Here is a 56,214-nt window from a genome sequence, read left to right on the forward strand (position 1 = left end):
TCCATCCCTGAGTACGTGTGCACCACGTACCAGTCGCCGATCTGGGACCGGAGCCGGCTGCGCAGCTCCTCCACCGGGTCGCCCGGCTCCTCCGGCTCGACCTCGACGGCGTCGTCCTCGGCGGCCGCGGCAGCGCCGTCGGCCGAGGAGAAGATCAGCTCGTCGGCGGCCGTCTCCGGCTCGTCGGTGCTGGGAGGCGTGGTCTCGGCGGTCTCGGCGGCGAGCTCGTCGGCGGCGTCGTCGACGTCCTCCGCGGTCACCACCTCGTCGTCCTCGGCCGGGTCGGCCGCGGCGACCACCACGACCGGCTCGTCGTCGGAGTCGTCCTCGTCGGCGACGCCGTCCTCGGCCTCGTCGTCCGCCGAGTACTCCTCGTCGGCCGGGTCCGCGTCGTCGCCCTCGACCAGGGTGTCCTCGTCGTCGATCTCCGCGAACGGGTCGTCGTCATCATCGTCTGCGGCGACGGCATCGTCGTCGGAGTCGTCGAGGCCCGCGAACGGGTCGTCGTCATCGTCGTCGTCCGAGTCGTCGAGGTCGAGATCGAGGGTGAGATCGAGGTCGTCGGCGTCAGCGGACACGTCGAAGTCGTCCTCGTGGTCGAGGACATCGTCGTCGCGCTGGTCGGACACGTTGTACTCCGTCATCTGTGCATCGGGCCGTCGGCTGGTGGGTTCGGCGGGCCCAGCTGGAACTGGTGGTACCTCGGCGGGCTGTTCACCCGGCTCGGTCGCGGGCGGGCCGCGAACTCAGCCGAAGATCTTGAACATCGCCCACCCGAAGGCGAGGTCGAGGACCGACACGATCGCGATGACGAACACCACGAAGGTCAGCACGACCACGAAGTAGGTGGAAAGCTGCTTGCGGGTCGGCCAGACGACCTTCCGGAGCTCGGCGACCACCTGGCGGTAGAAGCGCAGCAGGCCACGGCCCGACTTGCCTTCCGCAGGTTTGCCGGCGCCGGAGGGTGCCGGGGTGCGCGTCTCCGTCACGACCTACCTCTTTCGCTAGCGGCGGCCTGACCAGCCCTGCGCCGGTCAGGATTTGCAGGGCACGAGGGACTTGAACCCCCAACCTTCGGTTTTGGAGACCGATGCTCTGCCAGTTGAGCTAGTGCCCTCTGCAAACATCCCCGGACGCCGCTGAACCTGATCTCGGGCATGCCGGATCAGGGCCATCTACGCCCGGACTAGAAGAGTGTACGGGGTCGAAGCCACCTGGTCGAACTGAGGCTCCAGCCCCGGCCACGCTCCCATCGAGCGCCGTACCGCGACCGGAACCATACCGTCTCCACCTCTGGCCAACGCCCACCACCCCCGCGTTCGTTCCCGGCCGGCCGGGGCCGGGTGGACACCTGCCGGTCATTGGCCGATACCCGGATGTCAGCGGGCGGGCCGGGGTGCCAGGATGGGCCCATGGCTTCCCGCATCTCCGCACGTATCGGTGCAATCAGTGAATCGGCCACGCTCGCGGTCGACGCCAAGGCGAAGGCGCTCAAGGCGGCCGGTCGCCCGGTGATCGGCTTCGGCGCCGGCGAACCGGACTTCCCGACCCCGGACTACATCGTCGAGGCCGCCGTCGAGGCCGCCCGCGATCCGAAGAACCACCGCTACAGCCCGGCCGGCGGCCTGCCGGAGCTGAAGCAGGCGATCGTGGCGAAGACCAAGCGGGATTCCGGCTACGAGATCGAGGCGAGCCAGGTGCTCGTCACCAACGGCGGCAAGCACGCCGTCTACAACGCGTTCGCGACGCTGCTCGACCCGGGCGACGAGGTGCTGCTGCCGGCGCCGTACTGGACCACCTACCCGGAGGCGATCAAGCTGGCCGGCGGGGTCCCGGTCGAGGTGCTCGCCGACGAGACGCAGAACTACCTGGTCACCGTCGAGCAGCTTGAGGCGGCCCGGACGGACAAGACCAAGGCGCTGCTGTTCTGCTCCCCGTCGAACCCGACCGGCGCGGTGGACAGCCCCGAGGCGGTCGCCGCGATCGGCCGCTGGGCGCTGGAGCACGACATCTGGGTGCTCACCGACGAGATCTACGAGCACCTGACGTACGGCGACACCAAGTCGACCTCGATCCCGGTCGCCGTCCCCGAGCTCGCTGACCGGACCGTGGTCCTCAACGGCGTCGCCAAGACGTACGCGATGACCGGCTGGCGGGTCGGCTGGATGATCGGCCCGAAGGACGTCATCAAGGCCGCCACCAACCTGCAGTCGCACCAGACCTCGAACGTCAGCAACGTCGCCCAGCGGGCCGCGATCGCCGCGCTGACCGGCGACCTGAGCGCCGTCGACGAGATGAAGAAGGCGTTCGACCGGCGCCGGCAGACGATGGTGAAGCTGCTGAACGAGATCCCCGGCGTCGAGTGCCCCGAGCCGACCGGCGCGTTCTACGCATACCCGTCGGTCAAGGGGGTGCTCGGCAAGGAGATCAACGGCCGGACGCCGACCACGTCGGCCGAGCTGGCCGAGATCATCCTCGACGACGCCGAGGTCGCGGTCGTCCCGGGCGAGGCCTTCGGCGCCCCGGGCTACCTGCGCCTGTCCTACGCACTGGGCGACGACGACCTCACCGAAGGCGTCAACCGCATCGCCAAGCTCCTGAGCTGATTCCTTCCCCACCCCACCGCCCCGGTCGCTGACCCTGTCTGCCGAATTCGGGCCGTCCACCGCTGAGGTGGGCGGCCCGATTTCTTTCTCAGCCGACTGGATCGGTAACCTTCTGTGATGGCGCCTCGGGATTTGCGGCTGTTGCCCAAGACCCATCTACATCTGCATTTCTCCGGCTCGATGCGGCACCTCACCCTCGTCGAGCTGGCCGACAAGCACGGTGTCCGGTTGCCCGACGCGCTGCGGACCGACTGGCCGCCGGAGTTGTCCGCGGCCGACGAGCGCGGCTGGTTCCGGTTCCAGCGGCTGTACGACATCGCCCGTTCCGTGCTCCGTACCGAGGACGACGTACGCCGCCTGGTCCGCGAGGCAGCCGAGGACGACAAGGCCGACGGATCCCGCTGGCTGGAGATCCAGGTCGACCCCTCGGGGTACGCGAACCGCTTCCACGGCATCACCCCGTTCACCGATCTCGTCCTGGACGCCGCCCGCGACGCGGCACAGTCCACCGGCATCGCAGTACAAGTGGTGATCGCCGCCAACCGCACCCGCCATCCCCTCGACGCACGGACCCTCGCCCGGCTGGCGGCGCAGTACGTCGGCCGTGGCGTCGTCGGATTCGGTCTGTCCAACGACGAACGGCGCGGGACCACGTCGGAGTTCGCCCCGGCGTTCCGGATCGCCCGCAACGCCGGGCTGCTCGCGGTCCCGCACGGCGGCGAGCTCTGCGGGCCCGCGACCGTCCGCACCTGTCTGGACGAGCTCGGCGCGGGCCGGATCGGTCACGGCGTCCGCTCGGTCGAGAACCCCGAGCTGCTGAAGCGCATCGTCGACGCCCAGGTCGCCCTCGAGGTCTGCCCCGCGTCCAACGTGTCGCTCGGCGTCTACCACCGCCCCGAAGAAGTGCCGCTCCGCCAGTTGTACGAGGCGGGTGCCCGGATCGCACTCGGTGCCGATGACCCCTTGCTCTTCGGTTCCCGCTTGGCCGAGCAGTACGAAACGGCCCGCTCCGTCCACGCCTTCACCGACGAGGAACTGGCCGACCTGGCCCGCAGTTCCGTCCTCGCCTCCACCGCCCCCGACGAGGTCCGCAAGACCCTCCTCACCGAGATCGACACCTGGCTCGGCGTCCCCCAAACCGCCCCCACTCCGGCACCGACGTACTGAGCCTTTCCTCCCGCGTCAGGGACCATTGCGTGCGCTGGGTGCCGGGCTTACGTTGCGTTCATGACGCCGACGAAGATCCTGCTGCCTGAGGACGAGTTGCCGACCCGGTGGTACAACGTGCTCCACGATCTGCCGACGCCGCCACCACCGGTGTTGCACCCAGGGACCGGGCAGCCGGTCGGGCCGGACGACCTGGCGCCGCTGTTCCCGATGGACCTGATCCTGCAAGAGGTGTCGCAGGACCAGTACATCGACATCCCCGGCGAGGTGCTCGACGTCTACCGACTCTGGCGGCCGAGTCCGCTGTACCGCGCGCATCGGCTGGAGAAGGCGCTCGACACCCCGGCCCGGATCTACTACAAGTACGAAGGTGTCTCCCCCGCCGGGTCGCACAAGCCGAACACCGCCGTACCGCAGGCCTACTACAACGCGAAGGCCGGCGTCCGGAAGCTGACCACGGAGACCGGCGCAGGCCAATGGGGTACTGCGTTCGCGTTCGCGTGCGCGCAGTTCGGCCTGGAGTGCGAGGTCTGGCAGGTGCGGGCGTCGTACGACCAGAAGCCGTACCGCCGGACGATGATGGAGGTCTTCGGCGCGACCGTGCACCCGAGCCCGTCGGAGCTGACCGAGGCCGGCCGCAAGATCCTGGCCGGCGACCCGGACTCCACCGGCTCGCTCGGGATCGCGATCAGCGAGGCGGTCGAGGTCGCCCTCCAGGACGAGGCGACCCACTACGCGCTCGGCAGCGTGCTGAACCACGTCCTGCTGCACCAGACGATCATCGGCGAGGAAGCGCTGATCCAACTCGCGATGGTCGGCGAGACGCCGGACCTGCTCGTCGGTTGCACCGGGGGCGGCTCGAACTTCGGCGGCCTCGCCTTCCCCTTCATGCGGGAGAAGTGGGCTGGGCGGATGGCCCCGGTGATCCGGGCGGTCGAGCCGGCCGCGTGCCCCTCGCTGACCCAGGGGACCTACGCGTACGACTTCGGCGACACGATCGGGATGACGCCGTTGATGAAGATGCACACCCTCGGCCACGACTTCGTCCCGGACCCGATCCACGCCGGCGGGCTGCGGTACCACGGGATGAGCCCGCTGATCAGCCACCTGTACGAGACCGGCGAGCTCGAGGCCGTCGCCAAGGCGCAGTCCGAGTGCTTCGCGGCCGGCGTACTGTTCGCGCGCGCCGAGGGGATCCTGCCCGCGCCCGAGCCGACGCACGCGCTGGCCGCCGCGATCGAGGAAGCCCAGCGCTGCAAGGAGTCCGGCGAGGAGAAGGTCATCCTCACCGCACTCTGCGGCCACGGCCACCTCGACCTCGCGGCCTACGACGCCTACCTCACCGGCACCATGACCGACCGCGCGTGGGACGACGCCGATATCCAGGCCTCAGTCGCCGCAGCGCTCGAACGCCTTCCGGCCGTCAATTAGAGCCGGCCACGCTTCCACCACGGTTTGGGCTTCTTCGGCACGGCCGCCAGCCAGTCGCCGGGGATCGCCCAGCCGTTGGCGGCCAGCCGGTCGAAGTACTGCTCCTTCAGGCTGTCCGGCAACCAGTACGTCGCCCGGCTCCGATCGACCACCTCGAAGTACGTCGTACGCCGGCCGCGGCTCCACACGGTCGCGGAGCGCGAGCAGTACGCCAGCCGCGTGTAGTCCCAGCGCGCCTGCTCATCCGTCAGGTCGAACCAACGCTCGTACGCCGTGAACGGCCCCGTCTTCGGCAACGGCTCGCGGCCCAGCTCGTCGATCAACTGCCGCACCACGGCCCGGTCGTCCGTCATCTCGTCCGGCAGCAACAGCTGGCGTGGGTCGAGCACGACCTCCTCGACCCACGGCCCGGCCACGTCCAGGAACGTCTCCAGCAACGCGAACGCGACTTCCGCGCGAGCGAAGTTCCCCAGCTCCGCCCGCAGCGTCGTCACCGCTTCCTCGGCCACCCCTGAACCTTAATGGCAGGCGGCGACCTGCAACTCCGGTCGGGCGGACAGGCCGAAGTAGATCCGGGGTGCCCCGTCCAACTGGACGGTGGTCCGGCCGACAGTGTTCACGATCGTTCGCCGCTGACCGATGCAGTCCACCTCAGTCAGCCGGCCGGCGCGTAGTACGAGTGTGGTCTTGGTCGGCCAGTCGTCCTGCCAGGCCTCGGGGTGCGGGTAGTACGGCTGGCCGGGCTCGTGGTCGGCGTTCAGCAGATACCCGTCCTTCCTGGTCCACAGGATCGACATCGGACCAGCCGGGGTGTCGAAGAGCAGGCCCTTCACCTTGTCGTCGACGGCGCCGAAGTCCAGCCAGCGAACGAAGGTCGCCTCCTCCAGCAGTCGCGTCCCGTTGGCGAAGGCGAGCAGCGACGGCTTGGCGCTGGTGTCGCGGTTCATCAGCCCGAAGTGGTACTCCGGATTGGTAGGCGAGGCCTCCTGCGGGTGATGGATCGTGGTGTCGTGCAACTGGTACCAGTTGACGCCGTCGACCCCCTCGGCCTTGCACAACGCCATCGTCAGCAGCACGTTCTCGGCCGCCTGCCGCATCGTGTCGTTCCACCAATGGTTCGGACGGGTGCACGCATAGGCCTCGGTGAGCCACAGTTCCTTGCCGCCGCCGTACTCCTCGATCCGCCGCCGGGCCTCGCGCACGCCGCCGAGGAAGTTCCAGTACGACCCGTCGTTGCCGACGATCCACTCGTCCGGTGTCGGCGCGAAGTCGGGGGTGAAGTTGCCGCGGCCCGGGTGGAAGGCGAACACGTCGATCAGGTCCCAGCCGCCGGCCGCGTGGAAGCTGTCGGTCCAGTTGACGTCCATGCCACCGAGACCACAGTTCATCACCTTCACCGTCGAACCGACCTCGGCCAGCCGCTCGACCACCGGGCGCAGGCCGTCCCGGATGTACTCGTCGGCGTGCAGCCCGGACATCCACGGCTGGTTCCGCTCGTTGTCCACCTCGAAGTAGTGCGCACCACTCTGGACCACGGTGTTCACCAGGTCGGCCGCCCAGGTCTTGACCGTCGCTGGGTCCGCACCGAACACCACGTCGCCGTGCTGGATGTTCGGCATGATCCCGAGCGACTCCAGCTCGGCCGGCGGGATGCCCGGCGCACCGTCGTACGCGATCCGCACGGAGGTCACCCCGATCCGCTGCAGCAGGCCGGCCACGTCCTCCTTGCTGGGCTCGAGCAACCACGGGTAGTTGGAGATGCCGAACATCCCGCCGCCCTGATACTCGTACGCCGGGAGGCAGGCCAGCGTCGTCCGGGCGAACGCCTCGTCGGCGCGCACCTCGACGAACACGATCCCGGCCTGCGCCAGCCCGCCGATCGTGATCGTGTGATCGGCACTCTGTCCGGGCGCGAGTGTCTTGCGAACTGTGTCCTCGGCAACCAGCCGGCCACCGAAGTCGCGAGCCGTCCAGCTCAGGTCGACGGTCCGGACAGCAGCCCCGCCGTTCACCACCTGCGCGTGCACGGTCATCGCCTGGCCGGTCTCGGGCCAGACGTTGAAGGGCTGATCGGTCCAGAGATCCACACCGACCGGCCGGGCGACGGCGAGCGCGTTGGCGGCCGCCGGTCGCATCGTGCCAAGGACCAGGTCGGCTTCGTGCACCAGGACTCCGAGGGCGTCGTAGGTGCCGACGATGTGCATCCACGAGGCGGTGGTCCAGGCCGGGCGGCTCGAGGCGAGCCGGAAGAACGCCTGGGTGTCCGCCCACGCCTCGGCGTAGAGGATGCCGTCGTTCGTCTCGTACGGCACCCCGCCGCCGGCATCGCGGTTCCAACGGGTCATCGAAGTCGCCGCTTCGGGCGCCGATGGACTCACCACGGTCCGGTTGAACTGCGAGTTGAGGAACATCTCCGCGGTGCTGGTCGCATCCCAGCGCAGATGGACCCGGTGCGCGGTCACGTCGAAGCGCCCGCGCACGGTGATCCCCGAGACACCAAGGCGGTAGTCGACCTGGATGGCCGGCCGCCCGTCGTCGAGGGTGATCGCCGACGGAGTCCCGCCGTACGTGCGCTGCTGGCCTTGGACGGTGTCCTTCACCATGAACTGCGCCAGCCGGATCCGCTCGATGCCGGCGCCGTCCCGGACCACGATCGTGCCGTCGGAGAGGGCTTCCACCGTGACGCCCTCAGCGCTGATCACCAGGGCAGTCGCTGCGGCGTGGGCGGTTCCGGTCGGTAGCAGGCCGCTGGCGACGGCACCGACCGCGAGGGAGCCTTGGACGAAGGTGCGCCTCGACAAGGCGGAGTGCGACCGGGGCGGCGGGGTGGGGAAGGAATCAAACTCGGACATGCTTCCTCTTTCAGCTGAAGGTGGCGGTCTGGTCGACCGTGTCGGTGAGGCCGTAGAAGATCCGCGGAGCGCCGTCGAGCGTGACGGTGACCTTGCCACCGGCAACTGTTCGGACGACCTCCTGGCCGATGCAGTCGAGCTCGCGGACGGTTGCGCCGGTGGCAGCCAGTACGGCGGTGGTCTTGGTGGGCCAGTCGTCCACCCAGGGATCCGGCATCGCGAAGTACGTGTCGCCCGGGGTGCCGTCTTGGTTCAGCAGGTACCCGTCCTTGCGGGTCCACAGGATCGCGAGCCGCCCACTGGGTGAGTTGAACAGCAGACCCTTGACCTCCGGATCGGAGAAGGTCAGCTCGCGGTCCCAGGTGGCCCGGTCGAGCGCGCGGACGATGGTCGCGAACGCGAGCATCGACGGCTTCGCGCTGAGATCGCGGTTCAGCAGGCCGAAGTGGTACTCGCGATCGGTCGGGTTCGCTTCCTGCGGGTGGTGGATGGTGCTGTCGTTCAGCGTGTACCAAGTGAGCCCGTCAACGCCGTACGCCTTCGCCAGCGCGAGTTGCAGCAGCACGTTCTCGGCGGCATGCCGGTAGGTGTCGGTCCACAACGTGTTCGGCCGGGTCTGGGCGTACACCTCGGTCAGCCAGAGCTCCTTGTTGCCGCCGTACCTCGACATCAGGTTCCGGGCTTCTTGCAGCGAGCCGAGGAAGTTCCAGTACAGGCTGCTGTCCGGCCAGGTCGAGGCCGGCGGGGCGTAGTCGGCAGTGAAGTAGGCGCGTCCCGGGTGATAGGCGAGAACGTCGATGCGGTCCCAACCACCGGCGGCCTCGAGCTGCTCCAGCCACACGTAGTCCAGCCCGGCGGTAGCGGCGTTCATGACCTTGAAGGTGGCCCCCGCCGATTGCATCGCACCACGCAGCGGGATCAGCCCGTCGTTGACGTACGCGGCAGCGTTCTGGACTGGTGCCAACGGATCGTTGAGCTCGTTGCCCGCTTCGTAGTACTGCGCCCCACCGGCCATGCTGAGGCTGACCACGTCGCCGGCCCACTTCTCCTTCGCCGCTGTGGTGCCGCCGATCGGTACGCCGCCGCGCTGAACGTTGTGCTTGATGCCGAGGGCATCCAGTTCGTTCGGCGGGATCCCCGGTGCCGCCGGGATCGTGCCCAGTGCGTAGTGCGCGATCCGGATCCAGCGCATCCCCAGCAACAGCAGCAGGTCTTTGACCGCTTGCTTGGTGGGTTTAAGGAGCCACGGGTAGTTCGCCAGCCCGAACATCGGCTCGGTGTCCTGATAGGTGAACGACGGCAGTACTGAGAGGTTGGTCCGGGCGAAAGCGGTAGCGCCTGCGGTAGTCGCCGCCACCTCCGTGAAGAAGATGCCCTGCTTCGGCGCGGTCAGCTGGTAGTCGCCGTTCCACACCGTCCGAGCCGCGATGGTCGCCGTCCTGGTCTCAGTGACTGGTACGCCGTCGTAGTCCCACGCCGACCAGGTCACTGTCACGAACTTGGACGTCGTACTACCGTTGACGACTTGCGCGTGCAACGTCATCGTCTGACCGGCCGTCTTCCAGAGGTTGAACGGCTGATCGGTCCACACGTCGACGCCCAGAGTCGTCCCGGTCGCCACCACTCCGGCCGAGTGTGGCTGCATCAACCCCAGCACGACGTCGAACTCGGTGACGGCACTGCCGTCCGGCTGCGTGGTTCCCGGCGCGGACAACCAGGTCGTGTCGGTGTCCGCAGGGGCGCTCGCCGCCAGCCGGAAGAAGGCGCGGTAGTCCGGATAGGTCTCGGTGTAGATGACTCCGTCGTTGGTCTCGAACGGGATCCCGCCGCCGCTGTCGCGATTCCACTTCACCAGCGGCTCGAAGGCCTCGGTGCCGGACAGGACGGTTCGGCCGACCTTGAAACTGGACGGTTTCAAGCTGTTCGAGCCACGGACCTCCCAGCGCAGGTGTGCCTTGCGCAACTCCACGGTGAAGATGCCGCGCACCGTCACCGAACCGGAACTGCTATCCATCAAGTAGTCCAGCTGGATCGCCTGCTGACCGCCCGTGAGAGTCACCAGCACCGGCGTCCCGCCGTACGTGCGATGCTCGCCGAGGACCTGGTCGTCGAAGAGGAAGTGGGTGATCTCGATCCGGTCGATGCCGTCACGGTCACGGATCGACAGGGTGCCGTCGGTCTGCCCGATCAAGGTCACGCCATCGGCCGACAGCGTGACTTCAGCCGCGTACGCCGGGGTGCCGGGCAAGGCGGCTGCCCCGGTGACGGCCAGTGTTCCGGCCAGCAGGCCACGGCGTTTGATCAGGTGACGCTGACCACCAGGTTCAGCGTCGGGTTCTTCGGTTCGATGCGGGTCGGACATCGTCACCATCCTTTGAGAGGTTTAGCCTTTGACCCCCGAGAAGCCCAGCCCGGCCACGACGTACCGCTGCAGGACCAGGAAGACCAGTACGGGTGGCGCCAGGGCCATCGCCATCGCGGCGATCAGTTCGTCCAGCGGCGCCTGGTCGGCGAGGTTGACCAGCGCGACGCTGATCGGTTGCCGGGCAGGATCGGTGATCACGACCAGCGGCCAGATGAATTCCTTCCAGCTGTGCATCACCGCGAGCAGGCTGATCACCGCGATCACCGGCCGGCTCATCGGCAGCACGATCCGGGTGAGCAGCTGCCAGGTGCTCGCGCCGTCCACCTTGGCCGCGTCGAACAGCTCCCGCGGCAACGCGTCGAAGAACCGGGTGGCGAGCAGCACATTGAAGGCGTTGGCACCGGCCGGGAGCCAGATCGCCCAATAGGTGTCGAGCAGGTTCACGCCGAGGAACGGGACGTGCAGCACCGTCAGGAACAGGCTGACCAGCGACACGGTGTACGGAACGAACATGGTGGCCAGGATCGCGCCGTACACGTAGCGGCCGATTCGCGGTTTCAGGACCGAGAAGGCGAAGCCCGCGGTCAACGCCACGAACAACTGGACGGCCCACGAGCCGAACACGATCTGCATGGTGTTGGACAGGTACCGGCCCACGCCCAGCTCCGTGAAGGCACTGGCGAAGTTGCCCGGTTCGGGCTCGGCCGGCCACAACCGGAGTGGATTGGAAAGCAGCTCCGGCGGCGGCGACACAGCTCCCTTGATCGTCCAGTAGAGCGGCCCCAGTCCGGCGATCACGAGCAGGAGCAAAGTCAGCACCTGCACCGATCGCAGTGCGGCGAACACCGCCGGCCGCTGCCGGTCGTTGCTGGAGGCAAAGGTCGCCATCGGCTCGTTCATGAGGTGCTCCAGCTGCGGGTCAGCCGCAGGTAGATCGCGGACAGTACGGCGAGGACGATGGCGAGCAGCACCGAGAGCGCGGCCGCCTGGCCGTATTCGCCGTCCTGGAAGGCGTACCGGAAGATCAGCAGCAAGACGGTCACGGTGGAGTTGTCGGGGCCGCCCTGGGTGAAGATGTACGGCTCGGTGAACACCTGGACGGTACTGAGCAACTGCAGGAGCAGGAGCAGGCCGATCACCGGACGCAGTTGCGGAAGCATGATGTGCCAGATCCGCTTCCACATGCTCGCGCCGTCGGTCTCGGCCGCTTCGTACAGCTCGGCCGGGATACCGGTCATCGCCGCCAGGTAGATGAGGACAGCACCGCCCATCCCGGCCCAGGTGGATTCGAGGACCAGGCTGAGCATCGCGGTATCCGATGACTGCAACCACGGATAGGGACCGAGACCGATCTGTCCCAGCAGGGTGTTGAACAGACCTGAGCCGGGGTCGTAGAACCACTTCCACAACAGGATCGCCACCACCGGCGGGATGACCACCGGCAGGTAGACCAGCACCCGGTAGACCCCGGCGCCCCGGCGGATCGTCGACATCACAGCCGCCAGGATCAGCGGGGCCGGGAACCCGATCAGCAGGCCGAGCCCGACGAACAACAGGGTGTTCTGGACGGCCGTGCCGACCAGTGGGTCTTCGGTCAGGGCACGGAAGTTCTCCAGCCCGACCCAGGTCGCGGGATCCACCAGGTTGGTCTGCTGGAAGGAGATCAGCAGCCCGCGGAGGATCGGCCACCACGAGAACAGCCCGAAGATCACCAGCGCCGGAAGGAGAAAGAGCACGCCCACCAACTCCCGGCGGACTCCGGCGGCCCGGCGCCGGCGTACCGGCGGTTCGGGTACGGCCGCCGGGGTCTCGGGCCGGGTCGCCAGGGCTGTGGTCACTTCTGCTCCGCGGCGAGCACCTTGTTGACGTCCGCCTCGGCCTTGGCCAGCAGCGCGGCGATGTCCGCGTCACGCTTGGTCAGAACGGACTGCACGACGGTGTCGAGGATCGTGTAGACCTTCTGCGCCGCGACCGGCGGTTCCGGCTGGAGCTGCAACTTGGCCGTACCGTCCAGCCAGGGCTTGAAGTTCTCCAGCTCGACGTTCACGTACGGCTTGGTGGCGGCGTTGATCTTCTCCTGCTGCGCTGCGCTGAACAGCGGCAGCGTCGGTACGCCGACCGCGGCCTCGGGGTTGGCGGCCAGTTCCTTGGCGCGCTCCGCGGCGACCTGCGGGTCGAACTGCGGCTCGATGTAGGCGAACAGCAACCACTTCACCGCCGCCTCGGCCTTCTCCTTCGACACCGACGCCGGAACCATGAACACGTCCGCGCCGGCCAGCGTGGCGCTCCCGCCCGACTGTGGCAGCGAGGTGATGCCGTAGTCCGCGGTGTTCTTCAGGCCGAACTTCATCTTCGCCAGCCGGTAGGTGCCCGGCGTCCCCATGAACATTCCGATCTGGCCGGCGGCGAACTGCTTGACCACGTCGTCCTGATCGACCAGGTGGTTCTGGCCCATCGCGTTGTCCGACCAGCGCAGCGTCTGCAACCAGGTCAGCGCGCTCTTGGTCGGCTCACTGTTGAACGAGGCAACGTACTTGCCGCCCTGCTCGCTCTCCATCGACCCACCACGCGAGTAGGTGCCCATGGTCAGCTGCCAGCCGCCGGTGTTGCCCTTCGACTCGTGCACGAACCCGGCCTTGCCGGTCTTCTCGGCGATCTGCTTCGCGGCCGCGCGTACTTCGTCCCATGTGGTCGGCGGCTTGTCGGGGTTGAGGCCGGCCTGGGTAAAGAGCTTGCGGTTGTACACCAGCCCTTGAGCGAACGGCGCCAGCGGTACGCCGTACACGTCGCCGGCGCTGTCGCTGAGCACCTTCAGCACCTGGGGATTGAACTCCTGGTAGTGGTTCCAGGACTTGAGCGGACCGGTGATCGGCTGCACCTGCTTGCGCGCGATCAGGCCCGGCGGCTCGGTCAGCGGCGCCTGGATGACGTCCTCGATGCTCTTCCCGGCCAGTTTGGTGGCGAAGGTCAGCGGATCCCACTTGTTCTCGGTGCCCTCGATCTTGATGCCCGGGTTCTGCTTCTCGAACTCGGCGACCAGCCGGTCGAACTGGTCCAGGGCGGCCTTGTCGGTGGGCGACGGCTTGCCCTGGACCCGGAGGACGAGTTGATCGCCGGAATCGCCGTTCGTACTGGGGGTCAGACCGCTGCAGGCGGTCAGCGCGAGACCGGCGAGCAGGCCGGCCGCGACCGCGATTGGGCGCGTCGATAGAGCCATGTGAACTCCAACAGCTTGAAGGGGAACGAGAAGCTTGAAGGACTGAGCAGCTTGAAGAGAGGCCAGGGGTTACGCCGTCGGGGCAGGGCCGGTGGATGCGCGCGGGATCAGGCGAGTCCCGACCTCGACGACCCGAGGGCCGGCCGGTGCGGTGCCTGCCTGCGAGGTGATGGCCTCGACCAGCAGGTCGGTGGCATGGGTGGCCACCTGCTCGGGCGAGATGCGGATGGTGGTCAGCGGTGGGGTGCAGGTGGTGGCGAGCAAGGTGTCGTCGATGCCGATCACGCTCACTTGACCCGGTACGTCGACGCCGAGGTTGTGCAGCTGGTGCAGCACCCCAAGGGCGACCAGATCGTTGTGCGCTACAACTGCGGTGGCCTGGTGGGACATCACCAGCGTGGCGGCGTGCACCCCCGTCTCGAAGCGTGGCTCGTACGGACCGAGCTCCAGCACCGACAGGTCGTGGGCGTCGAACGTCTCGCGGATCGCCTTGCCCCGGCTGTGTTCGGGCCGGGAGCAATTGACGAACACGCAGTTGGTATGGCCGAGCGCGCGCAGGTGCTCGGCGGCCTGGGTGATCCCGGCGGTGAGGGAGATGTCCAGCTCGGAGATGCCCGGCACCCGCCGGTTCACCAGCACGACCGGCAGTTCCCCGGCGAGCTCGAGCAACCGCGGCTCGGGCAGGGTCGAGGCCCACAGGATCAGACCGTCGACCTTCGCGCTGAGCGCCTCGATCGTCTCGAGCTCGTCCGCCTCCCGCTCGTCGCAGTCGGCCACCAGCAGCGTGTACCCCTGCCGGCGGGCCCGGGTCTGCATGGCCTTGAAGATCGGCGGGAAGAACGGGTTGGTGATGTCCGGCAGGATCAGCCCGAGCGTCTCGGTCCGGTCGCCACGCGGCGGCCGGGCGGCCGGGTCCGGCGTGTAGCCGAGCTGGTCCGCGACCTCGAGCACCCGGGCCCGGGTCCGCTCCTTGACCTGCTCCGGCGCGGTGAAGACGCGCGACACCGTCGACGGCGACACTCCTGCCGCGGCCGCGAGCTCCCTGACCGTCACACCCATCGCCGACTCCTTTGCTTTGCTTGCCGAAACAGCGTTGCAACAGTTTCTGACTGTGTCAAGATGTCGTTTCGCCTGTATTTCTGGAGAATCACGGCTTCCGGTAGCTGAACCATGAACTCTGTGTCTAAGCTGTTTCAGAAACAGTCAAAACAGAGTGGGGCGATATGAAGATCACCGGCTGGGAAGTGCTCACCCTGCCCGACCGCGGCGACAGCATGATGCTGGTCGCGATCGACACCGACGAGGGCATCCACGGCCTGGGCGAGGTCGGGATCAGATCGAGGCAGCGCGCGGTCGCCGGCGGTCTCGAGCACCTCGGCGCCCTGATCGTCGGCGAGGACCCGAACCGGGTCGAGCACCTGTGGCAGGTGATGTCCCGCAGCGGCTTCTACCCGGCCGACAGAATCCTGTCCGCGGCGATCTCGGCGATCGACGTGGCGCTCTGGGACATCCGCGGCAAGGCCCTCGGCGTCCCCGTCCACCAGTTGCTGGGCGGTCCGGTTCGCGAGTTCGTGCCCTGTTACGTCCACCTCGGCGACGACATGGCGGACCGGCCGCGGTTCCTCGACCGGTGCCGTGCACTCGTCTCAGCCGGCTGGCGGCATTTGCGGTTCTCGGTCCCGCACGACGACGCCGCCGTCCTGGACGACCGGCGCAGCATGCGGGCCGCGATCGAGTTGTTCTTCCAGGTCCGGGAGGTGGTCGGGGACGAGATCGAGCTCATCCTGGACGTCCACACCCGGCTCGACCCGGCCGAGGCGGTGACGCTGTGCCGGGAGATCGAGCCGGCCCGGCCGTACTTCGTCGAGGATCCGATCCGCGCCGAGCACCCGGACGCCTACCGGATGCTGCGCGCGCGGACCGGCGTACCGCTGGCCGCGGGTGAGCAGTTCGGGTCCAAGTGGGAGTTCGCCCGGCTGGTCGAAGGCGATCTGATCGACTACGCGCGGATCGATCTGGCGATCGCCGGTGGCATCACGGAGGCGAAGAAGATCGCGGCCGCTTGCGAGACCCATTACGTCAAGCTGGCCACGCACAATCCGCTCGGCCCGGTCACGGCTGCATCGTCGTTGCACCTCAACCTCGCCTGCCCGAACGTCGGCGTGCAGGAGCACCAGGCCGAGCCGGATCAGCTGCTCGCGGACCTGTTCACGGTCCGGCCGACCGTCGTACCGGGGCGGGTCGAGCGCTCGGATCTGCCGGGACTGGGGGTGGACATCGATCGGGAGGCGGCCCGGCAGTACCAGGCGAAGGCTCGCGAACTCCCTCACCTGCACCGGCCGGACGGCTCCTTCACCAACTGGTAGTGGGGCAGATTGACGGGGCATCCCGGGGCATCCTGGGGCAACCCGGGGCAGATCGTCCACAACGGCAGTTTTCGTGGCTGCACAGGGTGTTCGCACACTTACAGTTACCGACATGTCAGAGGCCAACGGGTTGTTGCGAGCGGCACGTGAACGCACGCCGTCGCGTCGCGCACCGGGTGAGCACATGTCCCGCGCCGAGCTCGCCGATGCGGTCTGCGCGTGGTTGTGGGAGACGACGGACGTCCGGTACGAACTGGACGGGCACTACATCGCCAAGCTGGAACGCGGTGCGGTGCGCTGGCCAGGCGCGGCGTACCGGTCCGGCCTGCGGTATGTGCTGGACGTTGCCTCCGACAACGAGCTGGGCTTCTACCCGCCCGGCCGGGTGGCGGCGTTCGAGCTGGACCTGACCACGTCGTCCGCGGCCGGGATCGACGACGAGCTGATCGACGCCGGGGACGAGTCGGTCGCGCTGCTCGCGCTGGCCGAGGAGTCGAACGTCGGCGACCTGACCGTCGAGCAGCTGCACGCGGACATCCAGCGGATCGCGCTGAACTACCTCAAGGTGCCGACCAAACCGCTGTTCCTGCGCAGCCGCGCGATCCGGGACCGGGCCTTCCGGTTGCTGGCCGGCCGGCAGGCGCCGAACCAGACGAGAGATCTGTACGCCGCGGCCGGCTGGGCGCTGACGTTGCTCGGCTGGATGTCGGTGGACCTCGGCCGGCCGGACATCGCCGAGAGCCACAACCGGACGGCGTGGGCGTGTGCGGAGGCGGCCGACCACGACGAGCTCCGGGCATGGGTCCGCGCGACCCAGCACACGGCCGCGCTCTGGCAGGACGACTTCGGCCGCGCCGCCGACTACGCCCAGGCCGGGCTGCTGCACGCGACGGGCAGCTCCCGGTTGTTCCTGATCAGCGCGCTGGCCGTCGACCAGGCCCGGGCCGGCCACCTCCGCGTCGCCCGCGAGACGTTGCACCAGGCCAAGAACACCTCGTCTGCGCAGGCCGACTTCGAGCTCGGCGGCCTGTTCCTCTGTACGCCGGAACGCGCCGAGGGCATCTGGTCCGACGTCCATCTGGCCCTCGGCGAAGCCCAGCACACCCTGGATCACGCCGACCACAGCATCAAGCTCTTCGAAGCCGAACCCCACGCCCGCCGCAACGTCGGCTCCGAACGCATGGCCCGACTCCAACAGGTCAAAGCCCACCTGGAACTAGGCCACCCCGACGCCGCCGCCGAAGCCCTCTCCCCCGTCCTCACCACGCCCGCCGAGTACCGCGTCCGCCCCCTGATCCACCGCATCAGCGAAGTAGCCGCGCTGGCCCGCAGCGACCGCTACGCCGACACCCCCGAAACCCGCCTCCTGCACGAATCCATCCGCGAGTTCACCAAACGCCCCCGCCGCCGCCGACGCACCAAGGTCTCGCACTGAGGACCTTGAACACCATCCCGGGACCGCGCACAGTTCGTTTCGCTGTCCGCAGTCCCCGCTTCCTGTTCATGGTCCTGCTGTCTAGCTGCAGTAAGCGCGGATCGAGACAACATGCGCGCGCTGGGTGCCGTTGGTTGCCTTCACCACTAGGCGCAGCGCAGTCAGTGGCAGTGGGCGGTCGAGTGGGTGGCGGATGCGGCGGCGGTGGTTGGATTTGGCTGAGGCGATCGTTGTCCAGGGACCGTTGTTGTTGCGGGCCTGTAGGTCGTAGTCGCGGACGAGGGTTGGGAGGATCTCGTCTGGGGATCGGTGGTGGTGCAGGTTGATCAGGTCCTCCTCGACGTCGTCGTCCAGGATGACCACGATCTCGCCGACCTCCACCGGCTCCGGCCAGGTCAGCTCGATCCACGGCTCGGGGTCCCACGCGAGATCCTCCGACGCCCAGAGCTGCGGACCGCCGCACGGGCGCGAATAGCCGCCGATCACCTTCGAGGCCGAGTACGCCGACGACTCGCCCGCCAGCCGTACGCACAACCCTTCCCGCTTCAGGATGTGCTTCCAGGAACGAAACTGTTCGGTGTACTGCTCGTCCGGCGCGGGATCGCGATGCGCGAAGTAGATCATCCCCGGCAGCGCCGACTCCGCCGTATGGACGGAAACCGACGGGTTTGCCTTCAGTACGACGACCACGTTGCCGACCTGGTCCCAGGAGAGCGGCACCTCGATCCAACGCTTCTCGCCGGCGGGCACATCGACTGTGCAGGAGTCCAGCAGCTTCAACGGCAAGTAGTTCTGCGGCTTCACCGGATCGTGCAACTCGACTGTCAACGACGTCGCCTCAGCCGCGTCCACCAGCAACTCGAAACCCTCCAACGAAGGCTCGACCGGCACCACCATCGCGACATCGCTCTCCAGCGGCAGCGTCCCCGACGACACCTCCACCGCCAACCGCCGCAACGACGAGGACGCGGTCGCCGACGCCCCGAGCGCCAGGTTCGCCGGATCGGTGTCGGCAACCCCGAGCACCGACGCGTCCGCCCGGTGCAACGCGTGCCGCACCAGCTCGAAGCGTTCCGTCGCAGCTGAACGAGGCGTCAACCCGTTGCGCAAGGCAACAGCTGACGCGACCCCGACCGCCTCCCCCAGCACCGCACATGTCGCCATCACCCGGGTCGTCCCGAACGCGACGTGACTCGCGCTGATGTTCCGCCCGGCCATCCACAGGTTCCGCACGTTCCGCGAGTACAGCGACCGCAACGGGATGTGGTAGTTCCCATCCGGATGCCAGTGCTTCGACCCGCGCTCCGTCGCATACACCCCACCCGGCGGGTGCAGGTCGATCGACCATCCCCCGAACGCGACCCGATCCTCGAACTCAACCTGCCCCAGTACGTCGTGCTGCGTGAGCACGTGATCCCCCAGGAACCGGCGGTACTCGCGCTTTCCCGGCACCGACCCGATCCACTCCAGCGTCAAGTTGTCCGCGTCGAAGCGGCCCGAGTTCTTCAGGTAGTCCCAGATCCCGTAGACCACGCCCTGCAACTCGTCCCGGATCCGCTCGTTGTCGTCGACCACGTCCAGCTCGCCACCCCACTCGATCCACCAGTACGCGCACCCGTTGAGGTCCGACCGGATGATCCGCCGATCCGGGATCGACGTGCTGTTGATATCGCGTGCGAACGAGGGCGGGACGAACTTCACCGGCCGGCCCGCGTCCTTGGTGTAGAAGAGGATCGTGCTGCCGAGCGTGTTGCTGTCCGGGATCTCCGGCGCCCACGATTCGCCGTACTGCGACCTCGGCTCGCGTCCGGTGCGAAAGTCGGCGCCGGCGAGGAAACCGATCAGTCCGTCGCCCGAGCAGTCGGCGTACATGGGGCTGTGGAAGGTGATGTCCTTCTCCGAGCCCATCTGCCAGCCGGTGACCGAGGTGATCACGCCGTCGGCCGCTTCGACGGTCCGGACGTCGGTGTTGAGGAACAGCTGGATGTTCGGCTCCGCGCGGACCGCTTCGAGCAGGACGAGGTCCCAGTAGTACGGGTTGCCGTCGGGGTTGCGGTACTGGTTCTCGACGAACAGCTCGCCCATGATGCCGGTCTCCCGGGCGAAGTGCTGGACGCCGTGCGCGGTGGCGCCGCAGACCCAGACGCGAACCTCGCTGGACGAGTTGCCGCCGAGCACCGGCCGGTTCTGCACCAGGGCGACGGTGCTGCCCTGCCGGGCGGCGCCGATCGCGGCACAGATCCCGGCGAGACCGCCGCCGACGACGGTGAGATCGGTCCGGACATCGAGCTGCTGCATGCATTCACCTCTCGAGGTGTTCGGGCGGTACGCCGGCGAGGGTGATCGCCGGCCCGCCTCAGGTGTCTGGGTGGACGACCGGTTGGCCCGGTCCGTTCGGGTGGTTCGCGGTGAGGTGGTCCGGGACACGCTGGGCGACCAGGACGAACAACAGGCCGGCCGTCAACGTGTCACTCGCGCGGCCGGCGAAGAACTCGGTCCAGCTGCCGCCGACCGCCGTACCGGTGTCGAGGGAGATGTCGGCCAGCCGCCCGATCGGCGAGTCGACGACGCCCGTGATGGCGATCGTCAGCGCGCCCTCGTCCTTGGATCGGCGGACGTACTCGAGCGTGGTCGGATCGGTCCCCGACCGGGTCACGACGAGCGCGACGTCACCCTCGCCGAGCAGGCCGGCGGCGATCTGCGACGACTGCGGTCCGTCGAAGAACCACACCGGGATCCCGATCCGGAGCAACCGGATGTACAGCTCCCGGGCCGGGATCGCGTCACCCCACTCGCCATAGATATGGGTACGCCGGGCGCCGGCGATCGCGTCGGCAACCCGGGTCGCGGCGTTCAGGTCGATCGAGGCGAGCGCGTTCCGCAGGGCGTTGGCCTGGGTGCTGGCGAGCACGTTCAGCACCTGCTCGGGCGGATCCGCCGGGCCGATCGCGAGGCCGATATCGCTGGCCCAGCCCGCCTCCAGACCACGGCCGACCTCCATCGCGAGGGCGGCCCGGAGAGCGGGGTACCCGGCGAAACCGAGGTGGGTCGACAACCGGGTCACGGTCGCCGCCGAGGTCTGCGCGGCCTCGGCCAGTTTGGTGATCGAGCCGCGCGCGACCTCGTCCGGGTTCGCCAGGATGTGCTCGGCGACCCGCTGCATCGCGCCGTTGAGGTCGGGCAGGGCCCGCTTCACCAGTTGCAACGGGCTCGGTGTTGCTGCCTTGTCGATCATGCGGTGATCATCACGTATAGACGAACTGGGCACTCGCAACACCATCGGTGTCGCTGACCAGCCGTACCCAGTGGGCGCTGAAGCCCGGCTCGAAAACATGGGTGTGGATCTTGCCCGGCTCGACTGTGAATACCTCGGACGCTCCGAACCGACCATGGCCATGGAAGTCGATCTCCAGGGTGATGTTCATCGGGGTGTCGCTGAAGTTCTCCAGGTGCAGGCACATGTTGTCGAAACCGGTCATCAGATATGGGTCGGAGGGTTCGCCGGCGGTCACCGGGGTCTCCCACCAGGGACCACCCCAACCGGCCGGTTTGCCGAAGTTCCACAGGTCGTCGGTCTTGCCGAACCACAGTCCGGACTGCGGTTCCGCCGTCGTCGGGTTCAGCCCGTGGCTGGGCGACGCGTTGTCGGCGCCCGCGACGAACATCCCGCGCCAGGAGCAGAAGTCGCCGAGCACCCACAGATGCGTGGAGATCGGCCGGACGCCCCAGATCCTGCCGCCGTACGCCCACGGGGACAGCTCGTAGAACATCCCGTGGTGGTCGAGCAGCAGGCGTTCGTGTTCGACCTCGCGGATCCGCGGCCACTCGGTCTGCCACTTGTGGTCGAAGCAGTGCGACGCCTTCGGCAGCCGGTACCGGGTCCAGCGCTGGTCGGATTCGGTGAACACCTCGAGGATCGCCGAGGCCTGGTCCCACCCGGACGCGAAGATCGTGCCGCCGAACTCGTGCCGCCCGCCGATCGCGGTGAACGGCTTCTCCGCGAGCACCCGCCACTGCCGTCCGGCGTACTCCGCGAGCCGGCCGCGCGACCTCTGGCCGGCCCACTCGGGTTCGGCGTACTCGTTGGAGCAGACCACGAGCCGGCCGAAGCTGGTGTAGCAGTCCTTGTAGTGCACCTTCATCTCGCCCTCGGTGCCGAGCTCGTCGTTGAGGTCGAACAGCTGGACGCATTCGAAGGTGGTCAGGTCGAGCTCGAACAACTCCCCTTCCATGCAGAGGACGTAGACGTGGGTGTCGGGTTTGGTCAGGTGTCGCGAGGTGCCGCAGACCCGGAGCGGCTGGAGCTCGGGGATCGTGGTGATCTTGTGGAACTCGTCGATCACGTGCGGTCCGAGCACCAGCTTCGAGGTCGGGAAGTGAACGAACCGGTTGGTGTACGTGCCGTCGACGCCGAGCGTCTCGGGCACGATCTCCATCGTGAAGTCCGGGTCGATCCGGCGCAGGCTGACCCCGCCGCCGCTGGGTGCCTTGTGCGAGTTGTAGTTCTGCACGTAGAGCTTCCCGTTCCACGGCATCAGCGACCCGATGCCGAGCTCGCTGCGCGGCGGGCCGAAGTCGCCGACCTGCGCGAGATCCGGGAAGACACCTGAGACGTTGTTGGGCAAGGGATGCTCCTACTTGATGCCGGTGTGGGTCATGGCGGCGATGAAGCGGCGCTGCAGAATCACGAAGACGAGCAGCACCGGCACGATCGAGACGACCGACGCGGCCATCGTCAGGCCCGGCGCGATCTGGCCCTGCTCGTCGACGAAGTTCGTCAGGCTGAGCGGCAACGTGTAGTTCTCCGGGCTGCTGATCAGCACCAGCGGCGTCTCATAGTCGTTCCAGGACCAGACGAAGGCCAGGATCCCGAGCGCGCTCATCACCGGGGAGGCCAGTGGCAGGTAGATCCGGCTGAAGATCTGCCACTCGTTCGCGCCGTCCATCCGGGCCGCCTCGGCGAACTCGGCCGGCTGGCTGACGAAGAACTGCCGCATCAGGAAGGTGCCGAGTACGGTGAACATGCCGGGCAGGATCAGGGCCCAGAGCGTGTCGTACAGGCCGAGCTTCTGGAAGTAGATGAACCGCGGAACGAGCAACAGCTGGGCCGGGATGATCGCGGTCGCCAGGTAGAGCAGGAACAACTTGTCCCGTCCCTTGAACGAGATCCGGGCGAACGCGTAGCCGGCCATCGTCGCGGTGAACAGTTCGCCCGCGACCCGCAGTACCGCGACGAAGACCGACCGGCCGAACGCGGGCAGCACCGAGGTCTCGCCGGTGAGCACGGTCTTGAGGTTGTCCCACTGGACCGGATCGGGGATCCACTGCATCGGGATCCGGTAGGCGTCGACGTCCTGCTTGAGCGCGGTCGACAGCATCCACGCGAACGGCGCGAGGAAGGCGATCGCGAGGATCCAGAGCGGGATCCCCCAGTACCACTTGGCTGCCTTGTTAGTCATTGAGGGCCCTTCCTCGCTGGGCGCGCCAGGTCAGCAGGGTCAGCGCGAGTACGCCGGCGAACGTCACCAAGCCGATCGCCGAGGCATAGCCGAACCGGTAGAACTGGAAGCCCGTCTGGTACATGTAGTACGAGATCGTGGTGGTCGAGTCGCCCGGGCCGCCCGACGTGATCAGCGCGATCAGGCCGAATCCCTGGGACGCCCCGATGATCAGCGTGACCAGCAGGAAGACCGTTGTCGGCAGCAACGAAGGCCAGGTGATCGTGCGGAACTTCGCCCACGCCCCGGCACCGTCGATGTCGGCCGCCTCGTAGAGCTGCTTTGGCGCGTCCTGCAAGGCCGAAAGGTAGATCAGCGAGCAGTAGCCGACGCCACCCCAGACCGCCATCACGATCAGCGCCGGCAACGCCCAGTTCGACGAGGCGAACCAGCCGGGCTGGATGCCGAAGACCTCGAGCACCTGGTTGACCAGGCCGGCCTTCGGGTTCATCAGCATCAGCCAGGTCATCCCGATCGCCACCACGTTGACGATGTACGGGAGGAAGAAGATCGCCCGCAGGATCGACCGTCCGGGCAGCGGCCGGTTGAGCGCGATCCCGAGCGCGAGCCCGAGGACGACCGTCAGCGGGACGCTCACCCCGACGTACAAGAGCGTCAGGCCGACCGCGTTCCAGAAGCCGGGGTCCCTGGCGATCGCGACGAAGTTGTCCAGGCCGGTGAAGGTGATGCCACCGACGCCGGAGACGAGGTTCCAGTCGGTGAAGGCGAGTGCGATCACGCTGACCAGTGGGATCAGGGTGAATGCGAGGACGCCGAGCAGGTTCGGCGCGATGAAGAGGAATCCGATCCAGCCCCGCGGTTTGATCCCGGGTGCCCGCTCGGCCCGTACGGCGGGGGCCGCGGCGACGGTGGCCGTGGTCATTCCGAACTCCTCTCGTTGCGGGCGATCGCGGCGTCGGCGAGCCGGCGTACCTCGTCGATCGCCGGAGCGGGGTCCTTCTCGCCGAGCCAGCAGAGGTCGCGCTGCTGGTTGTAGGCGAGGCTGATCTCGGGGAACCCGGTCAGCCGGGTGTCGGTGGCGAGCTTCTGTTCCTTGGTGAGGACCACCTTGTTGAAGGAGTCGACGTCGAAGAACTTGTCCGGCTCCTTGCCGAGCATTCCGGTGATCACCTGGTCGTCGGTGACGTTGCCGAGGGTGGGCAGCTTGCCGCCCTTGAGCATCGGCGCGGACCCTTCGGTCAGCCAGAACTTCACGAACTCCCAGGCCGCGTCGGCCTTCGGCGACTTCGGGTTGACCATCACGAAGTTGCTGTAGGCGCCGCCGTTCCAGTCGTTGCCGTCTACGGTCGGCGGTGGTGCGAACGACACCTTGAAGTCGTGTGGGTACTTCTTCGCGTCGTACAGGTAGCGAAGGTTGAACGGCGCCGTCGACCAGAGGTGGAACTCAGCCTTGAGGAAGGAGTTCTGCTGGTACGCGTTCAGGTGCCGCGACAACACCTCGCTCCACGGGAACACAGAACCCTCGGCGATCATCTCGCGGCCGAGCCGGAACCCCTGTTCGAAGTGGGGATTCCCGAAGTTCGACTTGTCGCCGTCGTACCAGTAGTTCGGCCCGAGGGCGATCCGGGCGAGGTCGGGGATCGTGTACGCGCCGATCGTGCTGTGTGTGGTCAGCCGTTTGGCCGTCGCACGATAGTCCTCGATCGTCCAGCTTTGCGGGAGTTCCACGCCAGCCTGTTGGCGGAGCTTCTCGTTGAAGAGGACGAAGAACGGCTCCCGGGCGGTGGCGAGTGCCTTGACCCGCCCGTTGTCGAGGTACGCGCGCGGCTGGTCGGTGTCGAGGAAGACCTGCAGGTCGGGATCCGCCCGCACCCGCTCGGTCAGGTCCGCCGCCAGTCCGGACCCGGCCCGCAACGCCAGATTGGCCTGCGCGTAGGTGAAGTACACGTCGATGTCGAGCCCACCCTGCAGCGCGGTATCCAGCTTCAGGTTGCCCCGCTCGTCGTTCACGAACCGCGTGTAGTTCACCTTGTACTGCGGGAACTTCTTCTCAAACGCCTCCACCACAGCCTGTGGCCCCGAAGCCGCCGGCACCCCACCCCAAACCTGCAACACACTCGACTTGCCCCCACCCCCACCCGAACACCCCGGCACCACAGCCGCGGCCCCCACCGCACCCAGCCCGGCGAGCACCTCCCGCCGTGAAAATCCTTTACGCCTCACACTCCACCTCCCGCCGAATTTCGCAAAAGATTAGCGAGGTTGGAGTGCTTTGCCTAGTCCTGGTGCAAATTCTTTTCAGGACACGTCGGCAACCCCAGGTCGGCCCGCTTCGACCGTGACGCCCGCGCGGGTGATCACCGGGCCGCCTGGCACGGTCACCTGCGGTACGACGCGATAGTCGGTCCGCCATCCGTTTTGCGTCACCACGCAGCGTTGGTAACCGCGCTGGCTGTTGTGGAAGCGCATGTGCGGGTTCTCCGCAAGCCAGGTGATCCCGAGGCTGTCCATGTCGACCCCGTTGCCGCCCGAGCTGATCGACGTACCGAGGAACTCCGTGCCGACGGTTCGCGACGACGGATCGGCGAAGTTCAGCTTGAGGTCCGCGGCCACGCTTCGGTGAGCGTCGCCGGTGATCATCACGAAGTTGTCCACCTTGCGCTCGACCACACCGTCGAACAGGCGCTGCCGGGCGGCGGCGTACCCGTCCCAGGGGTCCATCCCGTAGCGCTCCGACGGACCCGCGTCGTGGTCGGCCTCGAACGCGAAGACCTGGTTGCCGAGCACGTTCCAGCGGGCGGACGAACGGCCCAGTCCGTCGAGCAGCCACTTCTCCTGCTCGGCGCCGAGCATCGTCCTGGCCGGGTCCCAGCGGCCGTCGCAGTCCTGGGCGCACTGCTCCAGTTGGTCCGAGCGGAACCGGCGGGTGTCGAGCACGTTCAGCTGGAGTAGGTTGCCGAAGGTCAGGCGGCGGTACACCTGCATCTCGGGTCCGCGCGGCATCGACGTACGGCGTAGCGGCAGGTTCTCGTAGTACGCCCGGTACGCCGCGGCCCGGCGCTGCCGGAACACGGCCGGGTCCTGATCCGGCTCGGTGTCGAGCTGCGAGATGTCGCCGGCCCAGTTGTTCTCGACGTCGTGGTCGTCGGGCGCGACCACCCAGGGCGCGGCGGCATGTGCGGCCCGCAGGTCGGGATCGGACTTGTACTGGCCGTACCGGACTCGGTAGTCGGCCAGGCTGAACACCTCGGTGGTGGGGATGTGCGCCCGGCCGATCGTGCCCTGACCGCCGCCTTCGTAGATGTAGTCGCCGAGGTGCACGACCAGGTCGAGGTCTTCGTCGGCCATGTGCCGATAGGCGGTGAAGAAGCCCTCGGGGTACGCCTGGCAGCTCGCGAAGGCGAAGGTCAGCTCCTTCAACCAGCTGTACGGCGCCGGCGCGGTACGAGTGCGGCCGACCGGACTGACCTGGTCGCCGACGATGAAGCGGTACCAGTACTCACGGTCCGGCCGAAGCCCATGCACCTCTACGTGGACCGAATGCGCCCACTCCGGGACTGCATGCTCCACGCCACGACGGACGATCCTGCTGAAGCGCGGGTCTTCGGCGACCTCCCACTTCACCAGGAAGAGTCTGGCAGGCATGCCGCCGTACCCGTCCGGCGCGACCGGCTCCGGAGCCAGCCGGGTCCACAACACGACACCGTCCGGCTGCGGGTCACCGGATGCGACCCCCAACGTGAACAGCTCGCCGAGGCGTGAGGTCGCCTTGGCCTCCGGGACAAGGGTGCCGGCAACGGCCGCGGCGCCGGCCAAAGTCAAGAAGTGACGACGGCCAAGGTGGGCGGGCAACTCTGGCATGAATCCTCCAGCAACAGGTCGGAAGCCGTAAGTCACTCACAACTAACGGACCTGGAGCCGAAGAACAAGAGAACGCGAGGTTGCGGTCAGAGACTGCAGTTCACCAGGACGGGTTCGTTGACCAGGGTGATGCCGAAGCCCTGGTGAACCTGGGCGCGGATGTGGGCGGCCAGGCCGAGGATCTCCTTCGCGGTGGCGGTGCCTCGATTGGTGAGGGCCAGGGTGTGCTTGGTGGAGACCGAGGCGGCCCCGATCGCGAAGCCCTTCGGGACGCCGGCGTGCTCGATCAGCCAGGCGGCGCTGGTCTTCACCCGACCGTCGGGTTGCGGCCATTGCGGCGCACCAGCCGGTACTTCGGCCGGGGTGTCCAGGATCGGGTTGGTGAAGAAGGACCCCGCCGACCAGGTGTCGTGGTCCGCCTCGTCGAGCACCATGCCCTTGCTCCGGCGCAACCCGAGCACCGCTTCCCGGACGTCCGTCATCGGAGCCCGCGAGCCCGGTTCGACCCCGAGGACGCGCGCGAGTTCGGCGTACTCGATCGGCGCGGACAGAGCCCCGAGCTTCAGCTGGAAGGCAACCTCGAGGACGACGTACCGCGACGGGTCGGCCTTGAAACGCGAGTTGCGGTACGTGAACCCACAGTCGGCGGCGAAGATGGTCCGGACCGCGTTGTCGACCCGATCCCAGACCCGGACCGACGCGATCGTCTCGGCCACCTCGTGACCGTATGCGCCGACGTTCTGGATCGGCGTGGATCCAGCCAGGCCCGGGATGCCGGACATCGACTCCAGACCGCTCCACTCCTCGGCGATCGCCCGCTGAACCACCACGTCCCAGTCCTCGCCGGCCTGGATGTGGACCATCGCGCCCGAGCACATGTCCGCATCGACCCGGATCCCGCGGGTGGCGATCTTGATCACCGTGCCGCGGAACCCCTCGTCGCCGATCACCACGTTGCTGCCGCCGCTCAGCAGCAGCACCGGCTGCTCAGCGGCGTCGGCCGAACGGACCGCCTCGATCAGGTCCGCCTCGGTGGTCACCTCGACCAGCTTGTCCGCCGGACCGCCGATCCGGAGCGTGGTCAGGCCGGCCAGCCGTACGTCGGTGCTTGTACTCACGGGACGCGCACGACCGCTCTGGCCCGGCCGAGCACCTTCTCCTCACCGGCGACCGCGGTGATGTCGATCTCGGCGAGGCCGTCCGCGACCTTGTCCACCTTGGCCGAGAAGGTCACGCTCACGCCCTTGTCGTCGTCCGGAACCACGACCGGCTTGGTGAACCGTACGCCGTACTCGACCAGGTCAGCGGGATCTTCCAGCCAATCGGTCACCACCCGAGCGGCCGACGCCATCGTCAGCATGCCGTGCGCGATCACACCGGGCAGGCCGAGGGACGCGGCCATCCGGTCACTCCAGTGGATCGGGTTGAAGTCGCCACTCGCCCCGGCGTACCGGACCAGGTCCTCGCGCCGGAACGTGACGGTCAGCGACGGCAGTTCGGTACCGACCTCTACGGCGCTCATCCGTCCGCCCGGTTGTGCGTGATGGTCGAGGTGGAGGTGGCGATCGGCTCGCCGGCCACGGTCGTGAGAGCGGTCTCGTACATGATCACCTCGACGTCACCGGCCTTGCGGACGGTGGTGATGGTCGCGGTCGCGGCGATGTCGTCGCCGGCCTTGATCGGGCGGGTGTAGCTGAACTTCTGCGCGCCGTGCACGATCCGGTCCAGCCGCAGGCCGAGCTCCCCGTCCTCCAGCAACTGGTCGAGCGCCTTGCTGCCGACCATGAACGCGAACGTGGGCGGCGCGATCGCGTCATCACCCCGGTACGCCGGGTTGGCGTCCCCGATCGCGTCGGCGAACTCCCGGATCTTCTCCCGGCCGACCTGGTAGGACTCGGCCGCCGAGTAGCTCCGGCCGACCATCGTGGCGTCGATCGTCATATCCGGTAACCCTACTGGCAGACTGTTGGCCCGAGTGCCGCCACCCACTCCGCTGAGACCGATCGGGAAGGTAGGACGTGTGACGGCAGGACGTGTTGCTGTGGCCTCGTTGGCCCGGTACGCCCCACGCTACAAACTGGAGATCGGCGAACCCGCCGGCAACGAGTGGCTCCGGGCGGACCGCATCCTGGAGGCGGACGGCCCGGAACTGACCGAGCTCCTCAAGCGCGACCACGACGCCGCCGGCCACACCTCGGCGCACGCGAACGCACTCAGCCTGATGTCGTTCTACGCCGGCCGCGCCCCCGCGACCGCGCTGCTCCTGTGGGCCCTCGAAGGCCGGGTCCTCGACATCCGCCCGCAGAACCTCTGGGTCCGCCCGCACGACGGCCACGGCATCGCCGCTGTCGCGATCCGCTCCGCCCGATTCCTCCCCGGCGGCCTGCAAACCCTGTACGACGTGGTGCTGACGCAGCACCTGCTCCCCCTGTCGGCCGAACTCCACCGCCGCACCCGGGCCGGACTCCGCCAACTCCACGGCGGCGTCGCAGCCGGATGCGCGATGGCCTTCTGCGCCGCCACCCGCGAAACCGAAACCGTCCCGCCCGCCTACCTCCTGGAACGCTGGCAGACCTTCGTCGCCAACGCCCCCGCCGAACTGGCCCGCCTCGGCGACGTCGAACCCGCCGCCGGCAAACTCGTCTACCTCCGCAACACCTGCTGCCTCTACTACACCAGCACCGCCGCCCCCGGCACCCTCTGCGGCTCCTGCTGCCTAACCCCCCGCCCCACCCGCCTCGCCGCCTACAACACCGGCCGCCCCATCCTCACAGTTTGAGAACTGTCTGTGACGGTCTGTATAACTAAACGTCACAAGAAGAGTCGCCGGGGGAAAGAAAAAAACGGCCCCCTTGCGGGGGCCATTCCAGCCGGCCGAACCGGCATCGAGCACAACGATGTTAACACACACCGTGTCCGTGACACGGTCTATCGACGGGGGATCCGCCCATGGCATCCGTGGCCGCGTACATCGACGGCTTCAACCTGTACTACGGCATGAAGAGCAAGTTTGCCCGCAAGTACTTCTGGCTGGATGTCGTCGAACTGGTCCGACGGCTCCGTCCGGATGATGAGGTCGTGGCGGTCCGGTACTACACAGCTCTGGTGAAGGGTGAGCCGGACGCAGCGTTCCGGCAGAAGCACTACCTGGAGACCCTCAAGGCGCACTGCGGCCCACTGCTCGACATACAGGTCGGCTGGTTCAAGCCGAAGAAGCTTGCTCCGTGCAAACAGTGCAAGGAGGACTGGCTCTGTGGGTGTCCCCGCAAGGTCCGGTCCTACGAGGAGAAGGAAACCGATGTCGCACTGGCAGCGGCGATGGTCGCGGACGCGGCTCGCGGCCTGGCGGACATCACCCTACTCGTCAGCGCCGACTCGGATTTCGCACCCGCGATCCGCGCCCTGAAGGCAGTGCGCCCCGAGCAACACGTGATCCTCGCGATGCCACCAGGCAATCCCAAGCCGCACAAACGCTTCACCGACCTCGGGTCGTTCAGCATTAACGAAACCGCCTTGCGGCGTTCCCAGCTGCCTGAGGTCATCCACGACCCCAAGGTCCGGGCTGAACGCCGCCGCCCGGCGAAGTGGATCTGAAGTACGGGCGGCGGGCACAGCAAAAGGCCGCCTCGGGCGTCCGAAGCGGCCCTCGCGGAGAGTGCTGGGGTCAGCGGGTTTCGCGGTGGTCGGTGTGGTCGTTGCAGCGGGCGCAGTACTTCTTCAGCTCAAGACGATCCGGGTCGTTGCGCCGGTTCTTCTTGGTGATGTAGTTGCGCTCCTTGCACACCGTGCACGCCAGCGTGATCTTCGGGCGGATGTCGGTTGCCTTGGCCACTGCTGCCTCTTCTTGTCAGGAGCGCCGGATGCGCGCTCTCGTAGTGCTGATCGGTGGGTAGCGGGGGCGGGAGTCGAACCCGCGACACCACGATTATGAGCCGTGTGCTCTAACCACCTGAGCTACCCCGCCAGAGAGTCCGTCACCCCACCCGGCGAACCAGGTGGGACAGCGATTCTCAGAGCCCCTTTACGGAATCGAACCGTAGACCTTCTCCTTACCATGGAGACGCTCTGCCGACTGAGCTAAAGGGGCGGGCCGAGGAGAGAGATTACACGGTCCGCCGCCTCGATGTGAAATCGAGCCGACCGCACCCTGCGACCCCTCAGTCCGACCCGAGAAGCATACCGGTTCCCAAGGGTGCATCCGAACCAAATTCAAGCCCCACGCCACCGTCCCGGTCTGGCCAGATTCACCCCAGTACGGCGTCGTCCGCGGCGAAATCGTCCGACGCATCCGCCGGCGGGTTCTCCAGATGCCAGCGGACGGAGCGGCGCAGGCTCTCGGCCGGGTCGACCGGGGCCCACCCGAGTACGGTCCGCGCCTTCCACGAATCCATCAACAGGTGCTGATCGATCGCACCCGTCAGCGCCAGATCAGCCGGCAGCAGGTCGTCCCGCACCCTCACCAACTCCACATCAACCGCTTCCGCCGCCGCCAGGATCTGCTCCGCGAACAACCGGTACGGCGCCGTGACCGGCTCCACCACGTTGAACGCCTCCCCGCGGTGATCCCCCGCGAGCGCCAACGACACCGCGCCGGCGACGTCCCCGACGTACACGCGACTGAAGAGGAACTGCCCGGATCCGATCGGGATCCGCCGACGGCCCGCCCGCACCCGGCGCAGTACGAACTCGAACCGCCGCTGATAGTCGTGCTCGCCGTACACCGCCCCCAACCGCAACACGGTCGCTCCCCGCGGCAGGCACCTCTCCTCCATCTCCAGGTTCTCGTACTGCCGCCCGTCCACGAACCGGCGCTCCCGTAGCGGCGAATCCTCGAACAACGGCAGTCCGTCGCTGGTCCAGTCGAAGTGCAGCCCGTCGTACGCCCGGTAGACGTCGCCGCTCGAGATCGCCACCAGCTTCACCTCCGCCCCGACAGCACCCAGTGCAGCATCAGCCGCAGCCGCGTTCATCCCCGACACATCCACCAGCGCCTCCGGGTCGAACGGCTTCACCGCAGCAGCCAGCGAAGGCCCGTCATGCCGATCGACGTGAGCATGCGCGGTCGGCGGGAGACCCTCCGGCTCATGCTCGCCGCGATGGACCACCAGCAACTCGTGACCCTCCGCGACCAACCGCTCGACCACTGCCCGCCCGATGAACCGGGTCCCGCCCAAGATCGCAATCCGCATGCACCAGTACTACGCGGCGCCCGGCCGCCCGAATAGGCCGTCTGCGTCAAGCAGAATCCACCTACCCGGCTCCGGACACCCAGCCGACGGGGATGCGCTATAGCGCTTCAATGGGGTCGCGAGCGAACATGACTTCCGTGATCCCGGTCACTCTCGCTTTCAACTATTGAACGTTGCGGTTTACGCGTGAACGACGACCGGGTGAAGGCCCGCGATCACCTGGAGTAGCCGGATTCCGCGATCCGATCGCTGTCCGCGTTTGAGGCCGTCGTGACCTCATCGTTATGGTCGTTGGGCCGCTGCGGATTCCCGTGGCGGCGTCTCGACTCTGGAAGGTTCTCGTGTCCCCTCACCACGACGTGTCGGAAACTGAACGCCCGGCATCACGCCGTACGGGCGCTTCCCGCCGCGTGGCCAAGCACCGGACCGCCCGCCGAACCCCGCACCGCGGCATCCAGCTGGTCGGCCTCACGGCCGCCCTGGCCGCCGCTGCCGGAACCGCCGCCGCCGGTTTCAACGCGCCCACGACCTCGACGGCCGGCACCACCCTCGACGCCGCCCAGGCACAGGCGCTGTCCACGGCCCGGATCGAGCGCCGCGTCCTCGCCTCCCGCGACACCACCCGCCTCTCGCTCGAAGCAGCCCGCAAGGCCGCCGCCGAAACGAAGGCCGCCCGGGACGCCCAAGCCCGCGCCGCCCAACTGGCCGCCCAGACCGCCCTGACCAAGCGCCGCGCCGCCGCCCTGGCCGCCGCCAAGGCCAAGGCCGCAGCCGACGCCAAGGCCGCCGCTGCGAAGGCCGCTGCCAGGAAGGCCGCCGCCATCGCCAAGGCGAAGGCCGAAGCCGCCGCCCGCGCCGCCGCCCCCAAGGTCGTCCTGCCCACCACCGGCTACCACCTGACCGCCCACTTCGGCCAGGCCGGCTCCCGCTGGTCCAGCAACCACACCGGCCTCGACTTCGCCGCCCCGCTCGGCACCCCCGTCCGTTCGGTTCTCGCGGGCGAGGTCATCCAAGCCGAGTACGCCGGCGCCTACGGCCGCCAGGTGAAGGTGCAGCACGCGAACGGCACGGTCACGTCGTACAGCCACATGTCCGAGTTCACCGTCTCCGTCGGCGACCAGGTCTCCGCCGGCACCCAGGTCGGCTCAATTGGCGTCACCGGCAACACCACCGGCCCCCACCTCCACTTCGAAGTCCTCCTCAACGGCTCAACCCAAATCGACCCCGAACCCTGGCTACGCGACCACGGCGTCAACCCCTAGTACGTCGGGTCGCCCCTCAGCCAGTCCTGAGGAGGACGGCGGCGCCGTCGACCAGTACCTTGGCGTGGCGAATCGCGCCCTTGGCTGTCTGGGCACCGACGAACACCACGCCGTAGTGTGCGCCGTCCTTGACGTCGAGGAGACGTCCCAGCGCGTTGGAAAGCTTCTTGCCTTCTGATCCGACCTCGGCGACGAGTTGTACGGCTTGGCGATGATCCTGCGCCCGGGAACGTCGGCCGAGCGCGAAGCAGCACGCAGCATCCGCCGCGGCGATGCCGGCCAGGACCGCGAGCGCGGCAGCGACGCCCGCCGTCTCCAGATCGCCTTCCTCATCGATGACGAGTTCGGCTACCTCGAGGAAAGACTGGGCCTGGGTCAGTCGCACACGCGCCTGCTCCCGGCCGCACTCCTGCGTGCGGCCGGACGGTTTCGGCGTCATCGCGGGCTCCGGCGGGCCGTCCGAAGCTGGCGGAAGTCCAAGCCGGCGAGGGTGATTGCGTCGCGGACCCACTCCTGCACGATCTCTTCACCCGCAACGATGTGCTCGTCCAGCTGTTCGAGGCCGAGTTCGTACATCTGGGCGTGGTTCCCGGTCCACCGGTACACCAACTCGGCCAGGTCGCTGACCTGATCAACCCACAAGGCCGGCGGGTAGGCAGGGTCTTGGTCGTGGATCAGCAGAATGTCGATATCGCTGGCCGGACCACCGTCGCCCCGTGCCGCAGAACCGAACAGGCTGGCGTGCACCGGCGCCAACCGCCACTGACGGAACTCTTCTCGCAGCCGATCGATCATGAACTGCCGCAGGTTGACCAGCTGTTCGACCACCGGCGCCGCGACGTGTTGCCGGTTGAGGGTGTAGAGCGTGCTCCCCCCGGCTTCAACTGCCGTCACCAGGCCGGTCTCGCTCAACCGGCGGAGCACCTTCCGTACGCCGGGCTCGCTGCCTGTCCCCGCCAGCTGGTGGACCCGCCGACCCGTGAGCGCCTGCGAAGTCCGCACGAGCACCGCGAGCACCGGTCCGTCGAGCGACGGAATCACGGTCCTGATCGGCTGCGAGAGATCCATGGCTCGCCCCTACTTTTGTTTGGATATAAAAACTATAGTAGTGATATCAATACTTAAGTTCCACGCAGGAGCGTGCGGAACAGGGGTGGGAGCAGACGGCGGGGACGGCGGCGGACGGGAGTTAGAGGAATTTTGCCAGGCTGAGTTTGTCGATGTAGTTGCCTTCGATCAGGAACTCCTGGGGGTGGGTGCCTTCGATGACGTAGCCGTGGCGTTCGTAGAGGCGCCTGGCGCCGAGGTTGGTGCTGTGGACGTTCAGGGTGAGCTTGCGGGCGCCTCGGCGTTTGCCTTCGGCGGTTGCTGCGTCGAGGAGGGCTGAGCCGACTCCCTGGCCGCGGGCGCTTGCCGTGACCGCGACCCCGTTGATTGCGAGGACGCCGGCGCCTTCCTCGAAGGGGTACTTGTTCTCCAGGCGGAGGTAGCCGACCACGTTGCCGTCGATCTCGGCGACCAGATGGGCGTCCGGGCCGCGGGCTTCGGTGAAGAAGGTGTCGTGATCGGCGGCGCCGAAGGACGGGAAACCCGAGCTGGCATCCCAGGCGAATGAATCGATCGCCAGCAGTACTGCGTCATCGGACTCCACCGCGCGGCGGACGGTCACCCGGTTCTCGGTCACGCACTCCATCCTCACCCACGAACAGGGTCGAGGATTCAGCGCGGTTCCTGCGGCGGGGCGTCGTCAGCGGCGAGCGAACGCTGGGCCCAGGCGACGTCGTGCCAGCGGTCGTGCTTCCAGCCGATGCGCCGGTAGGTGCCGATCGGTTCGAACCCCATCGCCGCATGCAGGCCGACACTCGCGTCGTTCGGCAGCGTCATACCGGCGATCGCCGTCCGATACCCCCGCGAGGTCAACCGCTCGAACAGCGCCTCATACAGAGCCCGCCCACCACCCGTACGCCGCCGGCCGGGCTCGAGGTAGATGCTGACCTCACAAGACCACCGGTACGCCGGCCGCGGTTTCATCGGGACGCCGTACGCGTACCCGACAACGCGCCCCTCCTCTTCCAGCACCAGCCACGCGTGCGCCTTCTGCGCGTCCAGGATGCGCTCGGCCATCTCGGCCGGCGTCGGCGGTTCAACCTCAAAACTGATCGCCGTGTCGCGGACATAAGGCCCATAGATCGCCGCACAAGCCTCGGCATCAGCCGAAGCTACGGCGTCACGAATGATCGACATGTTACGATAGTAGCTATAACTGCCGCTATAGTGGCAAGCATGGAATCAGATCCGCTGTCGGCCTCGCTGGCGTCGACCGTGCAGGCTGCCCGGGTCGCCCGGGAGCTGTCGGTCAACGCGCTGGCCGAGCGGTCCGGCGTCTCCCGAGCGATGATCGGCAAGATCGAACGCGGCGAGGCCCAGCCGACCGCGGTACTGCTCGGGCGGTTGTCGGGAGCGCTCGGGATGACGCTGTCCGAGCTGGTCGCGCGCGCCGAGGGGGCTGGTGACCTCCTCCGGCGCGCCGCGGACCAGCCGGTCTGGACCGATCCCGCGACCGGGTACCGCCGCCGAGCCGTCTCCCCCGCGACCGAGGGCCCGCTCGAACTCGTCGAGGTCGAGCTCCCGGCCGGCGCTACCGTCTCCTACCCGGCCGACGCCTACATCTTCAAGACCCAGCAACTCTGGGTCCTCGAAGGACAGCTCCGCTTCCACGAGGGCCCCCTGGTACACGACCTCGCAGCAGGCGACTGCCTCCAACTCGGCCACCCGACTCCGACCACGTTCCACAACCCCACCGACGCCGATTGCCGCTACCTGGTCGCCCTGGTCAAGAGTCGCCCCTGACAACAGCACCACCACACGAACACAGCAACAGGAATACGGCGACAGCGAGGCCGCGACATGGTTGAGTAGTCGCGCCGCCCGCCGAACCCCTCGCGATGGGACTCGAGACGATGGATGTATCCCCGCTGGTCTGGACGCTGACGCTCGCCGGGATCGTCGGTCTACTGGTGTTCGACTACCTGTTCCACGTCCGGCGGGCGCATGCGCCGACGCTGCGGGAGGCGGCGCTCTGGTCGAGTGTGTACGTCGGGATCGCGCTGCTGTTCGGCGTCGGCGTACTGATCTTCGGCGGCACCGCGGCGGGGTCGGAGTACTTCGCCGGCTACCTCACCGAGAAGGCGCTGTCGGTGGACAATCTGTTCGTCTTCCTGATCATCATGACCAGCTTCCGGGTGCCCCGGGAGGACCAGCAGAAGGTGCTGCTGTTCGGGATCGTGTTCTCGCTGATCGCGCGGACCGGCTTCATCTTCCTCGGCTCGGCGCTGATCAACAGCTTCGCCTGGGTGTTCTACGTGTTCGGCCTGGCGCTGCTGGTCACGGCCGGCAACATGTTCAAGCCGACGACCGAGGAGTCGCACTCGGCGCAGAACGTGATCGTCCGGCTCAGCCGCCGGCTCTTCCACACCACCGAGTACTACGACGGTGACAAACTCTTCACGGTCCTGGACGGGCGCCGCGCGATGACGCCGATGCTGCTGGTGATGGTGGCGATCGGCGGCACGGATCTGATGTTCGCGCTGGACTCGATCCCGGCGATCTTCGGGCTGACCCAGAATGTGTTCATCGTGTTCACCGCGACCGCGTTCAGCCTGCTCGGACTACGCCAGTTGTACTTCCTGCTGGACGGCCTGCTCGATCGGCTGATCTACCTGTCCTTCGGGCTGGCCGTGATCCTCGGCTTCATCGGGGTCAAGCTGATCCTGCACGCGCTGCACGAGAACAACGTGCCGTTCATCAACAACGGCGAGCACATCGAGGTGGCCGAGATCAGCACCGGGATGTCGCTGGTCGTCATCCTCGCCGTCCTGGTCGTCACCGTGCTGACGTCGCTGTTCAGCACCCGGGGCCGGACCCAGACCGCGATGGCGAACGCGCGCCGCGACGCCACGGCGTACCTCGACTCGGAGTACACCGCCGATCCGGTCGAGCGGGAGCGGATCTACCGGCGGCTGATCGAGTCGCGCGACCACATCGTCAGCCTCGGCCCGAAGGCCAAGCGGATCGTCAAGAACGAACCCGAGCTGATTGAGCTCTGCCGGGCGGCCGCGGACAGCCACGACGCCGCGATCGCCAACGGCCAGCACCCGGATCCATCCGTGCTCGGCCCGGATCCGCTACCCCTTGACAGCTCCCGACGCGAGTCCTGACACGTAGAACCGCTGCAGCCCGACGTACAGCACGACACACGGGATCATCGCGATCACCGATCCCGCGACCAGGGATCCGAAGTTGACCTCGCCGTACGCGCCGGCCTGGACGTTCACCAGTGCGACCGGCAACGTGTACAGCTCGTCCCGGGTCAGGAACGTGAGCGCCCCGAGGAACTCGGTCCACGCCGCCAGGAACGCGTACAGGGCGACTGTCGCCGCACCAGGCGTCACCAGCGGACGCAGTACGGAACCGATCATCCGGAGCGTGCCGCAACCGTCCACGTGGGCGGAGTCCTCCAACTCGACCGGGACCGAGGCGAACGAGTTCCGCATCACGAACACCCCGAACGGCAGGTTGACCGTGGTGTAGAACAGGATCAGCCCGAACAGGCTGTCGGTCAGCCGCAGCACGTTCAGTTCCAGGTAGAGCGGTGTCAAGATCGCCTGGAACGGGATCATCATCGACACCACCACCAGCGCGAACAACACCGGCCCACTGCGGAACCGGAATCGCGCGAACCCGTATCCGGCCAGCGTCGCCAGTACTGCGGTCAGTACCGCGGTGCTCAGGGCAACGACCAGACTGTTGCCCACAGCCCGGATTAGGTTGCCCGGTCCCTCGATCAGGGTGCGAAAATTGTCCCAGGTCAGGTGGAAGAAGGTCGACGCGTCCGGCGCCGCCACGATAACCTCGTTCGGCTGGACCGAGCGGAAAAGGGCCCACAGCAACGGTACGGCGAACACCAGGAACGCGCCGCCTCCGCCGATCACATAGAAGACGTTCTTGAGCCTCATCAGTCCTTCTCCCGGAGCAGCCAGAACTGGAACGCGGTGACGAGCCCGACCACGACGACCAGCACGATCGACAACGCGGTCGCCGCACCGAGCTGGAGCTGGACGAAGGCCCGGTTGTAGACGTACTGGACGACGGTCGTGGTGTCCGTACCCGGACCACCCCGGGTCAGGATGTAGAACTGCGTGAACGCGAGCAGCGAACCGACCACCGAGATGATCACCGCCATCGCGATCGTCCGGCGCAGTACCGGGATGGTGATCTCCCGTTCCTGCTGCCACCACGTCGCTCCGTCCAGCTCGGACGATTCGTAGTACTCGCGCGGGATCGCCTGCATGCCGGCCATCAACAACATCATGGTCAGCCCGGAGACGCCCCACATCACCAGCACGCAGATCAACCCGGTCGCGAGCGGCCCGTCGACCAGCCAGGCCGTCGTACCGTCGGTGATGCCGAGACCGCGGAGCAGGATGTTGATCGCGCCGCTGTCCGGCTGGGCCTCCAGGACCGTCATGAAGCTCAGCGTGGACAGGCCGACCACGAACGGCAGGAAGAAGACCGTGCGCAACAGGGTCGAGCCGCGCCGTTTGCGCCGGACCAGGACCGCGAGCGCGTAGCCGAGCACCAGGATCGGCCCGGTCACGATGACCGTGTAGAGCAGCGTGTACAGCACGGACTTGGCGAACGCCGCGTCGGAGACGATCGCCGTGTAGTTGTCGAAACCGCTGAACCGGACATCGCCGATCAGCGGCCAGTTCGTCAGCGAGATCACCAACGCGAACGCCAGCGGGACGAGGACGAAGACGGCGACGAACAGGACAGCGGGCGTCACCAGGAGCAGCCCGGTCCGGGGCGGATGGGTCAGCGAGGTCCGCCGGGTCGATACGGCCGGACTCCGGTACGGGCGGCGGGCGGCGGAGCGGGCGGTGATCATGCCTGCCCCTGGGCGAGGATCCGGTCGTACGACTCCTGTGCTTCCTTCATGGCGGCCTCCAGCTCGCCGTCGAACACTGCCCGGCGGAACATCTGCAGCCACGGGCCGTCCGGCTGGTTGTAGAGCAGGTTGTAGGAGAGCGTGGTCGGGGCGTACCCCTCCTCGATGCGTTCCAGCGGCAACGTGCCGAGCGGGAACTTCTTCGCGAACTCGGCGGTCGCCACGTCCGACCGGACCGGCGTGTAGCCGCCCGCGGGCAGCTCCGCCTGCTGCGGCAGGTCGAGCGCGAACTTCATGAACTCCCAGGCGCCGGACGCGTTCCGCGCGCCCCGCGGGATGCACATGTTGTCGCCGCCGTCGAAGAACGCCGCTCCGCCTTGCGGTCCACTGAGCAACCGAGGCGCGATCTTGGCGTGGAACGCCTCGTCCGAACCCGACACGACCACGCTGTAGTTGGACGGGAAGATGCCGATCTTGCCGGCCCGGAAGTCGCTACCCCACCGGCTCGCGTCGTCGGAGAAGTTCGCCCGCGGGACCAGGCCGTCGACCCACAGCTGCCGATGGAGTTCGAGCATCTGCTGGACGACGTCGTTGCCGACGATGTTGCCGGACTGTTGCCCGATCTCCCCTTTGATCAGGTCGGTGTCCGCTGCCCAGATCATCGGCTGTACTACGAATCCGAGCGCACCCGGACTGTTCGCGGGGAAGCTCCACGCGTAGATGTCGTCGCCCAGTTTGCGAAGACTCCGTGCTGCTTCGAGGAGCGCGTCGAACGACTGGACCGCTTGATCGGGATCCACATCGGCCCGGTCACACAGCTCGGTGTTGAACCAGAACATCGAGTTGTCGGCCAGATACGGTACGCCGTACACGCGGTCGGCCCTGGTCGCGAGGCGGAGGTGTCCGGGGCTGAGCTTGTCCCGGAAGTCCAACGCCTGCAGCGGTTCGGTGAGATCGGTGAAGGCGTCGCGGTAGATGAACAGCATCGAGTTGATGTCGTCGATGTCGACCACATCGGGCACGCTGCGGCCCCGAATCGCCGTCGCCAGCTTGGTCACGTACTGCGCGTCCAGGATTGGGGTCAGCTCGGCGGTGAGCCGATCCTGGGACGCGTTGAACCTCTCCACCAACGTGGTCAGACCGCTCTGCGTTGCCGCCCGGCACCAGACCCGGACCGTACCGGTGGCGCTCTCCCCGAACCCGGCCGCACTGACATCGGGTTCGGGGAGGACCGAGCTGCAACCGGGCAGGGCGGCTGCCGTTGCCGTCGCGGCCGCCGCACCGAGGAACCTCCTACGGGTGAGCACGGTCAGCCCCGGGGAAGCCAGACACGCATGGCGCCGACTTCCCGGTTCGCCCAGGCGTAGTACGGGATCGCCTTGACCTCGACCTCTTCGCCGACGCCGTCCATGCTGCCCTCCCGGAATGGCCAAGTGCCTGGTGTGTGGCCGGTGCCCGTTCGACCCCGCGCGGTGAGGACCGTGACGCCGTCAAGCAGCTCGGATTCGTGGCTGTGGGCAACGGTCGCGTCGGGGATGAGGTGCAGGTCGTCTACGTTCGCCTGCTGGTCTATCTGCTCGACCGCGTAGACCAGCGGACCGCGTTCGAGCGCCACGGAGTCACGCACCGCGTCCACTCGTGGATCCGCGCCGACAACTCTGGTTGCCATCGGCAACTGCAACGCCACTTTGCCGGTTGGCTGCGAGATGCGGTGATAGGTCCCAGCCGCCGCAGGCTCGCCGTTGACCGTCGCGCCTTCCGCCCACTGCGGGATGCGCAGTTCCAGGGCCCAAGGTGTGCTCGGCGCCCGCTTGACGGTGACGGTGACCGCGCCCTCCCAGGGGTAGGCCGTCTGGATCTCGAGCTCGACCGTGCCGTGGTCTGGAAGATCCACGGTCACCACGCCCTCGGCGTACTGGTGGAGCTGTACTGCGTCGGAGCCGGTGCTGGCGAGGTAGCCGTCGAGGCTGGCGAGGGTGCGCATGATGTTGGGCGGGCAGCAGGCGCAGTCGAACCAGCCGCGGCGGCCGTGCGCGGGGCTTCGGTTGTTGTCGGGGTGCGCGGCGCCGCGGAGCTGGAGCGGGTTGACGTAGAAGTACTCCGTGCCGCTGAGGGAGACGCCGGCGAGGAAGCCGTTGTAGAGCATCCGCTCGATCGCGTCTGCGTAGAAGGCGTCGCCGGTCGCGAGGAGCATCCGCCAAGCCCATTGGATGCCCCCGATCGCGGCGCAGGTCTCGGCGTACGCGCGATCGGCCGGCAACTCGTACTCATCGCCGAACGACTCACCCTCCCACCGGGCGCCGAGGCCACCGGTGACGTACGTCTTGGTCGACCACATGTGCGCGAACTGCTGCTTCAACACGTCGAGCAGAGCCCTGTCGTCGGTTTCCAGGGCGACATCGGTCGCACCGGCGGCGAGATAGACGGCCCGTACTGCGTGCCCCTCGACTGTGGTCGCCTCGCGGACGGGGACGCGGTCGGAGAAGTAGCCGGGTTCGTGGCCGTGGTTCTGGATGATGCCGTGGCCGCGGGCTTCGACGAACCAGGTCGCGAGTTCGAGGTACGCGCTTGTGCCGGTCTCGCGGTACAGCTCGACCAGGGCCATCTCGATCACGGGGTGACCGTCGATGTCGCGGGTCTTGTCATCTTCGGTGTCGCCGAAAGTCGCGACCAGGTGGTCGGCGAGCTTGATCGCGACGTCGAGGAGTTCGCGGTCGCCGGTGCAGCGGACCTGGGCGACGGCCGCCTGGATGAGGTGACCCGCGCAGTAGTGCTCGTGGCTCCAGACGAGCTGGGTGTAGCGGCCTTCGTCACCCTGCCGGAGCTTGACGACCGAGTCGAGGTAGCCGTCCTCGCGTTGCGCGGCGGCGACGATCGCGGTGAGCTCGCGCTGCCGCTCGAGCAGGTTCTCGGAGGGGTTGCGGGCGTACTCCCAGGCGACGGCCTCGAGCCACTTGTAGACGTCCGAGTCGGCGAACACCGGGCCGATTGCCTCGCCCTCGCCGATCCCGGCGGCCAGCCGGAGGTTCTGCAGGTTGCCGGCCGTCTCCAGCTGGTCCTGGCCGGCCGGGATCGCGTGCTCGGCGTTGCGTAGCTGTCGGGGAGCCCAGAAACCGCCGGTGATCCGGGCCTCCCGCAGGCCGGCCGGGCGCCATCTGCCTCGACCGGTGGCGGCTGGATTGCGGACGGTGGTACGGGCATCCGGGACTGCGCTCATCAGGCGACTCCTGAGGTTGCGGAAAATCCGGAAAACGTTTTTCTTGAAGGTAGAGAGCTGCGGCGGCCCGGTCAAGACCCCAGATACCCAAGAATTCCGGCCGGATGCGGTATCGTTCCGCTACCCAGCTCGGAAAGTCCGGAAAGCTTGTGGAGGGAGGTCCGGATGGCATCGCGGGGACCTTCGCTGCCGCGGATCACGGACGTGGCCGCCCTGGCCGGTGTCTCCACCAGCACCGCTTCGAAGGCCCTCAACGACACCGGCCAACTCCGCCCGGAAACCCGCGAACGAGTACGCCGCGCCGCCGAGCAACTCGGGTTCACCCCGGACAGCCGGGGTCGCGCGCTCTCCTCGGGCCGCAGCTTCACGGTCGGGCTGATCACCACGGACAGTTCGGGCCGGTTCAGCATCCCGATCATGCTCGGCGCCGAGGACGCCCTCAGCGCCGGCGAGATGGCGCTCGTCCTCTGCGACACCCGCGACGACCCACTGCGCGAGTCGCACTATCTGAAGTCGCTGGTCTCCCGGCGCGTCGACGGCATCATCGTCACCGGCCGACGGACCGAGCCGCGGCCACCGATCGACGTACCGATCCCGGTCGTCTATGCGTTCAGCGCCTCGACCAATCCCGAGGACACGTCGGTGATGGTCGACGACCACGGCGGCGCCTCGTCCACGGTGCAGCACCTGCTCGCCCTCGGCCGGCGCCGGATCGCCCACATCAGCGGCCCGTCGACCCATCGCAGTGCCCTGACCCGAGCCGCCGCCACCGTAGAGACGGCGGGTGACGCCCTGGTCGGCGAACCCCTGCACGGCGAGTGGAGCGAACGCTGGGGCCGCCACGCCGTCGACGTCCTGCTCCGCACGGCGCCTGACGTCGACGCCATCTCCTGCGGGAGCGACCAGATCGCCCGCGGCGTCTGCGACCGTCTCCGCGAACTCGGCCGAGCCGTCCCCGAAGACATCGCCGTCACCGGCTACGACAACTGGTCCGTGATGGCCCTCGCCAGCCGTCCGCCCCTGACCACCGTGGACCTCGAGCTCGAGCAGTTGGGCCGCCGCACAGCCCACCTCCTTCTCGATGCGATCTCCGGCACCCCTGCGCCCGGTGTCCACTCTCTCCCCACCCGGCTGATCCCCCGCGAATCCACCCTCGGCACCTGATCTCAGCCGGCCTCATGGCATCGGCAACCTGCGACTGGATCGCGGAGGTAGTCGGCCGTTCGCCTGGAGTTCAGGTGGGTTTCAACGACTGTGCGTGTTGCTCAATCTCATTGGGTGGACACGGGTCTCGATTAGTGTCGAATGGTTCCGGAGGGGGTACACGGGGCTCTACGTTGGTCGCGTGCTGCGGAAGTTGCTGGTGGGGATCGCGGCCTTTGCCGTTCTGGTGGCGGGGGTTGGTACTGCTCGGCTCGTCCTGCCGCGCGATGACGCAGCCGATGGCGCGGTCAAGCAGCTGCGCTACCTGCGCGAGGAGATCGAGGCGGGCGCCGATCATGACGCGCAGCGCCAGTTCCCGGAGGGCTACTTCTTCCTCAACGTCCTGTACGGCCTGACCTGGGTGCAGGTCGGCCTGGAGGACAGCGCGCGAGCGCCCGAAGCGGCACTGCAAGCACGTTGGGCCCTCGACCGGATCAAATCACCCGACGGCACCGCCCCCTTCGACCCCTCGCTCCGGCCGCGGTACGGCGTCTTCCACGCCGGCTGGACCAACTGGCTCCGCGGCGGCCTGATCGCGCTCAAGCAGTCCGAGGCCAGGGAGATCGACGAGTACACCAGCGCTTCCGTCGAGCTCGCGTCCGCCTTCCGCAGGTCCAAAACTCCTTATCTGCAGGCGTATCCGGGGCAGGCCTGGCCGGTCGACTCCACCATCGCGATGGCCTCCCTCAGCCTGTACGACGAACTCGTGGCGCCCCGGTTCGCTCGAACGACGTCCGCGTGGATCGCCGCCGTGAAGAAGCAGCTCGATCCCGAGACCGGGTTGATGCCGCACCAGGCCGCACCGGTCGTCACCGGGGCCCGGGCGACTTCGCAGAGCATCATCCACCGGTTCCTGGTCGAGATCGACGCCGGGTTCGCCCGTTCGCAGTACGAGGTGTTCCGGGAGCGGTTCGTGACCAAGGTGGGGGTCCGGGAGTATCCGAAGGGGATCGGCGGGAAGGGTGACGTGGATTCCGGGCCGTTGCTGCTCGGGATCAGTTTGTCGGCGACGGCTGTCACGATGGGTGCCGCGCGGGTTCAGCACGACCCGCTCGCGGATCAGCTCGGCCGGGAAGGGGACCTCATTGGATTGCCCGTCAGTGGTCTGAGAACCAAGCGGTACGCATTCGGTCTGCTGCCGATCGGTGACGCCTTCGTGGCCTGGTCCGCGACGGCACGACCGTTGGTGGCCGACGAGCAGCCGGAGCTCTACAGCGGCTCCTGGTGGTGGCGCGTGCCGTGGCTGATACTGCTCTGGCTGCCGGTCCTCGTACTGTTGGGGCTGATCAGATGGCGAGGGCGGCGGAGGGTGCATGGCTACGCGGATCGGAAACCGCAATGCGCGATTCCAGGTGTGGCAGGCGCTGCTGACCAACCGGACCAAACGGCAGCGAGCGGGTGAGTTCCTGGTTCAGGGCGTCCGGCCGATCAGTCTCGCGGCTGAACACGGCTGGGTCCTGCGGGCGCTGATCCACGACGCCGATCGCCCGTTGTCCCGCTGGGCACGGGACCTGCTCCAAACCCACCCCACCGCCGAACGAGTCAGCATGGCGCCGGAACTCCTCGCCGACCTCAGCGAGAAAGACGAGGCCGAGGTAGTAGCCGTTGTCGAGCTCCCCCCGGACGACCTCCACCGGATCAAGGTCGGCCCGGAGTTCCTCGGCGTGGTGTTCGATCGGGCGACAACCCCGGGGAACATCGGGTCGATCATTCGGTCGGCTGACGCATTCGGGGCGGACGGGGTGATTGTCACCGGGCACGCGGCCGACGCGTACGACCCGAAGTCGGTGCGGGCCAGTACGGGATCGATCTTCGCGGTGCCGGCGGTCCGCGTGCCGTCGCAGCGCGAGGTGATGGAGTGGGTCGAGGAGCAGCGCACGGGCGGAGTACCGATCGTTGTCGTGGGCACCGATGAACACGGCACGATGGACGTGTTCGACTTCGACCTCACCCAGCCGACCCTGCTCCTGATCGGCAACGAGACCACCGGCCTGAGCGCCGCCTGGCGAGAACTCGCCGACCACCTGGTCCGCATCCCGATGACCGGCGCCGCCAGCTCCCTCAACGCAGCCAACGCCGCCACCGCAGTCCTCTACGAAGCCTCCCGCCAACGCATCCAGGCGCCTCGCACGAAGCCAGACCTTGAACAACAACTGGGGACCGTGAACTAGGTATTTCTTGTTCAAGGTCCCCGCTTGTTGGTCAAGGTCCCGACCCTGACCTGAACCGGCCCCCGATCTGCTACTCGGGGGCCGGTGGCTTTTCAGCGGTCAGCCTTCACAGCCGACGCCGTCGTGGTTGCCGTCGAGGCCGTGCGGATCCGGCGGAAGCACAGTGAAGTTCTGGTACGGAATGTCAGAACAGTTGAGGTCCGGCGGCGGTGGCGGGATGCAGAAGTCGGGGTACGACGGGTCACACTCCGGCGGTGGCGGCGGAGGCGGTGTCGTTTCGACCTGGTAGCGGAGGTACCAGTAGCCGTTGCTGGGGCGGAAGACTGCCTGGTCGGTGGCCGTGGTGCCGGCGTAGTTGGCGGGTTGGGGGCGGTCGCCGTTCTGGCCCCAGGTGATGTTGCCTGCGCCGCGGATGAACCAGACGCCGGTGGACGGACGGAAGACGGTCAGATCCGCCTTCGCGTTGCCGACGAAGTTCGCGGGTGCGGGGATGTCGCCGTTCTGGCCCCACGAGATCTGGGCTGCGTTCCGGATGAACCAGCGGCCCAGCGACGGGCGGAAGACGGCGAGGTCGGCATGGCCGTCGCCGACGTAGTCAGCAGGTGCCGGGATATCGCCGGCGGCGCCCCAGTTGATCGTCGCGGCGTTGCGGATGAACCAGCGGCCCAGCGACGGCCGGAACACAGCGGCTTCGGCGCGGCTGTCACCGACATAGTTGGACGGAGCCGGGATATCGCCCGCCTGCCCCCAGACAAACTGGCCGACGCCACGGACGTACCAGTAGCCGTTGGACGGCCGGAACAGGGCCAGCTCGGCCCGTCCGTCACCGGTGTAGTCGGCTGGTACCGGGATGTCGCCCGCCTGGCCGAACTTGATCGTGCTGCCGCCGCGGATGTACCAGGTCCCGTTGCTCGGGCGGAACACGGCGAGCTCGTACCGGCTGTCCCCGACGTACGAGCGCGCCACCGGGATGTCGCCGTTCTGGCCCCATTGGATCGCCGCCGTCACCACCTTGGTCGCGGCAGCCGCGGCGGTCGCACCAGCCGTAGTGGTCGCGCTCGTGGTTGCGGGGGGCTTGGCTTGTGCGGGTGCGGTCAGGGCGACCGCGGCGATCGCCACCGCCGCCAGCCCGATTGCTGCAGGTTTGTAGCGCATTCAGTTGTCCCCCTAGGACGAACAGGCGGCTTCTTCTGCCGGCCCATCCCTCCCCAGGGCCCCCGGCCGGCCACACCGCCAACGGACCCTTTATCGCTGCGGGAGCACGTTCGTTACAAGGAGTTACGCAGTCGCCAGAATCTCGCCATGCAGGATGCTGAGGAAACCGCCCGGTGTCGCGGCCCACGCCCGCCAGCCGTCCGAGATCCGCCGCAACGACTCATCCGGTACGCCGGCCGCGCGGGCCTGGCGCGCCAGATCCGACTGGAGTACGCGGTCCGCCCACATCTCGCCCCACCAGCCGCGATCCTCAGGAGTGGTGAAGACCCACGTGCTCGCCGTCGCCTCGACCTGCTCGAATCCCGCCGCCTGGGCCCATGACAGCAGCCGCCGGCCCGCATCTGGTTCGCCATGGTTGGCGCGGGCCGAACGCTGGTACAGGTCCATCCACTCGTCGAGCTCGGGCAGTTCGGGGAACCAGGTGAACCCGTGGTAGTCCGAGTCCCGCGCCGCGACGATCCCGCCCGGCTTGCAGACCCGGCGCATCTCCCGCAACGCCTGCACGGGATCGGCCACATGCTGCAGGACCTGGTGCGCGTGGACCACGTCGTACGAGTTGTCCGGGAGATCGAGCCGGTGGACGTCACCGACGACGAAGTCGACGTTCATCGACTTCCGCTCGGCGATCGTCGCGCGGGTGATCGCTATGGCGTCAGCGGTTGCCTCGAGTGCGGTGGTGCGACCGGGTTCGATGAGGGCGGCCAGGTCGGCGGTGATCGTGCCGGGGCCGGCGCCGATGTCGAGCAGGGACATGCCGGGCCGTAGATGGGTCAGCAGGTAGCCGGCCGAGTTCTCGGCGGTCCGCCAGCGGTGCGAGCGCAGTACGGATTCGTGGTGGCCGTGCGTGTAGACGTTGCTCATCTCCTGGACCCCTTCGTCCGGTTGCCGACGATTTTCAGCTTAGCCAGTCGTCTTGCTAAATGAGACCATCTGTCTTGAATAGCAAGACGGCTGCCGTGTCCGAATCTGGCCAGACTTGAACCGGTCCGACCGGCGAAGCTGAAGCCGATCAAGACAACGCGGCCGTTGACCCTCCGGTGACAGGAGAGCCGACGGTGGAGTCATGGAGGAGAAGGAGATGCTGGCGAAGGTGTTCCCGATCAAGTTGAAGGACGGCAACCAGGAGGCGGCCGAGGAGCTCGTGCGGGAGTTCGCACCGCGCGGGCCGGGGCAGGAGGACGGGACGCTGTCGTTCCGCGTCTACCGGGACCCGGCGAACCCGGACTACCTGCTGTTCGTCGAGCACTTCGCCGACCAGGCGGCGTATGACGCGCACACCGGCTCGGCGGCGTACAAGGAACTGATCAGCGGACGGTTCGCCGGGCTGATCGTCGAGTTCGTGGAGCTCGATCACGAACTGGTGGTGAGCCTGTGAGCCCGATCGACCGGAAGGCGCAGGCGCGGGAGTTCCTCGCGCTGCATCAGAATCCGCCGCTGCTGTTGCCGAACGCATGGGACGCGGGCTCGGCGAAGGCGATCGAGTCGGCCGGCGCGAAGGCGATCGCGACGACCAGCGCCGGAGTGTCGTGGGCGGCCGGCCTCGACGACGCAGGCGGGCTGAACCGGGCAAGCGCCCTCGCCGCCCTCCGGCAGATCGTCGCAGCTGTCAGCGTGCCCGTAACCGCCGACATCGAGTCCGGGTACGGCGACACACCGGCCGAGGTCGCGGAAACAGCCGCCGAGGTCATCGACATCGGCGCCGTCGGCATCAACCTGGAGGACAGTGCGTCGGGTGCGCTGGTTGATCCGGGGGTCCAGGCGGAGCGGATCGCGGCTGCGCGCGAGGCGGCGGTCGGCGCGGGGCTCGACCTGTGCATCAACGCGCGGATCGACACCTACTTCTTCGGCGACCCAGCCGAAACGGCCTCCCGGGCCAAGCTCTACACGGATGCGGGAGCCGACGTGCTGTTCGTGCCCGGGTTGCTGGAACCAGAGGCGATTCGTGCCTTGGTGTCGGAGATCTCACTGCCGCTGAACCTCATGGTCGGCCCCGGCGCACCAACAGTCGCCGAACTGGTCGACCTCGGTGTGACCCGGATCAGCCTGGGCCCGGCAATCACCTCGGCCGCCTACGCCCTGGCCGCAGCAGCAACCACCGAACTACTCGGTCCCGGTACATACCGAACGTTAGGTACGCCGACCTCATCACGCCAGGTACATAACGAACGTTAGGTATGTGTACGCGCCTCGGCCAGCAAGTGCACGGTTGCGAGGGACCGCCACGGTCGCCAGTTCTCGGACGCTTCGTGGTCGATCGGAGCGGCATCCCTCGCGCCCAGTCGGAGGGCGATGTACTGGGCCGCGCGCCGGCTCACCCCCGGCACCGCGGTCAACGATGTCACCAGCTGATCGCCCGCCAGGAGAGTGATGTGGCCTGCGGCAACTTCCTTGGACAGTTGGACGAGAACGTCGCCGGCCACGGACCCGGCGTACTGGCCGGCGGCAAGGGCTTCGGCGCTGGGGAATCCGTGGGTCAGTCCGTGACCGAGTCCCGGCACCGGCGTGCCGTGGGTGGCAACGAGTTCGGCGAGGAGTGCGCGCGGCTCCGGCGTCGACGTCGACCAGGTGGCGGGTGTTGTCGCGAGGTCTTCGACCACGGCTTGGACGGCGGTCTCGAAGGGACCCCAGGTGCCTGGAATGCGGAGGCCGGGGCGCTGCTGGATCAGCGGGCCGATCACCGGGTCGACCGCAAGCTGGGCGGTGGCGAGTGCCGGTTCGACGTCCAGGCCGACCAGACGGGCGGCTCGTTCCACGACGTGGATGACACCTTCCCAGTAAGGGAGATGAGCCCGCAGGAGGAGATGATCGGCGCCGCCCGGGCCGATCTCGAGCAGCCCTGGTTCGCCGTCGAGTGCGATGGTCCGCCGGTAGACGTCGCCCTCGACCGACTCGACGCCGGGGATCGCGTGCTCGGCGAGGAAGGCCAGCATCGCGGGCCAGTCGTACGGCGGGGTGAACGGCATCCGCAGTACGAGACCGCCGTCGGCGACGAGCCGGTCGGTACGCCGCCTGCGGTCCCGCAGCTCGCGGGGAGTCGAGCGGAACACCTCGCGCATCGCCCGGTTGAACTGGCGCAGACTGCCGAAACCGGACGCGAACGCGACGTCCGCGATCGTAAGGTCGGTGTCGTCCAGCAACCGCCGGGCGAGATGCGCGCGCCGGCTGCGGGCGAACTGGTCCGGCGTGACCCCGAGGTGGTCGTGGAACATCCGCCGCAGATGCCGCGCCGACAATCCGAGCCGCGCAGCCAGCCCCGCCTCGCCCGCGGCGGCGTTCGCGGTCGGGGCACCGTCGAGTGCGCCGCCGATGATCAGCTGCACCGCCCGGCAGACCAGCTCAGGGGCCTCGTCGGGAACCGTCCCCGCCACCCGGTAAGGCCGGCAGCGCAGGCAGGCGCGGTACCCGGCAGCCTCCGCGGCGGCGGCGAGCTCGAAGGTCCGTACGTTCTCCATCAACGGCTTGGCGCCACATCCCGGACGGCAGTAGATACCGGTGGTACGCACCGCCGAATACGTCGTCACCTCGTCATCCTGAGCCCGCCCGGCTCACCGGGACCAGACACATCCGGACAAACGTCTTGGCCGGGTCGCCATGCCGGCCAGCGCGCCGACCTCGGCGGCGGGCCCGCCGTCGCCGGCACATCGCGCCTCCGACGAATCCCGTCAGCGTGCGGTGAGTTGTTGGTGGAGCAGATCGGCGAGGGCGCGATAACCGGCGTCGGACGGATGGCCGTCACCTTGGCTGCAAATCAGCGTGAGAGCGCACAGAGTGGCGCCGGTGTCGCCGTCGGGATTGAAGATCGGGAACGGGTCGGCGAAGCGGGCCCGGTTGGCCGCGGCGACGTCGGCCATGGCGAGATTCAGCTGCCGGATGATCGGGTGGGTCAGGGGGAACGCGCCCAGATTTGCGTCGTAGCCACCTAGTACGACGACGTCGGCGTCCGGCGCTGCCCGGCGGATCGAGGTCAGGGTGTTCGACAGGTTCGCCGCGACCGCCGCGATCGCCGCCGGGGCTCCCTCGATGATGCACTGGACGTTGCCGTTGCAGGAGGCAACAAACGCGTTGGCGTCGTTGCCCCACAGGGAAAGCGTCACGACGTCCACCCGGCCGCGATTGGCCCTCAGGAAGGCATCGGCTGCGTCCTGCTGGGGACCCGCATACGTGTCATGCAGCGGAAGACCGGCGGCCTGCCACGGACACGCGCCGCTGATGTAGGTGGTCGTCGACTCCCCTGGGCACCCGTAGTTCACCAGCGACAGCGCACGCCGGCCGTGCCCGAGGCGGGCGGCGAGCAGATCGGAGTACCCGGTCGTGAACGCGGCCGGTGGTAACCCAGCCTCAGCCTTCGCCCGCTGGAAGCCGAAAGCCAGCGAATCACCGAGCGACAAGTAGTAGCGCTGCTCCCCTGCGACAGCCTGAGCCGGTGCAACACCGGCCAGTAGGACCAAGGCCATCAGCGTACTGATGCACCACCGCGCATACTTCGACATCCCCGTACCCCTCCCCGTGAAATATCCCCTTAGAGCATGGTGAGGGTTGGCCGCCGATGACGCTAGGGTACGGCGATGCGTTCGAAGCCCATGCTCATCGTGGTTAGTGGTCCGCCGGGGAGTGGGAAGACGACGTTGGCTCACCGGGTCGCGGCGGCGGTCGGGTGCCCGGCGATCTGCCGGGACGAGATCAAGGAGGGGATGGCGCACGCGACGCCGGGTTTCGTACCGGGTCCGGGCGATCCGCTGACGATGCGGACACTGGCGACGTTCTTCGACGTGATCGGGCTGCTGGTCGGGCGCGGTACGACGGTGGTCGCGGAGGCCGCGTTCCAGGATCGGCTGTGGCGGCCGGGGCTGACCTCGTTCCTGGCGCTGGCCGAGCTCCGCATCATCCACTGCACGGTCCCGGCCGAGGTCGCGTACGAACGCATCGCGAGTCGGTCAGCCACCGAGCCGTCGCGTGCGGCGCACGAGCACGCCCGGCACACCAAGGACCGCTGGTTACGCAACCACAACGCCTTCGAACAGATCGACCTCCCGGTCCCGACTCTCACGATCGACACCAGTGATGTGGTCGACCTCGCAGAGATCACCACATTCCTCGCCCACTGATCCCCGACACGGGACACTAGGGTCGAGGGATGGACAACGCGGAAGTACAGAAGCGGTTCGCCGAACTCACGACGGCTCATCTCGCCGACGCCTGTGTACGGGCGAAGGTACAAGTGCGTTGCGTGGAGCTGAGTGCGGTCCAGCCGGGCCGGGTCGCGGGGCGGGTGTTGCCTGCACGGCATGTGGGCAGCGTCGACATCTTCCTGGAGGCGTTCGGGTCGGCGGCCTCGGGCGACGTACTGGTGGTGGACAACGGCGGCCGGCGGGACGAGGCCTGCGTCGGCGACCTCGTCGTCCAGGAGGCGAAGGCGGCCGGGCTCGCCGGGCTCGTGGTCTGGGGGTTGCATCGCGACACGGCCGACATCCGCGCGATCGGGTTGCCCGTCTACAGCCTCGGGTCGGTGCCGAACGGACCACTGCGGCTCGACCCGCTTCCGGCCGATGCGCTCACGGCCGCGAACGTCGGCGAATGGACAGTCACGCGCGAGGACGTCGTACTGGCTGATGAAGACGGCGCGGTGTTCATCCCGGCGGATCGGGCCGAGGAGTTGTTCAGCTTGGCCGAGTCGATCCGGGACACCGAGCGGCGGCAGGCTTCGCTGATCGAGGCCGGTACTCCGTTGCGCGAGCAGGTGCGGTTCGAGGAGTATCTCGCGGCGCGGGCCGGCGCGCCCGGATTGACGTTCCGGCAGCACCTTCGCCGGCTCGGTGGCGCGATCGAGGAGTGAGCTCCGGCTGCAGCCGAACGGTGGGGACTATGCTCGCGGGATGCCTGCTGACATTTCCGCGGACGCCGCGGGTACTTGGAAACTGGGCGACTTCTCCATCAACCGACTGGGGTTCGGCGCGATGCGCATCACCGCGAACCCCGACCGCGACCTCGCGATCCGCGTCCTGAGGCGCGCCGTCGAACTCGGGGTCAACCACATCGACACGGCCGCGTTCTACCGCTCCCCCGGCGGAACCCTGGGCGTGGGCGAGGGACCGGTCCGCTATGCCAACGAGCTGATCCGCGACGCGTTCTCGCCGTACCCGGACGGCCTGGTCATCACCACCAAGGTCGGCCCGGGCGAGGATCCCGAACGCGGGTTCCACAACGCGGCAACCCCGGCCGAACTGCGCGCCCAGGTCGAGGAGAACCTGCGGCAACTCGGCAAGGACCAGCTCGACGTCGTCAACCTGCGGATCATCAAGAAGGCCGGCGCGGATTCGGTCGCCGAGCGATTCGCTGCCCTGGCGGAACTCCAGACCGAAGGGCTGATCCGGCACCTCGGTCTGTCCAACGTGCGCGCGGACCACCTGGACGAGGCGGAGGCGATCGCGCCGGTCGTCTGCGTGCAGAACTCGTACGCGCTGGACACCCATCGCGACGACGACACGTTCCTCCGCAACTGCGGCGAACGCGGTGTCGCCTACGTCCCGTTCTTCGCGATCGCGGGTCCCGCTCGGGAAGGCACCGCCACCACCGACCACTCCGACGCCGTACGCCGCCTCGCCGCGGCCAAGGGCGTCTCCGAACAGCAGATCCGACTCGCCTGGACCCTCCACCAAGGCCCCAACGTCCTGGCCATCCCCGGCACCGGAAACCCCGCCCACCTGGAGCAGAACATCGCCGCCGGGGCCATTCAGTTGAGTGCGGACGAACTGGCAACTCTGGTGTGACGTGCATTGGCTCAGGAGATCGCCGCGCGCACCGCGGGGACGATGTCCCGGGCCCAGCGTTTGAGGCTGAGTTCGAACGGCTCGGTGCCGCGGGGGAACAGGGTGAAGCCGGATGCGCCGTGCTCGAGAACCGCGCCGGTGAGTTCCTCGATCCACTGGTCGGCTGAGCCGCCCAGCCAGCGGCCGGCGGCGTCGCGAACCCGATCGACCGGGCGTGCCGTGATGACGCCGGGGAGGTTGTAGATCGTCGCGATGTCGCTCGGCTTCCGGCCGACCTCGGCGGCGGCCTGGTCGATGATGGCGCGGGATTCCTTGTAGGCGTCGCTTAGCCAGTCGGCAGCGTGACCCGGGATCCAACCGTCCGCCCGCCGACCGGTTGCCGCGAGCGACTTCTTGCCGACGGATCCGGTCCAGATCTGGAGCCCAGGCGCAGGCGCCGGCGGCAGGCTGTCGACCGGGTAGTGGGGGCCCTCCGACGTCACGGGCGGCCCAGCTGTGGTCAGCGCCTTGAGCAACACCATCCCCTCCTCGAACGCCTCCACCGCCTCGGTCGGACTCCGTCGCGGTCCGCCCATCGCCGCGATCCGCTCCGGCAATCCACCAGCGCCCAGACCGAGGATCACCCGTCCGCCGGACAGCGACGCCAGCGAGGACGCAGTACGGGCGAGCATGGGGGCGGGGCGCAGCGGGAGGTTGCTGACGTTCGCCAGGCCGGCGATCCGCTCGGTCCGGCCAAGCAGGTAGCCGACCATCGCGTACGCGTCCAGCTGATCGGCCAGATACGGATGGTCGGAGGTCGAGAAATGGTCGAGGTCCTGCCGATCAGCCTGCTCTGCCAGCCGTACGACGTCCGCGACCGCCCGCACATCCGCGCGTGACCCGTAGCCGAACCGTACGTTCATCACTTGCCTCCTCGATAATACTTTGTAGACCTAAATACTAGCCCTACGAAATATCACACCTCCGAACAGTCCGGAGGTCGGACTACAGTGGAAGGGTGGCAACCGCGACCCAGGACACCGAGCTCGTCGGCTCGCTGGTCCAGCTGATGCACGTCCTGCAGGATCTGTACGCCGAGACGAGCCGCCCGCTCGGCCTGACTCCGCAGCAGGCCCACCTACTCTGCGTACTCCTCGACGGCCCGCTCGGTATGACCGACCTGAGCCGCATCCTGAGCATCGAACGCTCCAGCCTCACCAGCATGGTCGACCGCCTGGAACGCCGCGACCTGGTCGCCCGGATCCCCAACCCCACGGACCGCCGTGCCTTCCAGATCACCCTGACGGACGCCGGCCTGGCCCTCGCTCACGAGGCCCACAACGCCTACACCACCCAAATCGAGAAGCGCCTCACCGACCTCCCGGCCTCGCACCGCAAAACCCTGATCACCGCAATCGCCACCATCACCGGCCACGCTCAGTAGCCTGGCACGGCAGCAGCCCCTGACCCGCGTTTCCGCTGGTCAGGGGCTGCTTGTTATAGGACTAGGACTTTGCTGCGAGGTGGAGGCGGAGGATCGAGTCGTAGTCGACGATCTCGAAGGAGGTGGTTGACTGCGCTGCCTGCTCGAACTCGGTGGGGTCGACGTTCTCCTGGCTGCCGATGACCAGGAGTTTTCGCGGCTCGCTGACCTCGATGCCGTACTTGGCCTTGGCGAAGGCGCGGTTCTCGGGGGTCTGGAAGTACTCCTCATAGTGCGCGAGCTGCGCCAACCCGTCGGGCACGGGCGCGGTGAAGGATCGGCGCCGCTTCTTACCTTTGGTCACGTTCGCGGTCTCCAGCAGAGGCAACCTGAGATCGCCGATGATGTGACTGCCGTCCGCGCGTTCCAGGATGAAGTCCGGGTTGATCGCGATCTCGTCCGCATGGGCTGCACCGTCGCGCCATTCGAGGAACGGCTCATGGATCAGCCGGGTCGCGTCGAACGCGGACAACAGGACGTCTTCGTGCTGATTCAGGAACTCACCGACGGTCGTGTCCTGGATGCCATGCATCAGGTACGTGCTCGCGAACGCGTCGCCCTTGAGGACCTGCTCCACCTCGCCTCGCGGCACGCTGAGGGTACCGAGGGGATCGAGATGGGGTGCCGTGTTGACCAGACTCTGCAAGTAGTCCCGGTACTTTTCCGCCGGCTCGGACCTGTGGATCGCGATCGCGAGGAAGGTCCAGTGGATGCGGACCGATGAGTTCGCTTCGTGGACGAGCAGAACACGATCGAAAGACGTGTAGTTCCCCGGAGCGAACTTCAGGAGCTTGCCGGTACCGGCGTCGCCAGTACCCACCAACTCGTTGCCGATCAGACTCTGGGCACCCGGAAACCTGGTACCCAGCACGCTGCGCCCACGCTCACTCGTGATCGTCGCATCCTTGAAGGCACTCTCATTCGGCAGGACCACGACCGGCCCGGCAGCGGCGGACTCGCCACCGCCGAAGTACTGGTCGATGCTCGCGGCTTTCTGCCGCCTGACCTCGAGCGATCGGTAC

Annotated in this window: 54 protein-coding genes and 3 tRNA genes (2 of these 57 only partly in view); 19 read left to right on the top strand and 38 right to left on the bottom strand. The window is 67.8% G+C overall.

From position 1 onward, the window contains the following. The 3 genes from nusG to EV643_RS15370 form a co-directional block, all read right to left on the bottom strand. Positions 1-407, bottom strand: the 5' end (the start) of a protein-coding gene (gene nusG / locus EV643_RS15360; protein ID WP_370452284.1) for a transcription termination/antitermination protein NusG. Its footprint begins 538 nt before the window's first position; only the first 407 of its 945 coding nucleotides appear in the window; the start codon lies at positions 405-407; the stop codon falls past the left edge of the window. 339 nt (positions 408-746) lie between these two features. Then, positions 747-989, bottom strand: coding sequence for a preprotein translocase subunit SecE (gene secE, locus EV643_RS15365; RefSeq protein WP_133800733.1), 243 nt, complete (start codon positions 987-989; stop codon positions 747-749). 55 nt (positions 990-1,044) lie between these two features. After that, positions 1,045-1,117 (bottom strand) — tRNA-Trp (locus tag EV643_RS15370). Between the two features lie 295 nt (positions 1,118-1,412). On the opposite strand from EV643_RS15370, the gene EV643_RS15375 reads away from it, so the two are divergent. From EV643_RS15375 to EV643_RS15385, 3 genes are all read left to right on the top strand, one after another. Then, complete coding sequence (locus EV643_RS15375) at positions 1,413-2,606, top strand: pyridoxal phosphate-dependent aminotransferase (RefSeq protein WP_133800734.1); 1,194 nt, start codon at positions 1,413-1,415, stop codon at positions 2,604-2,606. 117 nt (positions 2,607-2,723) lie between these two features. After that, positions 2,724-3,773 carry an adenosine deaminase gene (locus EV643_RS15380; protein WP_133800735.1) on the top strand — a complete coding sequence of 350 codons (1,050 nt, stop codon included), beginning with the start codon at positions 2,724-2,726 and terminating at the stop codon, positions 3,771-3,773. A 60-nt stretch (positions 3,774-3,833) separates the two neighbouring features. Further along, a complete protein-coding gene (locus tag EV643_RS15385; RefSeq protein WP_133800736.1) occupies positions 3,834-5,204 on the top strand; it encodes a TrpB-like pyridoxal phosphate-dependent enzyme in 1,371 nt (456 codons plus the stop codon). On the opposite strand, the gene EV643_RS15390 is transcribed toward EV643_RS15385, so the two are convergent. From EV643_RS15390 to EV643_RS15420, 7 genes are all read right to left on the bottom strand, one after another. Continuing rightward, positions 5,201-5,713 (bottom strand): hypothetical protein, encoded by a 513-nt coding sequence (locus tag EV643_RS15390; RefSeq protein WP_133800737.1) that lies wholly within the window; start codon positions 5,711-5,713, stop codon positions 5,201-5,203. The genes EV643_RS15385 and EV643_RS15390 overlap by 4 nt on opposite strands. A gap of 9 nt (positions 5,714-5,722) precedes the next feature. Next, complete coding sequence (locus EV643_RS15395; RefSeq protein WP_133800738.1) at positions 5,723-8,056, bottom strand: hypothetical protein; 2,334 nt, start codon at positions 8,054-8,056, stop codon at positions 5,723-5,725. Positions 8,057-8,066: 10 nt separating this feature from the next. Next, the gene (locus tag EV643_RS15400) at positions 8,067-10,418 is read right to left on the bottom strand and encodes a hypothetical protein (RefSeq protein WP_202869561.1); all 2,352 of its coding nucleotides are present in this window, start codon (positions 10,416-10,418) and stop codon (positions 8,067-8,069) included. A gap of 21 nt (positions 10,419-10,439) precedes the next feature. Continuing rightward, the gene (locus EV643_RS15405; RefSeq protein WP_202869562.1) at positions 10,440-11,321 is read right to left on the bottom strand and encodes a carbohydrate ABC transporter permease; all 882 of its coding nucleotides are present in this window, start codon (positions 11,319-11,321) and stop codon (positions 10,440-10,442) included. Continuing rightward, positions 11,318-12,259 carry a carbohydrate ABC transporter permease gene (locus EV643_RS15410; RefSeq protein WP_133800739.1) on the bottom strand — a complete coding sequence of 314 codons (942 nt, stop codon included), beginning with the start codon at positions 12,257-12,259 and terminating at the stop codon, positions 11,318-11,320. Before EV643_RS15410 ends, EV643_RS15405 begins: the two co-directional genes overlap by 4 nt. Further along, positions 12,256-13,638 (bottom strand): extracellular solute-binding protein, encoded by a 1,383-nt coding sequence (locus EV643_RS15415; RefSeq protein ID WP_133800740.1) that lies wholly within the window; start codon positions 13,636-13,638, stop codon positions 12,256-12,258. The genes EV643_RS15410 and EV643_RS15415 overlap by 4 nt, the downstream gene beginning before the upstream one ends. Positions 13,639-13,707: 69 nt before the next feature. After that, positions 13,708-14,697: a LacI family DNA-binding transcriptional regulator gene (locus EV643_RS15420; RefSeq protein WP_133800741.1), complete on the bottom strand. Its 990-nt coding sequence runs from the start codon at positions 14,695-14,697 to the stop codon at positions 13,708-13,710. Positions 14,698-14,861: 164 nt separating this feature from the next. Here EV643_RS15420 and EV643_RS15425 point away from each other — a divergent pair, with 164 nt between their 5' ends. Together EV643_RS15425 and EV643_RS15430 are read left to right on the top strand one after the other, a co-directional pair. Beyond that, positions 14,862-16,004, top strand: coding sequence for a mandelate racemase/muconate lactonizing enzyme family protein (locus tag EV643_RS15425; protein ID WP_133800742.1), 1,143 nt, complete (start codon positions 14,862-14,864; stop codon positions 16,002-16,004). 112 nt (positions 16,005-16,116) lie between these two features. Next, the gene (locus EV643_RS15430) at positions 16,117-17,439 is read left to right on the top strand and encodes an NsdA family TPR-like regulatory protein (protein ID WP_238165594.1); all 1,323 of its coding nucleotides are present in this window, start codon (positions 16,117-16,119) and stop codon (positions 17,437-17,439) included. Between the two features lie 81 nt (positions 17,440-17,520). Here EV643_RS15430 and EV643_RS15435 read toward each other — a convergent pair whose 3' ends face one another. From EV643_RS15435 to EV643_RS15480, 10 genes are all read right to left on the bottom strand, one after another. Further along, positions 17,521-19,737, bottom strand: a complete 2,217-nt coding sequence (locus tag EV643_RS15435; protein WP_133800743.1) for an FAD-dependent oxidoreductase — start codon at positions 19,735-19,737, stop codon at positions 17,521-17,523. A gap of 58 nt (positions 19,738-19,795) precedes the next feature. Then, positions 19,796-20,674: a MurR/RpiR family transcriptional regulator gene (locus EV643_RS15440; protein WP_133800744.1), complete on the bottom strand. Its 879-nt coding sequence runs from the start codon at positions 20,672-20,674 to the stop codon at positions 19,796-19,798. Positions 20,675-20,684: 10 nt separating this feature from the next. Continuing rightward, complete coding sequence (locus EV643_RS15445) at positions 20,685-22,064, bottom strand: hypothetical protein (protein WP_133800745.1); 1,380 nt, start codon at positions 22,062-22,064, stop codon at positions 20,685-20,687. 9 nt (positions 22,065-22,073) lie between these two features. Beyond that, positions 22,074-22,898: a carbohydrate ABC transporter permease gene (locus EV643_RS15450; RefSeq protein ID WP_133800746.1), complete on the bottom strand. Its 825-nt coding sequence runs from the start codon at positions 22,896-22,898 to the stop codon at positions 22,074-22,076. Further along, the gene (locus tag EV643_RS15455; protein WP_133800747.1) at positions 22,891-23,820 is read right to left on the bottom strand and encodes a carbohydrate ABC transporter permease; all 930 of its coding nucleotides are present in this window, start codon (positions 23,818-23,820) and stop codon (positions 22,891-22,893) included. Before EV643_RS15455 ends, EV643_RS15450 begins: the two co-directional genes overlap by 8 nt. Then, complete coding sequence (locus EV643_RS15460; RefSeq protein ID WP_133800748.1) at positions 23,817-25,091, bottom strand: ABC transporter substrate-binding protein; 1,275 nt, start codon at positions 25,089-25,091, stop codon at positions 23,817-23,819. Before EV643_RS15460 ends, EV643_RS15455 begins: the two co-directional genes overlap by 4 nt. A gap of 105 nt (positions 25,092-25,196) precedes the next feature. After that, entirely contained in the window at positions 25,197-26,759 is a 1,563-nt protein-coding gene (locus tag EV643_RS15465; RefSeq protein ID WP_133800749.1) for an alkaline phosphatase D family protein, read from the bottom strand. 86 nt (positions 26,760-26,845) lie between these two features. Further along, a complete protein-coding gene (locus EV643_RS15470) occupies positions 26,846-27,877 on the bottom strand; it encodes a UDP-N-acetylmuramate dehydrogenase (protein ID WP_133800750.1) in 1,032 nt (343 codons plus the stop codon). Further along, positions 27,874-28,281: a MaoC family dehydratase gene (locus EV643_RS15475; protein ID WP_133800751.1), complete on the bottom strand. Its 408-nt coding sequence runs from the start codon at positions 28,279-28,281 to the stop codon at positions 27,874-27,876. The genes EV643_RS15470 and EV643_RS15475 overlap by 4 nt, the downstream gene beginning before the upstream one ends. Next, positions 28,278-28,700: an FAS1-like dehydratase domain-containing protein gene (locus EV643_RS15480; RefSeq protein ID WP_133800752.1), complete on the bottom strand. Its 423-nt coding sequence runs from the start codon at positions 28,698-28,700 to the stop codon at positions 28,278-28,280. Before EV643_RS15480 ends, EV643_RS15475 begins: the two co-directional genes overlap by 4 nt. A 79-nt stretch (positions 28,701-28,779) precedes the next feature. On the opposite strand from EV643_RS15480, the gene EV643_RS15485 reads away from it, so the two are divergent. Then, positions 28,780-29,538, top strand: coding sequence for a (2Fe-2S)-binding protein (locus tag EV643_RS15485; protein ID WP_238165595.1), 759 nt, complete (start codon positions 28,780-28,782; stop codon positions 29,536-29,538). Positions 29,539-29,708: 170 nt separating this feature from the next. Then, entirely contained in the window at positions 29,709-30,353 is a 645-nt protein-coding gene (locus EV643_RS15490) for an NYN domain-containing protein (RefSeq protein WP_133800753.1), read from the top strand. Positions 30,354-30,423: 70 nt separating this feature from the next. On the opposite strand, the gene rpmG is transcribed toward EV643_RS15490, so the two are convergent. The 4 genes from rpmG to EV643_RS15510 all read right to left on the bottom strand — a co-directional run bounded on the left by rpmG (position 30,424) and on the right by EV643_RS15510 (position 31,948). Further along, complete coding sequence (rpmG, locus tag EV643_RS15495; protein WP_133800754.1) at positions 30,424-30,591, bottom strand: 50S ribosomal protein L33; 168 nt, start codon at positions 30,589-30,591, stop codon at positions 30,424-30,426. 58 nt (positions 30,592-30,649) lie between these two features. Continuing rightward, positions 30,650-30,723 (bottom strand) — tRNA-Met (locus EV643_RS15500). A gap of 50 nt (positions 30,724-30,773) precedes the next feature. After that, positions 30,774-30,846 (bottom strand) — tRNA-Thr (locus EV643_RS15505). Positions 30,847-31,003: 157 nt separating this feature from the next. Continuing rightward, positions 31,004-31,948, bottom strand: coding sequence for an NAD-dependent epimerase/dehydratase family protein (locus EV643_RS15510; protein WP_133800755.1), 945 nt, complete (start codon positions 31,946-31,948; stop codon positions 31,004-31,006). A gap of 410 nt (positions 31,949-32,358) precedes the next feature. Here EV643_RS15510 and EV643_RS46455 point away from each other — a divergent pair, with 410 nt between their 5' ends. Then, on the top strand, positions 32,359-33,210 hold the full coding sequence (locus EV643_RS46455; protein ID WP_133800756.1) for a M23 family metallopeptidase: 852 nt from the start codon (positions 32,359-32,361) through the stop codon (positions 33,208-33,210). A 16-nt stretch (positions 33,211-33,226) separates the two neighbouring features. On the opposite strand, the gene EV643_RS15520 is transcribed toward EV643_RS46455, so the two are convergent. The 4 genes from EV643_RS15520 to EV643_RS15535 all read right to left on the bottom strand — a co-directional run bounded on the left by EV643_RS15520 (position 33,227) and on the right by EV643_RS15535 (position 35,454). Then, complete coding sequence (locus EV643_RS15520) at positions 33,227-33,649, bottom strand: hypothetical protein (protein WP_133800757.1); 423 nt, start codon at positions 33,647-33,649, stop codon at positions 33,227-33,229. Beyond that, complete coding sequence (locus EV643_RS15525) at positions 33,646-34,278, bottom strand: nucleotidyltransferase domain-containing protein (protein WP_133800758.1); 633 nt, start codon at positions 34,276-34,278, stop codon at positions 33,646-33,648. Before EV643_RS15525 ends, EV643_RS15520 begins: the two co-directional genes overlap by 4 nt. Before the next feature lie 121 nt (positions 34,279-34,399). Beyond that, positions 34,400-34,903, bottom strand: a complete 504-nt coding sequence (locus tag EV643_RS15530; RefSeq protein ID WP_238165606.1) for a GNAT family N-acetyltransferase — start codon at positions 34,901-34,903, stop codon at positions 34,400-34,402. A gap of 26 nt (positions 34,904-34,929) precedes the next feature. Further along, on the bottom strand, positions 34,930-35,454 hold the full coding sequence (locus EV643_RS15535; protein ID WP_133800760.1) for a GNAT family N-acetyltransferase: 525 nt from the start codon (positions 35,452-35,454) through the stop codon (positions 34,930-34,932). A 39-nt stretch (positions 35,455-35,493) separates the two neighbouring features. Between EV643_RS15535 and EV643_RS15540 the strand changes: the two genes are divergently transcribed. Both EV643_RS15540 and EV643_RS15545 read left to right on the top strand, forming a co-directional pair. Continuing rightward, positions 35,494-36,060, top strand: coding sequence for a helix-turn-helix domain-containing protein (locus tag EV643_RS15540; protein ID WP_133800761.1), 567 nt, complete (start codon positions 35,494-35,496; stop codon positions 36,058-36,060). Between the two features lie 110 nt (positions 36,061-36,170). Further along, entirely contained in the window at positions 36,171-37,427 is a 1,257-nt protein-coding gene (locus EV643_RS15545) for a TerC family protein (protein ID WP_133800808.1), read from the top strand. Here EV643_RS15545 and EV643_RS15550 read toward each other — a convergent pair. The 4 genes from EV643_RS15550 to EV643_RS15565 are packed head-to-tail and all read right to left on the bottom strand — an operon-like array spanning position 37,395 to position 42,374. Continuing rightward, positions 37,395-38,225 (bottom strand): carbohydrate ABC transporter permease, encoded by an 831-nt coding sequence (locus tag EV643_RS15550; RefSeq protein WP_133800762.1) that lies wholly within the window; start codon positions 38,223-38,225, stop codon positions 37,395-37,397. The two genes, EV643_RS15545 and EV643_RS15550, sit on opposite strands and share 33 nt — an antisense overlap. Continuing rightward, positions 38,225-39,157: a carbohydrate ABC transporter permease gene (locus EV643_RS15555; RefSeq protein WP_133800763.1), complete on the bottom strand. Its 933-nt coding sequence runs from the start codon at positions 39,155-39,157 to the stop codon at positions 38,225-38,227. The genes EV643_RS15550 and EV643_RS15555 overlap by 1 nt, the downstream gene beginning before the upstream one ends. After that, positions 39,154-40,464, bottom strand: coding sequence for an extracellular solute-binding protein (locus EV643_RS15560; protein ID WP_202869563.1), 1,311 nt, complete (start codon positions 40,462-40,464; stop codon positions 39,154-39,156). Before EV643_RS15560 ends, EV643_RS15555 begins: the two co-directional genes overlap by 4 nt. A gap of 2 nt (positions 40,465-40,466) precedes the next feature. Beyond that, on the bottom strand, positions 40,467-42,374 hold the full coding sequence (locus tag EV643_RS15565) for a glycoside hydrolase family 127 protein (RefSeq protein WP_133800764.1): 1,908 nt from the start codon (positions 42,372-42,374) through the stop codon (positions 40,467-40,469). Positions 42,375-42,539: 165 nt separating this feature from the next. Between EV643_RS15565 and EV643_RS15570 the strand changes: the two genes are divergently transcribed. From EV643_RS15570 to EV643_RS15580, 3 genes are all read left to right on the top strand, one after another. Continuing rightward, positions 42,540-43,538 carry a LacI family DNA-binding transcriptional regulator gene (locus EV643_RS15570; protein WP_133800765.1) on the top strand — a complete coding sequence of 333 codons (999 nt, stop codon included), beginning with the start codon at positions 42,540-42,542 and terminating at the stop codon, positions 43,536-43,538. A 181-nt stretch (positions 43,539-43,719) separates the two neighbouring features. Further along, the gene (locus EV643_RS15575; protein ID WP_133800766.1) at positions 43,720-44,979 is read left to right on the top strand and encodes a hypothetical protein; all 1,260 of its coding nucleotides are present in this window, start codon (positions 43,720-43,722) and stop codon (positions 44,977-44,979) included. Then, on the top strand, positions 44,891-45,748 hold the full coding sequence (locus tag EV643_RS15580) for a TrmH family RNA methyltransferase (RefSeq protein WP_133800767.1): 858 nt from the start codon (positions 44,891-44,893) through the stop codon (positions 45,746-45,748). Before EV643_RS15575 ends, EV643_RS15580 begins: the two co-directional genes overlap by 89 nt. A 99-nt stretch (positions 45,749-45,847) precedes the next feature. Here EV643_RS15580 and EV643_RS44860 read toward each other — a convergent pair whose 3' ends face one another. Both EV643_RS44860 and EV643_RS15590 read right to left on the bottom strand, forming a co-directional pair. Further along, positions 45,848-46,903 (bottom strand): hypothetical protein, encoded by a 1,056-nt coding sequence (locus EV643_RS44860; RefSeq protein WP_202869564.1) that lies wholly within the window; start codon positions 46,901-46,903, stop codon positions 45,848-45,850. A 123-nt stretch (positions 46,904-47,026) separates the two neighbouring features. Then, on the bottom strand, positions 47,027-47,824 hold the full coding sequence (locus tag EV643_RS15590) for a class I SAM-dependent methyltransferase (RefSeq protein WP_133800768.1): 798 nt from the start codon (positions 47,822-47,824) through the stop codon (positions 47,027-47,029). 202 nt (positions 47,825-48,026) lie between these two features. Between EV643_RS15590 and EV643_RS15595 the strand changes: the two genes are divergently transcribed. Further along, complete coding sequence (locus EV643_RS15595) at positions 48,027-48,338, top strand: putative quinol monooxygenase (protein ID WP_133800769.1); 312 nt, start codon at positions 48,027-48,029, stop codon at positions 48,336-48,338. Continuing rightward, entirely contained in the window at positions 48,335-49,135 is an 801-nt protein-coding gene (locus EV643_RS15600; protein WP_238165596.1) for an isocitrate lyase/PEP mutase family protein, read from the top strand. Before EV643_RS15595 ends, EV643_RS15600 begins: the two co-directional genes overlap by 4 nt. Here EV643_RS15600 and EV643_RS15605 read toward each other — a convergent pair. Together EV643_RS15605 and EV643_RS15610 are read right to left on the bottom strand one after the other, a co-directional pair. Then, complete coding sequence (locus tag EV643_RS15605) at positions 49,132-50,484, bottom strand: AlkA N-terminal domain-containing protein (protein ID WP_133800770.1); 1,353 nt, start codon at positions 50,482-50,484, stop codon at positions 49,132-49,134. The two genes, EV643_RS15600 and EV643_RS15605, sit on opposite strands and share 4 nt — an antisense overlap. Positions 50,485-50,625: 141 nt before the next feature. Next, on the bottom strand, positions 50,626-51,453 hold the full coding sequence (locus tag EV643_RS15610) for an SGNH/GDSL hydrolase family protein (RefSeq protein ID WP_133800771.1): 828 nt from the start codon (positions 51,451-51,453) through the stop codon (positions 50,626-50,628). A 75-nt stretch (positions 51,454-51,528) separates the two neighbouring features. On the opposite strand from EV643_RS15610, the gene EV643_RS15615 reads away from it, so the two are divergent. Genes EV643_RS15615 through EV643_RS15625 form a run of 3 tightly spaced genes read left to right on the top strand, consistent with a single transcriptional unit; the run spans position 51,529 to position 53,730 of the window. Continuing rightward, the gene (locus tag EV643_RS15615) at positions 51,529-52,068 is read left to right on the top strand and encodes a P-loop nucleotide/nucleoside kinase family protein (RefSeq protein ID WP_133800772.1); all 540 of its coding nucleotides are present in this window, start codon (positions 51,529-51,531) and stop codon (positions 52,066-52,068) included. 29 nt (positions 52,069-52,097) lie between these two features. Further along, positions 52,098-52,796, top strand: coding sequence for an RraA family protein (locus EV643_RS15620; protein ID WP_133800773.1), 699 nt, complete (start codon positions 52,098-52,100; stop codon positions 52,794-52,796). 40 nt (positions 52,797-52,836) lie between these two features. Then, positions 52,837-53,730, top strand: coding sequence for an aldo/keto reductase (locus EV643_RS15625; RefSeq protein ID WP_133800774.1), 894 nt, complete (start codon positions 52,837-52,839; stop codon positions 53,728-53,730). Between the two features lie 11 nt (positions 53,731-53,741). On the opposite strand, the gene EV643_RS15630 is transcribed toward EV643_RS15625, so the two are convergent. After that, the gene (locus EV643_RS15630; protein WP_133800775.1) at positions 53,742-54,632 is read right to left on the bottom strand and encodes an LLM class flavin-dependent oxidoreductase; all 891 of its coding nucleotides are present in this window, start codon (positions 54,630-54,632) and stop codon (positions 53,742-53,744) included. 95 nt (positions 54,633-54,727) lie between these two features. Here EV643_RS15630 and EV643_RS15635 point away from each other — a divergent pair, with 95 nt between their 5' ends. Beyond that, positions 54,728-55,153: a MarR family winged helix-turn-helix transcriptional regulator gene (locus EV643_RS15635; RefSeq protein ID WP_238165597.1), complete on the top strand. Its 426-nt coding sequence runs from the start codon at positions 54,728-54,730 to the stop codon at positions 55,151-55,153. A 61-nt stretch (positions 55,154-55,214) separates the two neighbouring features. On the opposite strand, the gene EV643_RS44140 is transcribed toward EV643_RS15635, so the two are convergent. Next, positions 55,215-56,214, bottom strand: partial view of a hypothetical protein gene (locus tag EV643_RS44140; RefSeq protein WP_166665449.1) — the 3' portion only. 185 nt of this gene lie beyond the right edge of the window; the window shows 1,000 of its 1,185 coding nt (coding positions 186-1,185); its start codon lies beyond the right edge, outside the window — the gene reads right to left on this strand; it ends in the stop codon at positions 55,215-55,217.

The organism is Kribbella caucasensis, assembly GCF_004361855.1.
In the GTDB taxonomy this organism is placed as follows: domain Bacteria; phylum Actinomycetota; class Actinomycetes; order Propionibacteriales; family Kribbellaceae; genus Kribbella; species Kribbella caucasensis.

Bases quoted from the DNA above. Each gene is read 5' to 3' on its own strand.
- EV643_RS15375 (WP_133800734.1), top strand. From the start codon at position 1,413: ATGGCTTCCCGCATCTCCGCACGTATCGGTGCAATCAGTGAATCGGCC.
- EV643_RS15380 (WP_133800735.1), top strand. From the start codon at position 2,724: ATGGCGCCTCGGGATTTGCGGCTGTTGCCCAAGACCCATCTACATCTG.
- EV643_RS15385 (WP_133800736.1), top strand. From the start codon at position 3,834: ATGACGCCGACGAAGATCCTGCTGCCTGAGGACGAGTTGCCGACCCGG.
- EV643_RS15395 (WP_133800738.1), bottom strand. From the start codon at position 8,056: ATGTCCGAGTTTGATTCCTTCCCCACCCCGCCGCCCCGGTCGCACTCC.
- EV643_RS15400 (WP_202869561.1), bottom strand. From the start codon at position 10,418: ATGTCCGACCCGCATCGAACCGAAGAACCCGACGCTGAACCTGGTGGT.
- EV643_RS15405 (WP_202869562.1), bottom strand. From the start codon at position 11,321: ATGAACGAGCCGATGGCGACCTTTGCCTCCAGCAACGACCGGCAGCGG.
- EV643_RS15415 (WP_133800740.1), bottom strand. From the start codon at position 13,638: ATGGCTCTATCGACGCGCCCAATCGCGGTCGCGGCCGGCCTGCTCGCC.
- EV643_RS15420 (WP_133800741.1), bottom strand. From the start codon at position 14,697: ATGGGTGTGACGGTCAGGGAGCTCGCGGCCGCGGCAGGAGTGTCGCCG.
- EV643_RS15425 (WP_133800742.1), top strand. From the start codon at position 14,862: ATGAAGATCACCGGCTGGGAAGTGCTCACCCTGCCCGACCGCGGCGAC.
- EV643_RS15430 (WP_238165594.1), top strand. From the start codon at position 16,117: ATGTCAGAGGCCAACGGGTTGTTGCGAGCGGCACGTGAACGCACGCCG.
- EV643_RS15435 (WP_133800743.1), bottom strand. From the start codon at position 19,737: ATGCAGCAGCTCGATGTCCGGACCGATCTCACCGTCGTCGGCGGCGGT.
- EV643_RS15440 (WP_133800744.1), bottom strand. From the start codon at position 20,674: ATGATCGACAAGGCAGCAACACCGAGCCCGTTGCAACTGGTGAAGCGG.
- EV643_RS15450 (WP_133800746.1), bottom strand. From the start codon at position 22,898: ATGACTAACAAGGCAGCCAAGTGGTACTGGGGGATCCCGCTCTGGATC.
- EV643_RS15455 (WP_133800747.1), bottom strand. From the start codon at position 23,820: ATGACCACGGCCACCGTCGCCGCGGCCCCCGCCGTACGGGCCGAGCGG.
- EV643_RS15465 (WP_133800749.1), bottom strand. From the start codon at position 26,759: ATGCCAGAGTTGCCCGCCCACCTTGGCCGTCGTCACTTCTTGACTTTG.
- EV643_RS15475 (WP_133800751.1), bottom strand. From the start codon at position 28,281: ATGAGCGCCGTAGAGGTCGGTACCGAACTGCCGTCGCTGACCGTCACG.
- EV643_RS15480 (WP_133800752.1), bottom strand. From the start codon at position 28,700: ATGACGATCGACGCCACGATGGTCGGCCGGAGCTACTCGGCGGCCGAG.
- EV643_RS15490 (WP_133800753.1), top strand. From the start codon at position 29,709: ATGGCATCCGTGGCCGCGTACATCGACGGCTTCAACCTGTACTACGGC.
- EV643_RS15510 (WP_133800755.1), bottom strand. From the start codon at position 31,948: ATGCGGATTGCGATCTTGGGCGGGACCCGGTTCATCGGGCGGGCAGTG.
- EV643_RS15520 (WP_133800757.1), bottom strand. From the start codon at position 33,649: ATGACGCCGAAACCGTCCGGCCGCACGCAGGAGTGCGGCCGGGAGCAG.
- EV643_RS15525 (WP_133800758.1), bottom strand. From the start codon at position 34,278: ATGGATCTCTCGCAGCCGATCAGGACCGTGATTCCGTCGCTCGACGGA.
- EV643_RS15530 (WP_238165606.1), bottom strand. From the start codon at position 34,903: ATGGAGTGCGTGACCGAGAACCGGGTGACCGTCCGCCGCGCGGTGGAG.
- EV643_RS15535 (WP_133800760.1), bottom strand. From the start codon at position 35,454: ATGTCGATCATTCGTGACGCCGTAGCTTCGGCTGATGCCGAGGCTTGT.
- EV643_RS15540 (WP_133800761.1), top strand. From the start codon at position 35,494: ATGGAATCAGATCCGCTGTCGGCCTCGCTGGCGTCGACCGTGCAGGCT.
- EV643_RS15545 (WP_133800808.1), top strand. From the start codon at position 36,171: ATGGATGTATCCCCGCTGGTCTGGACGCTGACGCTCGCCGGGATCGTC.
- EV643_RS15550 (WP_133800762.1), bottom strand. From the start codon at position 38,225: ATGAGGCTCAAGAACGTCTTCTATGTGATCGGCGGAGGCGGCGCGTTC.
- EV643_RS15555 (WP_133800763.1), bottom strand. From the start codon at position 39,157: ATGATCACCGCCCGCTCCGCCGCCCGCCGCCCGTACCGGAGTCCGGCC.
- EV643_RS15565 (WP_133800764.1), bottom strand. From the start codon at position 42,374: ATGAGCGCAGTCCCGGATGCCCGTACCACCGTCCGCAATCCAGCCGCC.
- EV643_RS15570 (WP_133800765.1), top strand. From the start codon at position 42,540: ATGGCATCGCGGGGACCTTCGCTGCCGCGGATCACGGACGTGGCCGCC.
- EV643_RS15580 (WP_133800767.1), top strand. From the start codon at position 44,891: ATGGCTACGCGGATCGGAAACCGCAATGCGCGATTCCAGGTGTGGCAG.
- EV643_RS44860 (WP_202869564.1), bottom strand. From the start codon at position 46,903: ATGCGCTACAAACCTGCAGCAATCGGGCTGGCGGCGGTGGCGATCGCC.
- EV643_RS15590 (WP_133800768.1), bottom strand. From the start codon at position 47,824: ATGAGCAACGTCTACACGCACGGCCACCACGAATCCGTACTGCGCTCG.
- EV643_RS15595 (WP_133800769.1), top strand. From the start codon at position 48,027: ATGGAGGAGAAGGAGATGCTGGCGAAGGTGTTCCCGATCAAGTTGAAG.
- EV643_RS15610 (WP_133800771.1), bottom strand. From the start codon at position 51,453: ATGTCGAAGTATGCGCGGTGGTGCATCAGTACGCTGATGGCCTTGGTC.
- EV643_RS15615 (WP_133800772.1), top strand. From the start codon at position 51,529: ATGCGTTCGAAGCCCATGCTCATCGTGGTTAGTGGTCCGCCGGGGAGT.
- EV643_RS15620 (WP_133800773.1), top strand. From the start codon at position 52,098: ATGGACAACGCGGAAGTACAGAAGCGGTTCGCCGAACTCACGACGGCT.
- EV643_RS15625 (WP_133800774.1), top strand. From the start codon at position 52,837: ATGCCTGCTGACATTTCCGCGGACGCCGCGGGTACTTGGAAACTGGGC.
- EV643_RS15630 (WP_133800775.1), bottom strand. From the start codon at position 54,632: ATGAACGTACGGTTCGGCTACGGGTCACGCGCGGATGTGCGGGCGGTC.